At 59.7% G+C, this 55008-nt stretch carries 58 protein-coding genes (1 of these 58 only partly in view); 26 read left to right on the forward strand and 32 right to left on the reverse strand.

Annotation, left to right across the window (positions count from 1 at the left end):
• Nucleotides 1-207: 207 nt before the first annotated feature.
• The 4 genes from ACR0L1_RS17915 (at nucleotide 208) to holA (ending at nucleotide 4809) form a co-directional block, all read left to right on the forward strand.
• On the forward strand, nucleotides 208-699 hold the full coding sequence (locus ACR0L1_RS17915) for a DUF3576 domain-containing protein (RefSeq protein WP_480552431.1): 492 nt from the start codon (nucleotides 208-210) through the stop codon (nucleotides 697-699).
• Nucleotides 700-771: 72 nt separating this feature from the next.
• Complete coding sequence (leuS, locus tag ACR0L1_RS17920) at nucleotides 772-3306, forward strand: leucine--tRNA ligase (protein WP_480860157.1); 2535 nt, start codon at nucleotides 772-774, stop codon at nucleotides 3304-3306.
• Nucleotides 3293-3784 carry an LPS assembly lipoprotein LptE gene (locus ACR0L1_RS17925; protein WP_480505259.1) on the forward strand — a complete coding sequence of 164 codons (492 nt, stop codon included), beginning with the start codon at nucleotides 3293-3295 and terminating at the stop codon, nucleotides 3782-3784. Before leuS ends, ACR0L1_RS17925 begins: the two co-directional genes overlap by 14 nt.
• Nucleotides 3781-4809 (forward strand): DNA polymerase III subunit delta, encoded by a 1029-nt coding sequence (gene holA / locus ACR0L1_RS17930; RefSeq protein ID WP_170791234.1) that lies wholly within the window; start codon nucleotides 3781-3783, stop codon nucleotides 4807-4809. The genes ACR0L1_RS17925 and holA overlap by 4 nt, the downstream gene beginning before the upstream one ends.
• Here the strand turns inward: holA and ACR0L1_RS17935 are convergent.
• A complete protein-coding gene (locus ACR0L1_RS17935; RefSeq protein ID WP_480860159.1) occupies nucleotides 4806-5981 on the reverse strand; it encodes a TIGR03862 family flavoprotein in 1176 nt (391 codons plus the stop codon). The two genes, holA and ACR0L1_RS17935, sit on opposite strands and share 4 nt — an antisense overlap.
• 45 nt (nucleotides 5982-6026) lie before the next feature.
• Between ACR0L1_RS17935 and ACR0L1_RS17940 the strand changes: the two genes are divergently transcribed.
• The gene (locus ACR0L1_RS17940; protein WP_170783087.1) at nucleotides 6027-6323 is read left to right on the forward strand and encodes an HNH endonuclease; all 297 of its coding nucleotides are present in this window, start codon (nucleotides 6027-6029) and stop codon (nucleotides 6321-6323) included.
• Here ACR0L1_RS17940 and ACR0L1_RS17945 read toward each other — a convergent pair whose 3' ends face one another.
• From ACR0L1_RS17945 to ACR0L1_RS17955, 3 genes are read right to left on the reverse strand one after another with little or no spacing between them, the layout of a single operon-like run.
• Entirely contained in the window at nucleotides 6324-7061 is a 738-nt protein-coding gene (locus tag ACR0L1_RS17945; protein WP_480505255.1) for a VOC family protein, read from the reverse strand.
• Nucleotides 7058-7666, reverse strand: coding sequence for an enoyl-CoA hydratase/isomerase family protein (locus ACR0L1_RS17950; protein ID WP_170791240.1), 609 nt, complete (start codon nucleotides 7664-7666; stop codon nucleotides 7058-7060). Before ACR0L1_RS17950 ends, ACR0L1_RS17945 begins: the two co-directional genes overlap by 4 nt.
• Nucleotides 7663-8406, reverse strand: coding sequence for an SDR family oxidoreductase (locus ACR0L1_RS17955; protein WP_480505253.1), 744 nt, complete (start codon nucleotides 8404-8406; stop codon nucleotides 7663-7665). The genes ACR0L1_RS17950 and ACR0L1_RS17955 overlap by 4 nt, the downstream gene beginning before the upstream one ends.
• Nucleotides 8407-8546: 140 nt before the next feature.
• Here ACR0L1_RS17955 and ACR0L1_RS17960 point away from each other — a divergent pair, with 140 nt between their 5' ends.
• The 5 genes from ACR0L1_RS17960 to lpxK all read left to right on the forward strand — a co-directional run bounded on the left by ACR0L1_RS17960 (nucleotide 8547) and on the right by lpxK (nucleotide 14609).
• Nucleotides 8547-10070 carry a DUF2125 domain-containing protein gene (locus ACR0L1_RS17960; protein WP_480860161.1) on the forward strand — a complete coding sequence of 508 codons (1524 nt, stop codon included), beginning with the start codon at nucleotides 8547-8549 and terminating at the stop codon, nucleotides 10068-10070.
• Nucleotides 10071-10258: 188 nt separating this feature from the next.
• Nucleotides 10259-11605, forward strand: coding sequence for a TldD/PmbA family protein (locus ACR0L1_RS17965; RefSeq protein WP_480860162.1), 1347 nt, complete (start codon nucleotides 10259-10261; stop codon nucleotides 11603-11605).
• A complete protein-coding gene (locus ACR0L1_RS17970) occupies nucleotides 11592-12392 on the forward strand; it encodes an inositol monophosphatase family protein (protein WP_170791247.1) in 801 nt (266 codons plus the stop codon). The genes ACR0L1_RS17965 and ACR0L1_RS17970 overlap by 14 nt, the downstream gene beginning before the upstream one ends.
• Nucleotides 12389-13624: a 3-deoxy-D-manno-octulosonic acid transferase gene (locus tag ACR0L1_RS17975; RefSeq protein ID WP_480860164.1), complete on the forward strand. Its 1236-nt coding sequence runs from the start codon at nucleotides 12389-12391 to the stop codon at nucleotides 13622-13624. Before ACR0L1_RS17970 ends, ACR0L1_RS17975 begins: the two co-directional genes overlap by 4 nt.
• Nucleotides 13611-14609, forward strand: a complete 999-nt coding sequence (lpxK, locus tag ACR0L1_RS17980; protein WP_480860166.1) for a tetraacyldisaccharide 4'-kinase — start codon at nucleotides 13611-13613, stop codon at nucleotides 14607-14609. Before ACR0L1_RS17975 ends, lpxK begins: the two co-directional genes overlap by 14 nt.
• Before the next feature lie 38 nt (nucleotides 14610-14647).
• On the opposite strand, the gene ACR0L1_RS17985 is transcribed toward lpxK, so the two are convergent.
• Together ACR0L1_RS17985 and ACR0L1_RS17990 are read right to left on the reverse strand one after the other, a co-directional pair.
• Nucleotides 14648-15304, reverse strand: coding sequence for a DsbA family protein (locus tag ACR0L1_RS17985; protein WP_170774838.1), 657 nt, complete (start codon nucleotides 15302-15304; stop codon nucleotides 14648-14650).
• Nucleotides 15305-15318: 14 nt separating this feature from the next.
• Nucleotides 15319-15825, reverse strand: a complete 507-nt coding sequence (locus ACR0L1_RS17990; RefSeq protein WP_480505241.1) for a DUF721 domain-containing protein — start codon at nucleotides 15823-15825, stop codon at nucleotides 15319-15321.
• 81 nt (nucleotides 15826-15906) lie between these two features.
• Between ACR0L1_RS17990 and mutY the strand changes: the two genes are divergently transcribed.
• Together mutY and ACR0L1_RS18000 are read left to right on the forward strand one after the other, a co-directional pair.
• A complete protein-coding gene (gene mutY / locus ACR0L1_RS17995) occupies nucleotides 15907-16962 on the forward strand; it encodes an A/G-specific adenine glycosylase (protein WP_480860169.1) in 1056 nt (351 codons plus the stop codon).
• Between the two features lie 57 nt (nucleotides 16963-17019).
• Complete coding sequence (locus ACR0L1_RS18000; protein WP_480505237.1) at nucleotides 17020-18156, forward strand: alkane 1-monooxygenase; 1137 nt, start codon at nucleotides 17020-17022, stop codon at nucleotides 18154-18156.
• Nucleotides 18157-18215: 59 nt separating this feature from the next.
• Here the strand turns inward: ACR0L1_RS18000 and ACR0L1_RS18005 are convergent, their stop codons facing one another.
• The 4 genes from ACR0L1_RS18005 to ACR0L1_RS18020 form a co-directional block, all read right to left on the reverse strand.
• On the reverse strand, nucleotides 18216-19616 hold the full coding sequence (locus tag ACR0L1_RS18005) for an adenylate/guanylate cyclase domain-containing protein (protein ID WP_480505235.1): 1401 nt from the start codon (nucleotides 19614-19616) through the stop codon (nucleotides 18216-18218).
• Nucleotides 19617-19754: 138 nt separating this feature from the next.
• The gene (locus ACR0L1_RS18010) at nucleotides 19755-20858 is read right to left on the reverse strand and encodes a site-specific DNA-methyltransferase (RefSeq protein WP_170791263.1); all 1104 of its coding nucleotides are present in this window, start codon (nucleotides 20856-20858) and stop codon (nucleotides 19755-19757) included.
• A 107-nt stretch (nucleotides 20859-20965) separates the two neighbouring features.
• Nucleotides 20966-21583 carry a ribonuclease HII gene (locus ACR0L1_RS18015; RefSeq protein WP_170791265.1) on the reverse strand — a complete coding sequence of 206 codons (618 nt, stop codon included), beginning with the start codon at nucleotides 21581-21583 and terminating at the stop codon, nucleotides 20966-20968.
• Nucleotides 21584-21692: 109 nt separating this feature from the next.
• Nucleotides 21693-22142 (reverse strand): hypothetical protein, encoded by a 450-nt coding sequence (locus ACR0L1_RS18020; protein ID WP_480860172.1) that lies wholly within the window; start codon nucleotides 22140-22142, stop codon nucleotides 21693-21695.
• Between the two features lie 178 nt (nucleotides 22143-22320).
• Between ACR0L1_RS18020 and ACR0L1_RS18025 the strand changes: the two genes are divergently transcribed.
• The 3 genes from ACR0L1_RS18025 to ACR0L1_RS18035 all read left to right on the forward strand — a co-directional run bounded on the left by ACR0L1_RS18025 (nucleotide 22321) and on the right by ACR0L1_RS18035 (nucleotide 24959).
• Nucleotides 22321-22608, forward strand: coding sequence for a hypothetical protein (locus ACR0L1_RS18025; RefSeq protein ID WP_480505232.1), 288 nt, complete (start codon nucleotides 22321-22323; stop codon nucleotides 22606-22608).
• On the forward strand, nucleotides 22580-23281 hold the full coding sequence (locus tag ACR0L1_RS18030; RefSeq protein WP_170774855.1) for a winged helix-turn-helix domain-containing protein: 702 nt from the start codon (nucleotides 22580-22582) through the stop codon (nucleotides 23279-23281). The genes ACR0L1_RS18025 and ACR0L1_RS18030 overlap by 29 nt, the downstream gene beginning before the upstream one ends.
• Before the next feature lie 106 nt (nucleotides 23282-23387).
• Nucleotides 23388-24959, forward strand: a complete 1572-nt coding sequence (locus tag ACR0L1_RS18035) for a DUF427 domain-containing protein (protein ID WP_480860174.1) — start codon at nucleotides 23388-23390, stop codon at nucleotides 24957-24959.
• Nucleotides 24960-24970: 11 nt separating this feature from the next.
• Here the strand turns inward: ACR0L1_RS18035 and ACR0L1_RS18040 are convergent, their stop codons facing one another.
• From ACR0L1_RS18040 to ACR0L1_RS18065, 6 genes are all read right to left on the reverse strand, one after another.
• Nucleotides 24971-25762 carry a DUF1217 domain-containing protein gene (locus ACR0L1_RS18040; RefSeq protein ID WP_480860176.1) on the reverse strand — a complete coding sequence of 264 codons (792 nt, stop codon included), beginning with the start codon at nucleotides 25760-25762 and terminating at the stop codon, nucleotides 24971-24973.
• Complete coding sequence (flbT, locus tag ACR0L1_RS18045) at nucleotides 25759-26160, reverse strand: flagellar biosynthesis repressor FlbT (protein WP_170774861.1); 402 nt, start codon at nucleotides 26158-26160, stop codon at nucleotides 25759-25761. The genes ACR0L1_RS18040 and flbT overlap by 4 nt, the downstream gene beginning before the upstream one ends.
• Nucleotides 26160-26534, reverse strand: coding sequence for a flagellar biosynthesis regulator FlaF (gene flaF, locus ACR0L1_RS18050; protein ID WP_480860178.1), 375 nt, complete (start codon nucleotides 26532-26534; stop codon nucleotides 26160-26162). Before flaF ends, flbT begins: the two co-directional genes overlap by 1 nt.
• 77 nt (nucleotides 26535-26611) lie before the next feature.
• Nucleotides 26612-27859: a flagellin gene (locus ACR0L1_RS18055; protein WP_170774865.1), complete on the reverse strand. Its 1248-nt coding sequence runs from the start codon at nucleotides 27857-27859 to the stop codon at nucleotides 26612-26614.
• Between the two features lie 209 nt (nucleotides 27860-28068).
• The gene (locus ACR0L1_RS18060; protein ID WP_237218066.1) at nucleotides 28069-28428 is read right to left on the reverse strand and encodes a flagellar protein FlgN; all 360 of its coding nucleotides are present in this window, start codon (nucleotides 28426-28428) and stop codon (nucleotides 28069-28071) included.
• Nucleotides 28412-28693, reverse strand: a complete 282-nt coding sequence (locus tag ACR0L1_RS18065; protein WP_480505220.1) for a rod-binding protein — start codon at nucleotides 28691-28693, stop codon at nucleotides 28412-28414. Before ACR0L1_RS18065 ends, ACR0L1_RS18060 begins: the two co-directional genes overlap by 17 nt.
• Nucleotides 28694-28774: 81 nt before the next feature.
• Here ACR0L1_RS18065 and ACR0L1_RS18070 point away from each other — a divergent pair, with 81 nt between their 5' ends.
• The 3 genes from ACR0L1_RS18070 to ACR0L1_RS18080 are packed head-to-tail and all read left to right on the forward strand — an operon-like array spanning nucleotide 28775 to nucleotide 31583.
• Nucleotides 28775-29995, forward strand: coding sequence for a flagellar hook-length control protein FliK (locus ACR0L1_RS18070; RefSeq protein WP_480860181.1), 1221 nt, complete (start codon nucleotides 28775-28777; stop codon nucleotides 29993-29995).
• A 3-nt stretch (nucleotides 29996-29998) separates the two neighbouring features.
• Nucleotides 29999-30661, forward strand: coding sequence for a flagellar hook capping FlgD N-terminal domain-containing protein (locus ACR0L1_RS18075; RefSeq protein ID WP_480860183.1), 663 nt, complete (start codon nucleotides 29999-30001; stop codon nucleotides 30659-30661).
• A 55-nt stretch (nucleotides 30662-30716) separates the two neighbouring features.
• On the forward strand, nucleotides 30717-31583 hold the full coding sequence (locus tag ACR0L1_RS18080; protein WP_480860185.1) for a phosphotransferase: 867 nt from the start codon (nucleotides 30717-30719) through the stop codon (nucleotides 31581-31583).
• A gap of 5 nt (nucleotides 31584-31588) precedes the next feature.
• Here ACR0L1_RS18080 and ACR0L1_RS18085 read toward each other — a convergent pair whose 3' ends face one another.
• The 5 genes from ACR0L1_RS18085 to ACR0L1_RS18105 all read right to left on the reverse strand — a co-directional run bounded on the left by ACR0L1_RS18085 (nucleotide 31589) and on the right by ACR0L1_RS18105 (nucleotide 36875).
• Nucleotides 31589-32890: an NAD(P)/FAD-dependent oxidoreductase gene (locus ACR0L1_RS18085; RefSeq protein WP_480860187.1), complete on the reverse strand. Its 1302-nt coding sequence runs from the start codon at nucleotides 32888-32890 to the stop codon at nucleotides 31589-31591.
• A complete protein-coding gene (locus tag ACR0L1_RS18090) occupies nucleotides 32887-33705 on the reverse strand; it encodes an ABC transporter permease (protein ID WP_170774875.1) in 819 nt (272 codons plus the stop codon). The genes ACR0L1_RS18085 and ACR0L1_RS18090 overlap by 4 nt, the downstream gene beginning before the upstream one ends.
• Entirely contained in the window at nucleotides 33702-34592 is an 891-nt protein-coding gene (locus ACR0L1_RS18095; protein WP_480505209.1) for an ABC transporter permease subunit, read from the reverse strand. Before ACR0L1_RS18095 ends, ACR0L1_RS18090 begins: the two co-directional genes overlap by 4 nt.
• Nucleotides 34592-35719 (reverse strand): ABC transporter ATP-binding protein, encoded by a 1128-nt coding sequence (locus ACR0L1_RS18100; RefSeq protein WP_170774879.1) that lies wholly within the window; start codon nucleotides 35717-35719, stop codon nucleotides 34592-34594. Before ACR0L1_RS18100 ends, ACR0L1_RS18095 begins: the two co-directional genes overlap by 1 nt.
• 70 nt (nucleotides 35720-35789) lie before the next feature.
• Complete coding sequence (locus tag ACR0L1_RS18105) at nucleotides 35790-36875, reverse strand: polyamine ABC transporter substrate-binding protein (protein ID WP_170774881.1); 1086 nt, start codon at nucleotides 36873-36875, stop codon at nucleotides 35790-35792.
• Nucleotides 36876-37015: 140 nt separating this feature from the next.
• Here ACR0L1_RS18105 and ACR0L1_RS18110 point away from each other — a divergent pair, with 140 nt between their 5' ends.
• Nucleotides 37016-37699, forward strand: a complete 684-nt coding sequence (locus ACR0L1_RS18110) for a GntR family transcriptional regulator (RefSeq protein ID WP_480505204.1) — start codon at nucleotides 37016-37018, stop codon at nucleotides 37697-37699.
• A gap of 75 nt (nucleotides 37700-37774) precedes the next feature.
• Entirely contained in the window at nucleotides 37775-39172 is a 1398-nt protein-coding gene (locus ACR0L1_RS18115; protein WP_480860190.1) for an aspartate aminotransferase family protein, read from the forward strand.
• 72 nt (nucleotides 39173-39244) lie between these two features.
• Here ACR0L1_RS18115 and ACR0L1_RS18120 read toward each other — a convergent pair whose 3' ends face one another.
• The 4 genes from ACR0L1_RS18120 to dapE all read right to left on the reverse strand — a co-directional run bounded on the left by ACR0L1_RS18120 (nucleotide 39245) and on the right by dapE (nucleotide 44712).
• Nucleotides 39245-40543 (reverse strand): lytic murein transglycosylase, encoded by a 1299-nt coding sequence (locus ACR0L1_RS18120; RefSeq protein ID WP_480860192.1) that lies wholly within the window; start codon nucleotides 40541-40543, stop codon nucleotides 39245-39247.
• 145 nt (nucleotides 40544-40688) lie between these two features.
• A complete protein-coding gene (rnr, locus tag ACR0L1_RS18125; protein ID WP_170791293.1) occupies nucleotides 40689-42947 on the reverse strand; it encodes a ribonuclease R in 2259 nt (752 codons plus the stop codon).
• Between the two features lie 48 nt (nucleotides 42948-42995).
• Nucleotides 42996-43571, reverse strand: coding sequence for a TIGR04282 family arsenosugar biosynthesis glycosyltransferase (locus ACR0L1_RS18130; RefSeq protein WP_170791295.1), 576 nt, complete (start codon nucleotides 43569-43571; stop codon nucleotides 42996-42998).
• A 1-nt stretch (nucleotide 43572) separates the two neighbouring features.
• Nucleotides 43573-44712, reverse strand: a complete 1140-nt coding sequence (gene dapE / locus ACR0L1_RS18135) for a succinyl-diaminopimelate desuccinylase (RefSeq protein ID WP_480505194.1) — start codon at nucleotides 44710-44712, stop codon at nucleotides 43573-43575.
• A 207-nt stretch (nucleotides 44713-44919) separates the two neighbouring features.
• Between dapE and ACR0L1_RS18140 the strand changes: the two genes are divergently transcribed.
• Nucleotides 44920-45978, forward strand: coding sequence for a transporter substrate-binding domain-containing protein (locus ACR0L1_RS18140; RefSeq protein ID WP_480860195.1), 1059 nt, complete (start codon nucleotides 44920-44922; stop codon nucleotides 45976-45978).
• Here the strand turns inward: ACR0L1_RS18140 and ACR0L1_RS18145 are convergent.
• Complete coding sequence (locus ACR0L1_RS18145; RefSeq protein ID WP_170775019.1) at nucleotides 45975-46319, reverse strand: hypothetical protein; 345 nt, start codon at nucleotides 46317-46319, stop codon at nucleotides 45975-45977. The two genes, ACR0L1_RS18140 and ACR0L1_RS18145, sit on opposite strands and share 4 nt — an antisense overlap.
• A gap of 95 nt (nucleotides 46320-46414) precedes the next feature.
• Here ACR0L1_RS18145 and ACR0L1_RS18150 point away from each other — a divergent pair, with 95 nt between their 5' ends.
• A complete protein-coding gene (locus tag ACR0L1_RS18150; RefSeq protein ID WP_170791301.1) occupies nucleotides 46415-46750 on the forward strand; it encodes a cupin domain-containing protein in 336 nt (111 codons plus the stop codon).
• 51 nt (nucleotides 46751-46801) lie between these two features.
• Here ACR0L1_RS18150 and dapD read toward each other — a convergent pair whose 3' ends face one another.
• From dapD to ACR0L1_RS18165, 3 genes are all read right to left on the reverse strand, one after another.
• Nucleotides 46802-47629, reverse strand: a complete 828-nt coding sequence (dapD, locus tag ACR0L1_RS18155; protein ID WP_170783112.1) for a 2,3,4,5-tetrahydropyridine-2,6-dicarboxylate N-succinyltransferase — start codon at nucleotides 47627-47629, stop codon at nucleotides 46802-46804.
• 127 nt (nucleotides 47630-47756) lie between these two features.
• The gene (locus ACR0L1_RS18160; protein ID WP_480860240.1) at nucleotides 47757-48356 is read right to left on the reverse strand and encodes a GntR family transcriptional regulator; all 600 of its coding nucleotides are present in this window, start codon (nucleotides 48354-48356) and stop codon (nucleotides 47757-47759) included.
• 44 nt (nucleotides 48357-48400) lie between these two features.
• On the reverse strand, nucleotides 48401-49312 hold the full coding sequence (locus ACR0L1_RS18165) for a threonine/serine dehydratase (RefSeq protein WP_480860198.1): 912 nt from the start codon (nucleotides 49310-49312) through the stop codon (nucleotides 48401-48403).
• A 79-nt stretch (nucleotides 49313-49391) separates the two neighbouring features.
• Here ACR0L1_RS18165 and ACR0L1_RS18170 point away from each other — a divergent pair, with 79 nt between their 5' ends.
• Together ACR0L1_RS18170 and ACR0L1_RS18175 are read left to right on the forward strand one after the other, a co-directional pair.
• Nucleotides 49392-50234: an LOG family protein gene (locus ACR0L1_RS18170; protein ID WP_480860199.1), complete on the forward strand. Its 843-nt coding sequence runs from the start codon at nucleotides 49392-49394 to the stop codon at nucleotides 50232-50234.
• Nucleotides 50235-50237: 3 nt separating this feature from the next.
• Nucleotides 50238-51335, forward strand: a complete 1098-nt coding sequence (locus ACR0L1_RS18175) for a cystathionine gamma-lyase (RefSeq protein WP_480860201.1) — start codon at nucleotides 50238-50240, stop codon at nucleotides 51333-51335.
• Here the strand turns inward: ACR0L1_RS18175 and ACR0L1_RS18180 are convergent, their stop codons facing one another.
• Nucleotides 51336-51719 (reverse strand): hypothetical protein, encoded by a 384-nt coding sequence (locus ACR0L1_RS18180; protein ID WP_170783117.1) that lies wholly within the window; start codon nucleotides 51717-51719, stop codon nucleotides 51336-51338.
• 154 nt (nucleotides 51720-51873) lie between these two features.
• On the opposite strand from ACR0L1_RS18180, the gene ACR0L1_RS18185 reads away from it, so the two are divergent.
• Entirely contained in the window at nucleotides 51874-52791 is a 918-nt protein-coding gene (locus ACR0L1_RS18185) for a DnaJ C-terminal domain-containing protein (RefSeq protein WP_480860203.1), read from the forward strand.
• Entirely contained in the window at nucleotides 52788-53129 is a 342-nt protein-coding gene (locus ACR0L1_RS18190; RefSeq protein ID WP_170774914.1) for a hypothetical protein, read from the forward strand. Before ACR0L1_RS18185 ends, ACR0L1_RS18190 begins: the two co-directional genes overlap by 4 nt.
• Before the next feature lie 6 nt (nucleotides 53130-53135).
• Here ACR0L1_RS18190 and ACR0L1_RS18195 read toward each other — a convergent pair whose 3' ends face one another.
• A complete protein-coding gene (locus ACR0L1_RS18195) occupies nucleotides 53136-53699 on the reverse strand; it encodes a cytochrome P460 family protein (RefSeq protein WP_331252768.1) in 564 nt (187 codons plus the stop codon).
• A gap of 299 nt (nucleotides 53700-53998) precedes the next feature.
• On the reverse strand, nucleotides 53999-55008 hold the 3' portion of the coding sequence (rlmN, locus tag ACR0L1_RS18200; protein ID WP_480505180.1) for a dual-specificity RNA methyltransferase RlmN. The gene runs 178 nt beyond the window's last position; the window shows 1010 of its 1188 coding nt (coding positions 179-1188); its start codon lies off the right edge, out of view; the stop codon is at nucleotides 53999-54001.

Consider the following 55008-nt stretch of genomic DNA (forward strand, 5'->3'; position numbering starts at 1 on the left):
CTCTTTTTGCCCCCCTCACGCAAGCTTGGCATAAAGCCTCGCGCCCTATTGGCCGCAGATTGGTGCAAGGATGCCACAGTTGATTGCCTGGCCCGCCACACCAACAAACCCACCCTAAAGTGACAAGAATAGGCTTGTTGCGGCACCTGACCTTGTCTAGGAGTATCTCTGAACGAGTGAGACCCAATGAAATAGGACCCTTCGACGATGCGCCCGCAGACGATTTTCGGTATGATCCTTGTGACCGCCCTGGTCTCATCTTGCGGGCTGGGCAACTCTGAACCACCGAACCCAAACCTGCAACTTTCGTCAGACGGCACCAGCACTGCTGAGCGCGAGTTGAATGACCCGAATCGCTCGACGATCTGGGATGTGTTCGATACCGCCGATGCCGAGCAGGTCACCAATGTGAATCGCTACCTGTGGTCGGCGTCTCTGGACATTCTGAACTTCTTACCTGTCGAAGAGGTGGACCCCTTTACCGGTGTAATCGTAACGGGTTACGGCACACCTCCGGGTGGTGGTCGTCAATATCGCGCCACAGTGCATATCAGTGATCCGGCCCTCGCGGCGCGTTCGCTTTCGGTATCGCTTCAAACCAGCGGAGGCGCTCCTGTCAGCGCTGCAACCACGCGCGCGGTTGAAGATGCAATCCTGTCGCGCGCCCGCCAGTTGCGGATTGCGGACAACAAGCTCTAGCCACCCGCTGCAAATCACAATATTACCACGCCGGGCTCTGTCCCGGCGTTTTCATTCACGAAGGACCGCACGATGTCGCGCTACTCGGCCAACGAAATCGAAGCAAAATGGCAAGAGGCCTGGGACAAGGCCGGAATCTTTGCCGCTAATCACAAGGCGGACAAGCCGAAATACTACGTGCTTGAGATGTTCCCCTACCCGTCTGGCCGAATCCATATGGGACACGTACGCAACTACACGATGGGCGACGTGATCGCGCGGCACAAACTGGCGACTGGGCACAACGTGCTGCATCCAATGGGCTGGGACGCATTCGGGATGCCTGCAGAGAACGCTGCGATGGCCATTGGCGGCCACCCCAAAGACTGGACCTACGGCAACATCGCCGACATGCGAGGGCAAATGAAACCGCTTGGCCTGTCGATCGACTGGTCGCGCGAATTCGCCACTTGTGACCCGGAATATTACGGCCAGCAACAGGCATTGTTTCTGGATATGCTTGAGGCCGGGCTGGTCTACCGCAAGAACGCCGTGGTGAACTGGGACCCGGTGGACATGACTGTTCTGGCCAATGAACAGGTGGAAAACGGGCGCGGCTGGCGCTCGGGCGCTCTGGTCGAGCGGCGCGAACTGACGCAGTGGTTCTTTAAGATCAGCGACTATTCCGAAGAATTGCTCGGCGCGCTGGACACACTGGAAAACTGGCCCGCCAAGGTGCGGTTGATGCAGGAAAACTGGATCGGCAAATCGCGCGGCCTGCAGTTCAGCTTTGAACGCACCGATGGTGCCGAGCCGATCACCGTCTACACGACTCGCCCCGATACGCTGATGGGCGCGTCTTTCGTCGGCATCTCGCCCGATCACCCGATTGCCAAGCAGCTGGAGGCTGAAAACGCCGAAGTCGCTGAATTCGTGGCCGAATGCCGCAAGGGCGGCACCACCGAAGAAGCGATCGAGACCGCCGAAAAGCTGGGCTATGACACCGGCATCACCGTCAAACACCCGCTGGACCCGAATTGGGAACTGCCGGTCTGGATCGCGAACTTCATCCTGATGGATTACGGCACCGGCGCAATCTTTGCCTGCCCAGCCCATGACCAGCGTGATTTGGACTTCTGCCGCAAATACGGTCTGCCGGTGGTCGATACGTTCTTTGCACTGGACGATGACACCCCGGTGGACAAGATCGCTTTCGTTCCGCCGAAAACCGAGAAAGTCCGCTGGGTGAATCACTTCGCCGGCCTCACTGAGGCGACGGGCGATGAGGCCATCAACACCACCGTCGATTTCGCCGAAAAGGCGGGCTGGGGCGAAGGTGTCACCAAATATCGCCTGCGCGACTGGGGTCTGAGCCGCCAGCGCTACTGGGGCTGCCCGATTCCCGTGGTGCATTGTGATTCCTGTGGTGTGGTGCCCGAAAAGAAAGAGAACCTGCCAGTTCGCCTGCCCGACGATGTGACATTCGACAAACCCGGCAACCCGCTGGATCGTCACCCGACCTGGCGTGACTGCGAATGCCCGAAATGCGGAGCCCCGGCCACACGCGAGACCGACACGATGGACACGTTCGTCGATTCGTCGTGGTATTTCGCTCGTTTCACCGCGCCCCGCGCCGAAACCCCGACCGATCTGGCCGAGGCCGAATACTGGATGAACGTGGATCAGTATATCGGCGGCATCGAACATGCGATTCTGCACTTGCTCTATTCGCGCTTCTTTGCGCGGGCCATGCAGATTACCGGCCACCTGCCCAAAAAGGCCATCGAGCCGTTCAACGCGCTGTTCACTCAAGGCATGGTCACGCACGAAATCTACCAAACCCGCGACACCAATGGCCGACCGGTCTATCACCTGCCCGAGGACGTGACCGACGGCAAACTGGCCGACGGTACCGAGGTCGAGATCATCCCTTCGGCAAAGATGTCGAAATCCAAGAAAAACGTGGTGGATCCGGTCAGCATTATCTCAGCCTTTGGTGCAGATACCGCGCGCTGGTTTGTGCTGTCCGATTCGCCGCCCGAACGCGACGTGGAATGGACCGCATCCGGGGCCGAGGCCGCCTTTAAGCACCTCAGCCGCGTGCATCGCATCGCCACTGAGATCGCCGAATCCGATGCGCCCGCCAATGCTGAGGATGAAACCCTGCTGCGTGAAATGCACAAAGCCATTCATGATGTGTCAGGCGGGGTCGAATCCTTTGGTTTCAATGCCTCGATCGCTAAGCTTTACGCCTTTACCAATACACTGGCGAAATCCAAGGCGGGCGCAGATGCCAAACGTCAGGCGGCCAAAACACTGGCGCAGCTGATGTCCCCGATGACCCCGCACCTGTCAGAAGAGCTGTGGCAATTGCTGGGCGGTGAGGGGCTGGTTGCCACCGCCGCGTGGCCCGTCGCAGATGAGGAGATGCTGGTCGACGATACCGTCACCCTGCCCATTCAGATCAATGGCAAGCGCCGCGCGGAAATCAGCGTTCCATTGGAAATGGACAAGGCCGAGGTTGAAAAAATCGCGCTCAGCACCGAAGCTGTGCAAAAGGCGCTGGATGGCAATGCGCCGAAAAAGGTGATCGTTGTACCGGGCCGGATCGTGAATGTCGTTGTTTGACCGCAGAACCCTGTTGATGCTGCCGCTGGCACTCGCTGCCTGCGGCTTTGAACCGGTCTATGCCCCCGGTGGCACTGGCGCGGCTCTGGACGGGCGTGTCACAGTATCGGCGCCGAATTCAACCAACAGTTTTCTGCTGGTCCAGAATCTGGAACAACGGCTGGGCCGCAGTGCAAATTCGGGTAACGCCTATAATCTTGATGTCGATGTCTCGACTGTAGTTCGTTCTGCCGCGATCACCCAGACCAACGAGACCAACCGTCTGAATATCGAAGGCACCGCGACCTACGCGCTGCGGTCGAATGAGACCGGGCAGATTTTGGCCTCGGGCCGGGTGAACAATTTCGTCGGCTATTCCGCAGCCGGTTCGACCGTGTCGACTCTGGCGGACGAGCGGGATGCGATGCAGCGGCTGATGGTGATTCTGTCGGACCAGATCGTAACCGAGCTTTACACCGTCCCGGGACTTGGCACATGAAGCTCAGCCCACGCGAGGCTGAGGGGTATTTTGCGCGGCCTGACGCCGACAAGCTTGGGTTGCTGATATACGGCTCGGATGCGATGCGTGTGGCGTTGAAGCGCCAGCAGGTTCTGGCGGCCCTTCTGGGCGCAAATGCCGAAGAAGAGATGCGCTTGACGCGGATGCCCGGCAGCGATCTGCGCGGCGACCCGGCCCTGTTGCTGGATGCGGTAAAAGCCGTCGGGTTCTTTCCCGGCCCACGCGCTGTGTTTGTCGAGGATACCACCGACGTGGCTGCCCCTGCGATTCTTGCAGCCTTCGAGGATTGGGCACCCGGTGACGCTCAGATCATCGTCACCGCCGGGCTGTTGAAACCCAGCTCGAAAATCCGCAAGGCCTTTGAAGCACACCCTTCTGCCTATGCGGTCGGCATCTACGACGATCCCCCATCGCGGGCCGAGGTCGAACGGGTTCTGTCCGAGGCCGGGTTGAAGAACATCCCGTCCGATTCCATGTCGGCGATAACCGAACTTGCAGCCGGAATCAGCCCCGGAGACTTTGCGCAAACCATTGAAAAGCTGTCCCTATACAAGCGCGGAGACAGCTCTGAGCTGACCATCGAGGATATCGAATCCTGCGCCCCCCGCTCGACCGAGGCCGCGCTGGACGATGTTCTGAACGTGGTGGCCGAGGGCCGTGCGGGCGAAATTGGTCCTCTGATCCGCCGCTTGCAATCGCAAGGCACCAATGCGGTGACTTTGTGCATTGGGGCCACCCGGCATTTTCGTACACTTTACGCCTGCGCATCGGACCCTGGTGGGGCGGCGCAGGGTATCGGCAAACTGCGTCCGCCGGTCTATGGCAAACGGCGCGACCGGATTCTGCGGCAGGCGCAGGGATGGGGCGCGCCAAAGCTGCAAACCGCGCTGACCGTTCTGACCGATACGGACCTGTCCTTGCGGTCCGCCGGTCAAACCGCACCCGCCATGGCATTGGTGGAACGCGCCATGATCCGCTTAGCAATGCTGGCCCGGTCGCGTTAGCGCGCCAGCCATTGCACGGCCCCGCGCCCGGCCCAGCGCCCGGTGGCGAGGCACGCGGTCAGAAGATATCCCCCCGTCGGGGCCTCCCAATCCAGCATCTCACCGGCACAGAACACGCCAGGTTTGGCCGTTAGCATCAGGTGGCCATCCATGGCGCCTCGCTGAACCCCACCTGCGGTTGAAATCGCTTCGTCCATCGGGCGCAGCTGCGCGCCAAGGATGGGTAAGTGTTTGAGCGACGCAGCTTCGTGCCCTTGCGACGCACCTGTTTGCTTGGACATCTCATGAAACAGTGCAATTTTCTGTGGCGGCAGTTTCAGAGCCTTTTTCAGCCATTGAGACAACGTTGTTTTCGCGCTTTTTGCCTCAAACCTCGCCTGCAAAGCTTTCGCACCCAGATCGGGCACCAGATCGACATTAAGATCCGCTCCCCGACGCAGCGCCGGTGTAAGCGAATACAGCCCGCCGCCTTCCAGCCCGGCGGCAGAGATCGTGGCCTCACCCCTGCTGTGCAACTCTCCGGCCATCCAGCGCACCGATTTCAGCGCCTTGCCGAAATGCGGCTGCATATGAGGGCTCCACGCCACCGACAGCGCCGAATTCGCCGGTTCGAACGAAGCCAGCGCCACACCTTTCTCTGCTAGCATCTTCGCCCATTGCCCATCTGATCCTAGCCGCGCCCAACTGGCCCCGCCCAGCGCCAGCACGGTCGCGTCGGGTTTGATGACCTGCGGCCCCTCAGACGTATCAAAGCGCAAAGCGTCGCCGTCCCAGCCCAACCAACGCCAGCGGGTTCGGATCTGCACACCCGCCTCGTCCAACTGCCGCAGCCATGCTCGCAACAGCGGCGAGGCTTTCATCGCGCTGGGAAACACCCGCCCGGTCGAACCGGTGAACAGCTCTTGCCCCAACCCTCTTGCCCAGCCCTGCACCGCGACGGCGTCGAACTCGGCCACGATCGGACGCAGCCAATCGGCCGCGCCGTATGCAGGCATCAAATTCTCGAACGTCTCGTCCTTGGTCAGGTTCAAGCCGGATTTGCCCGCCATCAGAAACTTGCGCGCGACCGAAGGCTTGGCCTCGGCCACCAGCACGTCGTGACCCGCTGCTGCAAGCTGCTCTGCCGCCATCAGACCCGCAGGCCCGGCACCGATTACAACTGCATGTGCCATTGCTGTCCTCTTGCCTTTCGCACGCCCTGAGCCACAGTCTGCCCCATGCCCGACCGCGACCCCATCTGCCCGCTATGTGACCGCCCCATTCCTGACGGGGGCGGAAGCCTGCACCATCTGATCCCAAAACTCAAAGGGGGCAAGGGCGGTCCCACGGTTTTACTGCACGTGATCTGCCACAAAGAGGTCCACGCCACATTGTCCGAAGCCGAACTGGCCCGCAATTTCAACACGGTCGAAGCCCTGCGTACACACCCTCGAATTGAGAAATTCCTGAACTGGGTGCGCAAACGCCCGCCCGGCTTTCGCTCAAAAGTTCCGGGCAAGCGGCGCGGGCGTTGATCAACCCGGCCAGACGCGATCCCCGAACGCATCGTGGATAGGGGCGGGTAGCCCTTCGATCTCGATCCCGCGATAATCCGGCGAGGGTGCGAATTGCGCACCTGCCACGTTCTGAAATTCCAAGGTCGTGTAGGGACGTTTCCACAGCCATTCCCGGTTCGCCACGACCCACGGATCGGCATCCGGGTGTGTCTCGTCGGTGAAGGCATAGAAATGCAGGTCGAACCCGTATTGGGCAACATCCTGCATCGACAAAAGGCGCATGCCCTGCGCGCGGCAGAACTTGTCCTCGGCCCCGATATCGCCTGTGCGCAGGGTGATCTGACCGATCCGGGCCTGCGCAAACGGATCGTCGGGATCTGCCGCGTTGTCTGGGCGGTTGCCCTCAAAATCATGTTGCAGCAGTTCGATGACAAACCCCTCGGGGTCGGTTAGGTGGCACATATAGCCGATGTCCAGAAACTGCCGAGGGGTCGAGACCTCAACCCCCTGTCGCCGCAGATAAGCCGCTGCCAGATCGACGTCGGGAAGGGTAATGCCAATCTTCCAATAGCGCTGGCCTTGGTCGTGGCTATAGCCCCCACCGCCCGGCATCAGCAGCAGATCGGCATCTTCGCCTGCATATCCCAGACGCAGGCTCGCCCCCTGTTCTTGCGCGCGCATGCCCAAAAGCTCGCCGTAGAACTTTGACAGGCGTTCAGGGTCCGCGACCCGAAGACGGATGGCAGATAATCTCATGGGCAAAGTTCGGCAATTCCAGCCGCGATTTTCGGATCGGCGCTCAGGCTGTCTGCCACCAGATCCCGCGCCGTCTGCATCAATACGTCAGGTTCAACCACACGGTCGACCAGACCGAAGGCAAAGGCTTCATCCGCTGCGATCTTTTGCCCGGCCATCAGGACCATCTTGGTCCGGGATGGCCCGATCAGCGCTGCCATACGACCCGGATCAGACGGTTGAGGCAAAAACCCCAGCTTCATGACCGGGTAGAAAAACTTGGCCGTGGGCACGGCAATACGGATGTCACAGGCCAGAACCATCCCGTTGGCCCCGCCCGCCAGCGTCCCGTTCAGGGCCGCCACGGTCAGGCATGGCAGCGCTGCAATGGCTCCGGACAGACGTTCCCACAAATCCGAGGTTGCCAGCCCTGCCCGCGCCTCATCCAGATCGGCACCAGCGCTGAACACCTTGCCCGCACCGGTCAGGATCAAGGCGCGTGCCTCTGTCGCGGCTTCGGCTATTTCGCAAAGTTCGGTCAGCATTGCCCCGGTCAGCGCATTGGCCTTTCCGGGGTTGTTCAGCGTAACGATCCAAAGCCCGTCCGCCTTACTTAACTCAATCACGTCAGACCTACCCGTTGTCGAATGTCCTCGCGGCGTAGCGATATCTCATCACCCAGAAACTCATCGGCGTCCTTGGTGCACATCCATAGCAACGCGCGCGCGGGCCAATCGGCGGGGATGTGATCGCTCCACTCCAACTGGCTGACGGCGTTGATGCCGCTGGCCTTGATCACGCGCTGCATATCCGTGGCCACAGTACCCGGAGATAGCCCCATCGCGCGGATGCCGTGAATAGATTCCTCAAGATGCAAACACTCGGTCAGCATCTTCGCCCCGGCCTTGGAGGCGCAATAGTGGCTCCACGCCTCAATCGCGTTCGAGGCCGCGCCGGACGAGATGGTGATCACCGTCCCTCCACCGGCTGCCCGCATAATCGGCAACGCGGCGCGCATCCCGTAGAAAACACCCTTGAGGTTAATATCGATCGCCTTACCCCAAGCCTCGACATCGGCATTCGACAGATGAAAGATCGGATCAATCACACCCGCATTGCCGATCAGCACGTCCAGCCCGCCAAAGCGGTCCACGCAATCGGCCACGGCCTGTTCGAACTGCGCAAAATCGCTGACGTCACATTGCAACGCAATCGCATTCTCCCCCAGCGAAGCCGCCAGAGCATCGATCTGGTCCCTGTTGCGCGCAACAAGGGCGACATTCGCCCCGGCCGCGGCAAAAACGCGCCCTGCTTCGGCCCCGATGCCGCGACTGGCCCCAGTTATCAGTACGGTTTTTCCTTGCATGTGGACCCTGTACCTCCGTTGTTTTGAGATTGTGTAAACCTCTACCTCGCTAACGGGGAAAGGGTCCAGCCCTTGCCCCTTGACGCCCGACGCCACAGGCACGACGATGCCCGCAAAATTGATCAAGAAGGGTTCTTGTAATGTCCGTTTTCCTTCGCCGCAGCAGCGGCGCTGTTTTGGCCTATGCCGTCATTTCCCAAGGCGCGTTTGCCGATGTTACTGCACAGGATGTGTGGAACGACTGGCAAAGCTATCTGTCCCAGATGGGCTACACGGTCGAGGCGCAGCAATCAGCCAATGGCAATGTACTTAGCATCACGGACATGAACCTGAACATGGTTCTGCCCGAAGAGGACAGCAGCTTTAAAATGCAGGTCCCGCAGATGACGCTGACCGAAAACGGCGATGGAACCGTCAGCATTTCCCTGCCCGAAACTCTGCCGATGACTGTCTCGGGTGAGGGTGAGGGCGAGGCGTTCTCGGCCAAGATCCTATACACCCACAAAGGTCTGAACATGGTCGTGTCGGGCAGCCCGGATGAGATGACCTATGACTACACCGCCGACACGCTAGGGATCACGCTGGACGAGATAACGGCCAATGATGAAACTCTGCCCAGCGACGTTTTGGGTGTGGCCGTACAGCTTGCCGATCTGTCAGGCAGTTCACGCATGAAGATCGGTGAAAACCGCGATATAGACCAGACCTTCACCGCCAGCGCACTCAGCTATGATCTGGCCTTCGACGACCCCGAGAGCGACGATACCGGCAAGATCGACGGCTCGCTGGAACAGCTTGCGTTTGAAGGCACCAACGTCATTCCGTCGAGTTTCGATGTGTCGGACCCTCTGGCCTTTTACCAAAATGGTTTCGAATTCTCGGGGCTGTTTACCTATGCCTCCGGCAAGACGGCCATCGCGGGCACCTCGGACGGAGAAAGCTTTGACATGAGCAGTTCCTCTGAGGGGGGGCGGTTCGGGGCCAGCTTTGACGCGCAGCGTCTGGCCTATGATCTGGAGCAGAACAGCACCAAACTGGCAGTGACCACGGCAGACCTGCCTTTCCCGATCGAGATTGCGATGGCCAATGCCGGGTTGAAATTCGAATTCCCGGTGCAGAAATCCGAAGAAATTCAACCGTTCGGCTTTGCCTTCAACCTGACCGATTTCACCATGTCGGACGTGTTGTGGAGCATTTTTGACCCCGCAGGTGCGCTGCCGCGAGATCCAGCCACCATTGCTTTGGATACGGCGGGCACTGCAAAAATCCTGACAGATTTCTTCGACCCCGAGGCAGTCGAGTCGCTGGCCTTGTCCGAAGACGCGCCGGGTGAGTTGCATTCGCTGAAGATTAACGAACTGCTGGTGTCTCTGGTCGGTGCAAAACTGACCGGTGAGGGCGACTTCACCTTCGACAACACCAATACGCAAGAACTGGGCGGCCTGCCCACACCTGTCGGCAGCACTACATTGCAACTGGTCGGGGCCAATAAGTTGATCGACACGCTGATCAGCATGGGATTGGTTGCGGAAAGCGATGCCCTGGGCGCACGGATGATGATGGGTCTGATGGCCGTTCCTGGCGAAGAACCCGATACGCTGAATTCCAAGATCGAATTCACCGAGGGCGGCCAGATCAAGGCCAATGGTCAGCGCATCAAGTGACCTGCACTGTCAGAGGGCGGTCATCGCCTGCCCTCTGACGTCTTTTCCGGTTCGAACCCGGTGACGATTTTCCATTGCCCTGAAATGCGCCCTGCGTTCACGCAACTTCGTTGTGCCCAATGGCATTGGGGGCCTTGCGGGACGCCCGGTCCGGGGCTAGGTCCAATACAACCACACCCGGAGGCCCCATGACCCGCGCACTTGAAGAAATCAGCCAGAACCTGCTGGATGCGGCCCGCAAAGCGGGGGCCGAGGCTGCCGATGCCATTGTATTGGACGGCTCCTCCGTGTCGGTCGAGGTGCGCGCCGGGGCGCTGGAACACGCGGAACGGTCGGAAGGTACCGATCTTGGGTTGCGTGTGTTTCTGGGTAAGCGGCAGGCGATCGTATCCAGCTCGGACAGCCGCCCCGAGACCCTGACGGCAATGGCCGAACGTGCCGTCGCCATGGCAGGCGAAGCCCCCGAAGACCCCTTTACCGGCCTCGCCGACCCAGACCAGCTTGCCAAAACCTGGGACATGCAGGCGCTGGAGCTGTTTGATCCCACCCCCGAACCCACGGCCGAAGCCCTGTTGCAGGACGCATTGGCCGCCGAGGCTGCGGCGCTGGCTGTTGACGGGGTGTCTCAGGTCTCGGATGCGGCGGCGGCCTATGGGACGCACCGGGTGCATTTGGCAGCCAGCAATGGATTTTCCGGCGGTTATACTCGGTCCAGCCGGTCAACATCCTGCGTGGCGATCTCGGGCGAAGGCACCGGGATGGAGCGGGACTATGATGGTGACAGCCGCACCTTTCAGACCGATCTGCGCGCACCCGACGAGATCGGCCGCACCGCCGGGGAGCGTGCGGTTCAGCAAGTGGGCGCACGGAAACCAACCACCGGCACCTTTCCGGTTCTGTTTGACGAGCGCATCTCGTCCTCGCTGATCGGGCATTTGCTGGGGGCCAGCAACGGCGCAGCCATTGCGCGCGGCGCATCCTGGCTGTCGGATTGTCTCGGCGAACAGGTTCTGCCCGAGCGTATATCGCTGATCGAAGACCCGCATCGCCCGCGCATTGCCGGATCCCGCCCGTTTGACGCCGAAGGCCTGCCAACCCGACGCCGGGCGATTGTCGAAAACGGCGTTCTGACCGGGTGGACCTTGGATCTGGCCAGTGCGCGCAAGTTGGACATGACCTCGACGGGTAACGCTGCTCGCGGGGTCTCGGGGCCCCCGTCTCCCAGCAACTGGAACCTGAGCCTGACGCAGGGTGATCAAAGCAGGGCTGACCTGCTGCGCGATATGGGAACCGGGCTTTTGGTGACGTCGATGATCGGGTCAACCATCAACCCCAATACAGGCGACTATTCCCGCGGCGCATCAGGCTTTTGGGTCGAAAATGGCGAGATCACCTATCCGGTCAACGAATGCACCATTGCGGGCAATCTGCGCGACATGTTGAAACGGATCGTTCCGGCCAATGACGCCCGCCCCTATCTGTCGCGCGTGGTGCCGTCGTTGCTGATCGAAGGGATGACACTTGCCGGCAACTGACCTGCCCCTGCTGATCGACGCCGCATTGGAGGCCGGAAAGATCGCTACCCGCTATTCGGGCACCACGGCCCAGCGCTGGGACAAACCCGGCGGCGCGGGCCCGGTGACCGAAGCCGATCTGGCGGTGAACGCGATGCTGGAGCAGAAGCTGCCAGCTGCCCGGCCCGGCTATGGCTGGCTCAGCGAAGAGACAGAGGATTCCCAAGCGCGGCTTACAAAAGACCGGGTGTTCATCATCGACCCGATCGACGGCACGCGCAGCTTTGCCGAAGGCTCGCGGACCTGGGCGCATTCGCTAGCCGTTACAGAAGGCCAAGAAGTTACGGCAGCTGTTATATACTTACCCCGCCGCGACCTGCTTTTTGCGGCAGCCAAAGGGCAGGGAGCAACGCTAAACGGCACCGCAATACGTGTGTCTGGCATCGACGATCTGAACAGCGCTGAAGTTCTGGCAGCCAGACCAAATATGGACGCCAGCCATTGGCGCAATGGCACAATTCCCGGCTTTCAGCGCAACTACCGCCCGTCGCTGGCTTATCGCATGGCTACGGTTGCGCAAGGGCGGTTCGACGGGATGCTGACGCTGCGCCCAAGCTGGGAATGGGATATCGCCGCCGGTGATCTGATCATCCGCGAAGCGGGCGGAGTGTGTTCCGACCGATTGGGCGGGCCGCTGCGCTTCAACAACCCGCATCCCCGCCTAAATGGGGTCGTCGCTGCAGGGGCCGCCTTGCACAGCCGTATAACCAACATGCTGGAGCCGGAAAGCACCGGACCCTGGTCATGACCAAGACGCGCTCGATGAGCTTGACGGCCTATCGCGTCCTGTCTTGGGGGGTGTCCAGCGCAGGAGACACCGCCTACGCCCCACGCCCCGGGGGTGAATTGATCTGGATACATATCGGCGCACGGGATCGGCAGCGGGCAGTGGTTGATTTTTGTCAACGCCTGCAACAGGTCCGACCCGATCTGTCGATCCTGTTGACGGCCCCGCCGGATGCAGATCTGTCTCGCTGGCCGTCGGGCGACTTTCCCCTGATCAACCTGCCATCCGAACAGACCGGCGCCGCGCGCGCCTTTCTAGAGCATTGGCGCCCAGATATCGGCCTTTGGATTGGCGGCGGGCTGATGCCCAACCTGATCACGCGGGCGCAGGAAAGGGGCATCCCTCTGATCCTTGCCGAAGCCGCCTATCACTTCAACATCGCACCGGGTGGACGCTGGCTGCCAGACCTGACCCGACTGACCTTCGACAGTTTCACCTCCATCCTAACCACGAATAACGAAGCCGCCCGGCAAATCCGCCGGCTGGGTATCTCGTCCTCGAAAGTGGGCACAGCTCCGCCCCTTATGGTCAGCCCCAACCCCCGCCCCTGGCCTGAGGATGAGTTGATCGAGATGACGCATGCCCTGTCTGGTCGCCCTGTGTGGCTAGCTTCCTGGGTGCAGGACAAGGAATTCATCTCTGTCCTCAGCGCCCATAGGCAAGCGACCCGAATGCTGCCCAGGCTGGCCCTTGTGCTGCATGTCGCGGATATCTACGAGGCAGCCCCGCTGCACCGACGGCTTGAGGCGATGGACCTGCGCTGCGTCAACTGGGATGAAGGCGGAACAATCGAGGACAACACGCAGGTGATCCTGTCCTCGGATGCCGAAGCTTTGGGTCTCTGGCAGCGCGTTTCAGCCGTGACCTTCATCGGCAGCACGCTGGAACGCGGGTCAGGTGGACAGGACCCGCTGATTGCGGTTGCCCTGGGCTCGGCGGTTATTCACGGCCCGTTTGTGCATCGGCACCAACAGATATACGATCAGCTTGACCGGGCGGGTGCCGCAAGAGTGGTGAGAAGTGCAACCGAACTGGGTGACGCTGTTGTGGAAAGCCTGGCCCCGGACCGCGCCGCCGATATGGCGCTGGCCGGATGGCAGGTCGTAACCGAGGGCGCACCGCAGGCGGATCGCCTGATCGAATTGGTGCAGGACACATTGGATCGGCGGGGATCAGATCATGCAGGCACCTGATTTCTGGCACACCGCACCTGACCGATTGGCAATCCGGGCACGACTTCTAGCTCCGCTTGGGGGACTTTACGCGGCCGCAACCGCCCGGCGCGTTGCGGCCCAGCCGGGTCTAACACCCGGCGTACCAGTGATCTGCGTTGGCAACCTGAATGCGGGCGGCACCGGGAAGACCCCCACCGTGATCTGGATGATCGAACAGTTGCGCGATGCGTGGCATCAGACCCATGTGGTCACACGCGGCCATGGCGGATCGCTGGACGGGCCGGTGCGCGTTGATCCGGGCAAGCATACCGCAGCCGAGGTCGGGGACGAGCCGCTGTTGCTGGCCGCCTTTGCCGATGTCTGGGTGGCAAAGGACCGCGCCGCCGGGGCCAAAGCCGCCGCCGAGGCCGGAGCGACGGTGATCGTTCTGGATGACGGGTTTCAAAACCCCTCGGTCGCCAAGGATTTCTCGGTCATCGTGGTGGATGCCCAGCGCGGGTTCGGCAACGGGTTGTGCCTGCCTGCCGGACCGTTGCGCGAACCGGTCGATGTGGGCCTGAAACGTGCCGATCTCGTCCTGTCACTAGGGGATGCCGCCGCGCAGATCGAATTCACCAACAGATGGGGGCTGAAGCTGACCGTTCCCCACGCCACGGGTGTGGTCGAGGCGCTGCAAACCGGGATGGACTGGGCCGACACGCCGGTTCTGGCCTTTGCCGGGATCGGCCACCCGGAGAAGTTCTTTGCAACCCTGCGCCAGCAAGGCGCAACCCTGTTGCGGGCCGAAGCACTGGACGATCACCAGCCACTGACCCCGGCCTTGATGACCCGGTTGGAAAATGAGGCACGCCTGCTCGGTGCACAGATGGTCACGACCGAGAAAGACGCCGTCCGCCTGCCCGCAGCGTTCCGCAGCAAGGTCATCACCCTGCCCGTTCGCCTAAATGTCGCGGACGGCGACAGGATCAAACAAATGCTCTTGCAAGTTGCCCCATCGCCCTAAAAAGCGACCAGCCGAAAAGAGCTGGCCGCCAAACAGGCTTAGCTGCCCAGTTCGTCTTCGATCAGCTTCTTGAACGCGTCATACGACTGGTTCTCGACCGCTTTGCCGTTCACGATAAACGACGGAGTGGCCTGAATGCCGTCACGCTCGGCGTTTTCCTGGTACCAGGCCACCAATGTGCGGGCACGATCGCCATCCTGAAGACAGGCTTCAAGCTGGTCATTGTCGATCCCGGCCAGACGCCCGATCTTGCGCAGTTCATCCACGATCTCAGCCGGGCCACCCGCGCGGGTCCACTCGGACTGGCCTTCATAGATCAGATCCGAGATGCCAAAGAACTTGTCAGGACCCGCACAGCGCGCCACCATCGACGCCCACAGGCCGTAGCGGTCGAAATACACCTCGCGGTAGACAAACTTGACCTTGCCGGTGTCGATGAAATCCTTCTTGAGTTGCTTGTACGGCCCTTTGTGGAAATTCGCGCAATGCGGACAGGTGTACGAGGCATATTCGATGATCTCGACCGGCGCGTCCTCGGCCCCCAGGGTCATCTCGACGATGGTCGAGGTGTCCAGCTCGGCCTCTTGCGCCTTGGCGCTGCCGATCAGCGAAAATGACGCGTTTGGTGACGACAGCAAAAAGCTGCCTGCGGCAATGGCGACGGCCGCGCAAATTCCGGTTGCAATACGGCTCATGTATCAGCCCTTTCTCAGCGTTTTTGTTTGGATAGAACGTTACGACCCAGACGTTCAAGGGCTGCACGCAGGTCGCCATCATGGACGTCTTGCGCTGCCCGGTCCGCCTCGGCCGCGATTTCCGGTTTCAGTGTGGGTTTCACCACTTTCGGTTTGTGATCGAAACTGGCCTGCCCCTCGGCAAATCCTGTCGGAGCGGTCTGGGTGATGCGCACCCGGCTGATGGCGTTATAGCCATAAACCGCGTTCACTTTACCGCGCAGCTGTTCCTTTTGCATCTCAAGCATCGGGGCTTGCGGGCCGGTGGTCAGCACGGTTAGCGTCGCCCCCATGCCGCCTTTGCCATAGCCCACGTTCACAGGGCGCGCGATGGCAGCCATGTCCTGCCCCACGATCTCGGCCCAATGGGTCAACAGGCGCGACACGGCAAAGCCCCGGCTTTCACCGGCGCGTCTGATCTGATCGCTCAGCAATGTCGCGGTGCGTTTGAACCCGCGGGTCGAAGAACGTCTGCGCTGCATCTGGTTTCCAACTCCTGCGCCACTATTGTAGAGGGCAGGACACCGGGCGCCAGCGAAACCCGACAGGGAGATGATTAAAAATTGCGTGACACAGGCGAATTTGACGTCAGCAACGAATTGCTGGCCTGGTACGACCGCCACGCCCGCAAGATGCCGTGGCGCGTCAGCCCCGCTGACCGCGCCGCCGGAGTGCGGCCCGACCCCTATCGCGTCTGGCTGTCTGAGGTGATGCTGCAGCAGACCACCGTGGCCGCCGTGCGTGACTATTTCATGCGGTTCACGACGCGCTGGCCCACGGTGCAGGCGCTGGCCGCGGCCCCCGATGATCAGGTCATGGGCGAATGGGCCGGGCTGGGCTACTACGCCCGCGCCCGCAACCTGCTGAAATGCGCGCGAGCGGTGGCTGAAGATCACGACGGCATCTTCCCCGACACCCATGACGCTTTGCTAGGCTTGCCCGGCATCGGCCCTTATACCGCCGCTGCAATCTCGGCCATCGCCTTTGACCGCCCCGAAACCGTGCTGGATGGAAATGTCGAACGCGTCATAGCCCGGCTTTACGACATTCACGCCCCGCTGCCCGGCTCGAAACCTGCGCTAAAGAACAAAGCCGCAACGCTGACACCTGACGTACGACCCGGAGACTACGCGCAGGCTGTCATGGATCTGGGGGCCACGATCTGCACGCCCAAATCACCTACCTGCGGGATTTGCCCGCTGCGCGATCCCTGCCTGTCGCGCAAGGCCGGAACGCAGGCTGACCTGCCGCGCAAAACGCCCAAAAAACCAAAGCCCACGCGCTATGGCCATGTCTATATCGCCCAGCGTAACGATGGCGCGCTGCTGCTTGAGCGTCGCCCGGACAAAGGCCTGCTGGGTGGGATGTTGGGCTGGCCCGGATCAGATTGGTCGGATGCGCCAGCCGAGACACCGCCCTTCCCGGCGGATTGGCAGGCACTGCCCGGCGAGGTGCGCCACACCTTCACCCATTTCCACCTGATTCTGCGCGTCTGGACCGCCCCCCTGCCGGAAGATCTAGCCCCGAATGACCTGATCATCATGGACAAACACACGTTCCGACCCAAAGTTCTTCCAACTGTGATGCGCAAGGCGCTTGACCTCTGGCTCGGGCAGTAACAGGTTTTTCAAAAAGGCCTCTGGAGCATCCCAGAAGCGGTCATTCGGAGTTGGCGCATGATTTCATCCGACACCCTCTCCCGCTGGCAATCAGCGCTGCCCTTCTGGGTATCCTTCATGCTGATTCCCATAATTTGGATATCGGCCACCCTTGGTGGCTGGTGGGTTCTTCTTGTGCCGATTTTCACCTGGTGGGCCTTTGCCATACTGGACCTGCTGACCGGGCTGGAGCTGAACAACGCGGACCCCGACACCCCTGACAAAGGCCTGCGCTGGTACATCCTGCTGACCAATATCTGGGTCCCGGTGCAGTTCATCACGCTGTTCGGTCTGATCTGGTTTGCCACTCATACTGATCACCTGTCCTTGGCGTCCAAGATCGGGTTGTTCTTCGGCATGGGCGTCATCTCTGGCACAATCGGGATCAACTACAGCCACGAACTGATGCATCAAAAAGGCCGGTTCGAGCGTTGGCTGGGCGATATTCTTCTGGCCATGGTCCTGTATTCGCATTTCCGGTCCGAGCATCTGCTGGTGCATCACCGCTATGTCGGCACCCCTCGAGACCCAGTGACCGCCCGCTATAATGAAGGGTTTCACCGCTTTTATCCCCGCGTCCTGCGGCAGTGCCTGACCTCAGCCTTCAAGGCCGAGCGCGACAAGCTGGCGCGGAAAGACCGCCCATGGACGGACGCTTCGAACCCCTTCTGGCGCTATTGGGTGTTGCAGGGCAGTATGGTGCTGCTGGCTCTTGGGGTCGGAGGGTGGTCCGGCGTCGCCCTGTTCCTGCTTCAGGCCGGTGTCGCGATCTGGCAGCTGGAGTTGGTCAACTATGTCGAACATTACGGCCTGACCCGCAAGCATCTGGGCGATGGGAAATACGAACACGTCAAGCCGCAGCATTCCTGGAATGCATCACAAAAAGCGTCAAACTGGCTGCTGATCAATCTGCAACGGCATTCGGACCACCACTATAAACCCAATCGCCGTTTTCCCCTTTTACAACACCATTCCGAAGACACCGCTCCGCAACTGCCCTACGGTTACCCTGTGATGACCGTCGCCGCCATGATCCCACCCGTTTGGCGGCGCGTCATGAATCCGCGCGTTCGCGCCTGGAGACGCCACTACTACCCCGAGGTCAGCAACTGGAAACCCTACAACAAATCGCAAAACCCGCTGCCTCGAGCGTGACCGCAGCGCGCCCCGCGCGCTGCCCGGCCCAACGATCTGCCTTGCATCTATGATGCAATTCAGATCGGCGGAAGCGCCCGCATCACCCAGATATCCATGGGGTGCTCAACCCCGCGCACGGTCTGGCCCGGCAGCTTTTCAAACCCCTCTGTCAGGGTCGCGGCACTGTGTCCTTCCATTGTAAGCTGGCTGCAAACCTCGTCGCTCAATATCACCTGAGCCATTTTGACTCGGGTCAAAGCCTCGAGCTTGGCCGCCACATTGACCGCGTCTCCGATCACTGCAAATTCCAACCGGTTCGCGCCGATATCGCCCAAAACCACCGGCCCATAGTGCACTCCGATACCCACATGGATTTCCGGCTCACCCGCGCGGCGCCTGTCAGTATTCCATTGATTGATCACACGGGTCATGTCGCGCGCGCAGGCCACCGCATTGCTGGCATCCAAAGGCGTCGGCACCGGCGTGCCAAAGGTCGCCATCAACCCGTCGCCCAGATATTTGTCCAACGTGCCATGATGGCGAAACACTTCAGTTTCCATACGCGCATGAAACCCGCGCAGCACCTCGATCACTTCATAAGGATCACGACCCGCCGCGTATTTTGTAAAGCCCACGATATCAATAAACAGAACCGCAATACTCTCTTTTCGCACCTGCTTCAGCGGTTCGTCATTCTGGCTCAGCTCATCCACCACATTGGGCGAGAAATAGCGCGACAGGTTTGCCCGTTCCCGCTCAAGCCCGGCGTTTGTCATCAGCAAGCGATTCAGCCGCCTCATCGAAATGCCCAACGTGACCGCGACCATGATAAAAACAACCACCTGCTGAATGCGTTGCGAGGGCATAAAACTGTTTGGGTCCATCAACTCAGCTACATCCGGGTACTCCGTTAATGCTTCGGCAACGCGCTCGCTGATACCAGGGATCGGCGTGGCGACCCACCATGCAATGATCCAGCCAACGGTCCACATCATCGCGGTCCAGGACCCGATCGCCACAACCGTCCGCCAAGAATAAGCCAATGTCCCGGCGGCCAGAATGATGAAGAAATACTGGAAGTTGTCGAACCGGTACTGCATCGCCAACGGGCGCACATCGTCACTGAATGGGTTCGGGACGATCATCCCCAGCGTCATGATTAGAAGGTCCACAAAGATCAGCAGCAACTCGGTCCGCGACTGCCCGACCTGCCCCGCCCGTCGGATCAACCAGCCATTGGCGCAGATCAGCAACAGGATGAAATGGTACCACAACACCTCCCAATGAGGGTTCAGGAATACCAGCAGAATGCCGGTCAACCCCATGGCGAACCAACGTGCGCGTACCGCCAGCTCCAGTCCTTCTCGCTTGTGTCTCTCTAGCGCGGCCTCGGTGTATTTGTTGTCCAAGTCGACCGGATCCGGGCGAGTGACGAAAAACCGGCTGAAGCGGGATTGACTGGCTGTGGTGTCCGACATGGCTGAGGCTCCCTCGGTGCGCGGCGGGCTTTGCAGAAGTCATATAGAAGTGAGAATGTGATGAAAACAAAAGACCCCGCCGAAGACCGGCGGGGCAAGGCTTAGTGCCTTGTGTCAGGCCACAGGCACCGGCGGTATTCAGTTGTGCATTTCAGCCCGTATTTGCTGACGCAGCACGTCGATCGGCACGGTCTTGCCGTCGCGCTTGAAGCACCAATAAGTCCAGCCGTTACAGGAAGGCGCGTTCTCCAAATGCGCCCCTACCTGATGGATCGAGCCTTTGACATTTTGCCCGACCAGCGTGCCATCAGCGCGGACCTTGGCCTTGTGACGCTGGTTCATGGAATAGAGCTCTTCCCCCGGACGCAGCATGCCGCGTTCGACCAACTGGCCGAACGGCACGCGCGGCTCGGCGCGTTTGCTGGCGCTGACTTCCAGCGCCTCGCGATCGAATTTGCGAACCTTGGCGATGCGTTTTTCGGCCACTTTGCGATAACTTTCCTCGCGTTCGATCCCGATGAACTCGCGGCCCAGCATCTTGGCGACAGCGCCGGTCGTGCCCGTACCAAAAAACGGGTCCAGCACCACATCGCCCGGATTGGTCGAACCGACCAGCACCCGATGCAGCAGCGATTCAGGCTTTTGCGTTGGATGCGCCTTATCGCCGTTTTCATCTTTCAGACGTTCATGCCCTGTGCAAATCGGCAGCACCCAGTCGCTGCGCATCTGTACGCCCTCATTCAGCGCCTTCAGCGCCTCGTAATTGAACGTGTATTTCGCACCTTCACGTTTGGACGCCCAAATCATCGTTTCATGCGCATTCGTGAACCGCTTGCCACGGAAGTTTGGCATCGGGTTCGATTTGCGCCAAACCACGTCGTTCAGAATCCAGTATCCCGCATCCTGAAGGGCCGAGCCAACCCGGAAGATGTTGTGATAAGAGCCAATAACCCAGATCGCCCCATTGGGCTTCAACAGACGATGCGCTGCTTTCAGCCATTCGCGGGTGAACTGGTCATAGGCCCCGAAGCTGGAAAACTGATCCCAGTGATCATCAACCGCATCCACCTGAGAGTTATCCGGGCGGTGCAACTGGCCTTTCAGCTGCAAATTATACGGCGGGTCCGCAAAGATCAGGTCAATCGACGCCTCGGGCAGACTGTTCATCACATCGATGCAGTCCCCGGAAAGAATCGTGTTTAAAGGGAGCGCTTTTGCGCCCTTTTTGGTGGTCGTAGTCATATCACTGCCTCAAGTGTCCACGGCGCTTTTGCGCTCATTTGGTTGAGACAAGGATGAGTCAAAGACGATTCGCCGTCAATTTCTTTTTTGAATCAGAGACTTACGATTTACTCTTGATACAAGATATTGTGGACCGGTTTAAACGAACGTCTATGGTGTGGGGTCACACCAAGATTTCGCAGCGCTTCGCGATGCATTTTTGTCGGATAACCTGCGTTCGACTCCCACCCATAGCCGGGATGCTGTTGCGCCAAATCCACCATCACTTGATCGCGCCAGTTTTTCGCAAGGATCGAGGCCGCCGCAATCGACACCGACCGCGCATCGCCTTTGACAACCGCTTGCGCAGGTATGCTCAGCCCGCGCGGAATCATGTTCCCGTCGATCAGCAGATAATCCGGCGGAGGGTTCAAAGCGGCCACCGCGCGCTCCATTGCCAGATGCGAAGCGCGCAAGATGTTGTGCTCGTCTATCTCGGCCACTGTCGCCTCAGCCACTGCGAAATCAGCCTGTTCGCGAATGGCCGCATCCAAAGCCGCGCGACGTTTGGCTGTCAGCTTCTTGGAATCATTCAGTCCCTGAGGTATGTCGACCGGGTTCAGAATCACGGCTGCGGCAACAACTGGCCCGGCCAAGGGGCCCCGGCCCACCTCATCCACCCCGGCGATCCGAAGAAACCCGTCAGCCATGGCGGTCTGTTCAATATCGTAGGTTGGTGTCGTCATCCTTTTGGAAAATCCTGTTTCGGACCTTATCGCAACAAAAAAGAGAGGGCGGCTTGCGCCACCCCCTCCTGCGCGGCGCTTCTGCGACGCCGCTCCTGCTCGAAAACGGTTACTTGTAAACGACACGATAACCTTGATGGCGCAGGCAGGCGGGTTCATAGGCCCGCTTGACCTTCTTGCCATTCCAGAAACCGACTTTGCACTCTCGCGGCAGGCTATTGGCATATTTGTAGTGTTTCTTGAGGCACCCGGTTCCAAGCAATTGATGACGGGGTGAATAGTGATCAAAGGTGCGCAGACATTTCTGCGGCAGGTCGTATTTCGCCAGATGGTGCGGGCGGGGACGCACCGGGTGATGGGGTTGGATATGCGTTTGGTGACGGCTGGCGCGTTTCTTGTCCTTTTCCTTGTTATAGTAGTGAACGCCCGCGCCGATGATGGCGATGGCGGCCAGACCGCCCAGAATATCCTTGGCATCCGCAGCCCGCGCCTGCGAGGCTGAAACACCCGTAACAGCGACGGCAGTTGCGATGATCAGGGCGATAAATTTCCGGTGCATGATGCGTGTCCTTTTGACCGTGTTGCGACGAACCCGGCTGGGCTCGTGAATTCTTTGGGTCAACACTGGGTTCACCGCCCTCCGACAAGCAATATCGGGACATTGTTATCGAATATCAGGGCCCGCAAACCCCTTAGGATATTGAATATCAGGGCAACACATGCGCAGGATGCAGCCTATGAAACCTATCCTCTCTTCTCTGGCCTTCGCGGCCCTGATATCGCTCGGCACGGCGGCGTCTGCGGCGGATTGCTTTGCGGATTACAAAGCCAAGCAGGACAATCCATTGCGATTGCATTACGGCGTCATGCAGGTGTCGTCCTGCAACAAGGGTCAGGCGCAACAAGAGGTGGCCCAGCGGCTGCGCACCTCGGGCTGGACCCTGCTGAACGTGATGTCGGTTTTCGGACCGGAAGGGTTGGACAAGAGGAAGGCCGATGCCGGAAAATTCTATCTCCGTTACTGACGCGCGGCGATCCGGGGTACGGTTGGTCGGCGCGGGTATTGCCGCGATTGTCCTGATCTTGATCACTGCCGCCGTCTTCCTGTTCTGGTCCCTGCCCGACGCAAACGCGTTCAATGCCCGGGTCGAGCGGTTGTTCGTCGAAAGCGACCTGACCACACAGGCCGAGATCCGCCTGCTGGAAATTCTGGCGCAATCCGGCACTGCATTTGCCGACACCTTGTCCAGCTACCGTATGGTGATCTTCGTGCTGTTGGTCTTTGCCAGCGCGATGCTGGTCACTGCGTTGGTGTTTTTGGTGATGCTGGTCCTTCTGAACCGCCGCATGGCCCAGATCGAGCGTACCGGCATTCAGGTCACATCCCTGCTGATCAGCCGCGAGGAAAACACCGTATACCTCAACAATATGGATTTCAAACTGACCCCCGCCGCGATGGAGACCCTGTCGGTTCTGGCGGAATCCCGTCTGGATGACGAAGTCCTGTCCGGTGCCCAGATCGAGGCGGTGATCTCGGGCAAGGACGCCGCCGATTGCGAAGAGGCCGCCGGGGCAACCCGGATCAAACGCCTGCGCGACGCGCTAGGCAATCAGATGGTCAGTGAGTTGCTGGTCAAGAATATCGCCAAACGGGGATATATGCTGTCGATCGAAAAAGACGTGATCCAGATGGTCTGACCCCGCTGCCGCGCACGCCGCATGTGCAAAAAACTGTGCGCGGTCCCTCTTGGCATTCCCGGTCCGAAGTCCCATCCTTATAGGACCCCGGACAGGGAGGTCGATGATGAACGTCCACACCACTCCGCATTCCACAGGCTATCGCATCTCGGTTGAACGACTAAAAGGTCGGATCGCCATCTATCGCGGCGACGTGCTGCTGGCCGAAAGTGCCAACGCCGTGGTGATGTATGAAACCCGCTTGCCTCCGACGATCTACATCCCCCGCGCAGATGTGTCTGTCGAATTGAGCGAAGAGACCGAATTGCAAACCTTCTGCCCGTTCAAGGGAACGGCAACCTATCATGACGTGGTCCTTGGGGATCAGCGCCTTGCGAACTCGGTCTGGGCGTATGAGGACGCGCTGCCCGAAAGCAAGGCCATTCAGGGCCATATCGGGTTCCTGCCCAACGCCTATGACCGGCTTGATCTGGGTGGCAATACGCTTGAACAACCCCAAGACGGCAATATCAGCGGCCCTTTGATTGACTGGCTGATGCGCGGCGCCTCGGAAATCGAAACCTCGGAAGCCTTTACCAAAGCGCTGTCCGAGAAGATGCTGGAGCACGGCATTGCCATTCAACGCCTCAGCATTCTGGTCTGGTCGCTGCATCCGCTGATCGCGGGCAAGCACTACATTTGGGAAAAGGGCGTGGATGAGATCTCGACCAATGTGCCAACCTATGAAATTCACGACCATCCGGCCTATATCAACAGCCCGTTGCGACATGTCTCGAACGGGTTGGGCGGAGTTCGCCAGCGGCTGAGTGACGACAACCCGCATAACAGTTTTCCCATTATCGAGGATTTGCGCGCCAAAGGTGCAACCGACTACGTCGCCATGCCCCTGCCATTTTCCGATGGCCGCACCAATGTTCTGACTCTGACCAGCGACCACCCGGATGGGTTCACGACCGAGAATCTAGGTCTTGTCTTTGAATGCTCGGCGGTGATTGCCCGGTTCTACGAGGTGTTCATGCAGCGCGAAAATGCGCAGGTTTTGTTGGAGACCTATGTGGGCAAACGGTCCGGCGCGCGGGTTCTGGGTGGTGAAATCCGACGCGGCGACGGGGATGAGATCGACGCCGCAATCATGTTCTGCGATCTACGTAACTCGACCCGGTTAGAGGAAAAACTGGGCCGCACCCGCTATATCAGCCTGTTAAATGGGTTTTTTGAAGCCGTTTCGGGCATCGTGCATGACAATGGCGGCGAGGTTTTGAAATTTATCGGCGACGCTGTTTTGGCCGTGTTCCCCGCAGGTGAGAAATCGATCACGGCCCGTGCCAATGCGCAGCGCTCTGCGATCGGTATTGTTGAAAAGCTTGGTAAGTTTCGGGCCTCGGGATCAGATGCCCATTGCGATTGCTCGATCGGCGTCGCCTATGGGCGCGTGACCTATGGCAATGTCGGATCCCGCGAACGGCTTGATTTCACCGTAATCGGTCAGGCCGCCAACATCGCCGCGCGATTGGGGGAATATGGTAAGACCGTGGGTCACAGGATCGTCGTCTCGTCCGACATTGTCCCAGCCTGCGCCGACGCGCTGCCCCTTGGGGATGTCGCGCTCCATAATGTGTCTCAGCCGGTGCCATCCTTTGCGCTTAAAACAGCCGCTGATCACATATTGGACCGGTGAACGCCGAGACCCTAGCCGCCCAAAAGTATCAAAGCCGTTTGCGCGGGCGATATCGTATTTTGTAGTTGCGAGATCTGGCTGCGCGCCAGATACCTGTCCGTCAGTTCGGCTATGGCCCCGTCATCCGTGAACTGCGCCAGATCGTCCGAGCCCGTCAGGCGCGAGAGCCTGTCTTTGAACACGTTCAACTGTTTATCGATATCCAACTGGCCCAAACTGGACGGAAGTCCAAGCGCGGTTTCCATCATATTGCGCAGCGGTGGCAAACCCATCAACTCAAACCACTTGGTATCTGCACTGCCCTCCTGCGTCGCCAGATCTGCCAGGGCGTGCTGGGCAAAGAGCGAGATACGCATGGATTCGTCAGATTGACCCACCGCGACCTCAAATCGGAACACGACATTGTCCCGCGCAATGTCCTCCATGAATGTGACCAAGCCGGTTCTACGAATTTCCCCCGGACCAAGACCGAACGCTTCGGAAAACTCACGATACCGTTTGTCAGACAGCCGGTTTGACAAGGCGTCATCCGCTGAAGTGCCGTCTGACAGCACCTTCTGGATGAAAAACCGATTGTTGATATCGTCCTCCAACCCAAAAGCGCCTAGTGCCACCTGCAGCAACCGTCGATCTGAAACCAAATCCTCGGCGGTCTGCACTTTGGAGATATTGTCCAGAAAATACCGCGTCTCGCGTTCATTGACCGCTGACGTTGCGAAACTGTCGAGTTGCGCGTCATAAGTACGCTGCAAAAACCGCCAGCCAACCAGACCGCCAGAAGGTATGACGGGCTGAAAGGTCATTGCTGATAGGCCATCAACCGCTCTTCCCGCGGCAACAACGTACGCAGGGACTTGAGGCATTTGTAGAATTGCTCAGCCAAAAGGGCTTCTGTGGCCTCAGCCAACACCTTTCGGCTATCGGCGTCAGTGAACACCTGGCTCAACTCCTCGACACGTCGCAGCAGTTGTTGGCGCGCCTGATCCGGCTCCATGTCGCCCGACAGCACCAGCTGTGCCGCATAACAAACGCGGCGGACGGGCGTGTTCACTTCATCCGGGTGAATAGCATCGCGCAAACGCAGGACATTGGCTTGCGGCGTCATAATTGAAAACCGGCTGCGACGGTCCCCGTTCTCGACGACCACGCCGTTGATCAGCACCCGTTCTTTCGGGGCAAGTTTCAGCACCAGCCCACCCATCAGGTTGCCCCCATCTGCCTGAGCCCGCGCAACACTGCCATATTGATCTCCAACAAGGGTTCAACCGTCGCCTTGTTGCCCAACACCTGACCGCTGTGCTGCTCGGTAAATTCCGCAAGGTAAAAAATCCGCGCGCGCAGGTCATTGGGCAGCGCATTGTCGGTATCCGCGACGCCACTGGCCAGGACGTTCCACAACCGACGGTTTTCGTGCAATGCCTGAACAAAAGTTCCGAAATCGGATTTCTGACGAGCTGCTGCTGCCTTGAGGCGATGCGTAATCTTGGAAATCGCCTCGTATTCGGTGTCGCGCGGCGTGCGCGTCGGGGCGGCGGTTTGTACGTAGGCACGCTGTGCAAGAGTTTGCGGTATCACTTGAAATCCTTCCAATGGGCCGTCTTAGGGCGGTCAGAACCGGGGCGCGCTTCCACGCCCCGGCCAAGTTCCGAAGATTAACGGAACAGCGACAGGATCGACTGCGGCGCCTGATTGGCGATCGACAGCGACTGGGTGGCCAGCTGCTGCTGCACCTGAAGGGCTTGCAGACGTGCCGAGGTCTCTTCCATGTCGGCGTCAACCAGCGAGCCGATACCGGATTTGAACGAGTCCGCCAGGTTCGAGATGAACTCTTTCTGGGTCTCAATCCGGCCTTGCGACGAACCGAAGGCTGCTGAAGCATCAATCGCGGTGTCGATCAGCGATTCGATGGTTCCCAGCGCAGCCTGTGCGCCTGCATCCGTGGACACGTCTATCGAAGCCAAAGCACCCAGGCCACCCGCGTTCGCATTGGTGAACTGCGCCGAAACGGTCACGTCACGGTCCGCATCCGCGCCCGCTGTTGCGGTACCCGTTACAAAGGTCAGCGTGCCAGGAGATCCTGAGTCGTAGTCAATCGCGACGCCGGTAATGCCTAGGGAGTCGATCTGATTCTTCAGGCCAACTGCAACGATGGCATCCGTATAAGCCGCATCGTAAGTCCCCGAGGGGTCCAGATCAGCGTCTTGAACGGTGTAGGACGCAACCTTGTCGCCAATCGTGATTGACACTTTGTCGCCCGCCGCAAAGTTGTCGGTAGAGCTGTCGATCACGATATCTCCGGTGCCGCCGGACTTGTCCATCGTGAAACCCGCCGCATCGTTGTCAGAGGTCACATTGTCCGAACCCGCCAGAACACCCTTACTGGTATAGCCGCCGGTCGACAGGTTTTGCGACGCAACCGAAATCGACGATGCGGTCACATTCCCCGCAGAGTCGCGATCCAGAGACGCCAGGATCGAGGCTGTACCGGCCGAACCGTCAACCAGGTTCAGACCATTGAATTGTGCAGCGCTGACAACAGAAGAAATCTGATCTTTCAACGCAGTTACGTCATCGTTGATCTTGGCCCGATCCACGTTGTCTTCTTGCGCTGCGACGATCTTGCCCTTCATCTGGTTCAGAAGATCGGTCACGGTTTCCGAAGCATTCCGCGCCACAGCAACAGTCGATTCGCCCAAAGCTAGGCTGTCTTTAATCGCGTTGAATCCTTTGACGTCGGATTCCATAACTTTCGAGATCGCCCAAACCGCTGAATTGTCCTTGGCCGTGGCAACGTCTTTACCGGTCGAGATCGCGTTCTGGGTCATCGCCAGATTTTTGTTGACCGATTTCAGAGTCTGCAGCGCAACCATTGCGCCATTGTTGGTCAGAATGCTGGACATAGCTTCTTCCTTTTTACGTATGGGCCCTTTGCGCCCGTGCTAACCCCGCACCACTTGCGGGCTTTAACGTCTTTCTGATCTGTGCGATCCGCCGTCCGGCTGTTCGCGCCACTTGCTGTTTCAAGTGCCCGATCACCTTGGCCCCTGATCTCCTAACGGAGTGCTAAAGCCCCTAGGCTGGAAATTTTGGATTTGAATCAAACCGCCACCTAGGCGCGTTTTTCCAGCTTGGCGTGGCTGCGCACGGCAAAATCGCTGCGCTGCCCGTCGGCACCATAGGTGCTGAATTCGCCGTGTACCCGGCGCAGTTCGGCCATGCGGTCTGCAACGGCGCGAATTCCGTCCGCTGCACTGCCAAGCAACGCCTGATTGCGCGCGACCTTGTCTTGCAGACGAATCAGATCTTCGCTGTCCAGCACCTGCAAATCATTGACTGCATCGATAAGCTTTTCCTTCTCGGGCGCCATCTGGGTCAGCTGATCCAGATCACCCTGCACCAGCGCGTTGCGCTCAAGGTCCAGAACCTCTTCCAAAGACTTAAGAAGCCCCATGTCAGGTTTGGTCGTCATTGGTTGTCTCCATCATTGATTGAAACAGAATTTCCGACAGGCCCACGCCACCGGTTTCGGCCAGTTGGCGGGCCTGTTGCTGGACAAGGAACGAGGAAAACTGATCTTCGCCCGCACCGCCTCCGAACGAACTGCGTGCCTCCCCCAACCCGGCGGAATTCAGCATTTCCGACAGGAATGCCGCCTCAAGCTCGACCGCTGCGGCCTTGATTCTATCCGCCGAGGACGCGGGCATTGCAGGGAAGGCTGGTGCTGTAATCTTCATCGCTTTCTCCGAAATTTGCATCGAACTTTCTCGATCAAAAAGGAAAGCAGTTAAAATAAACGTCACTTCCTGCGGGCAGGTTTGTGGCCAGACAACCTGAGTGGGAGCAAAATGCCCAATCCTCTTGCAGCGGTGATACCCGCCCAAAATAACGCCAAAATTTCTCCCCAACCTGCCGATGGTTCGGGACAAAAGGCCGATATGTCTTTTCAATCCGTTCTGGATGATCAGGCGCCGCCCGAGCAGAGCCTATCCGAACCGACAGAAGATCTTGTTTCTCTGCTGGATACCGAAACGGTGCCCGACTCGGATGTGGAAGAAGCCAAAGATCTGCAGATAGTCGTGGAAAAAGGTTTGCCTGTTGAAACAGGTTCGCAGACGATCAAATCGCACCCACTGTCGCGACCTGATGCTGCGTCGGCGGTCGCTGGGATTCCGCACAATTTGGCGGAAACGGGTGATAGCATACGATCTGACGAAGCTCTTGCGGAACCTCCAAAGCGCAATATGGGCGATCGACGCGCCGAGGTATCGCCTGTTTTCAACGATGACTTGCCTGAGGATTCACCAAATCTTCCGACATTGCCAAAAGCAGAGAGCAGGTCAGTTCCTGCTTTTGCAATCGCTGCGGCTCCAACGCCGTTTTCCGCAAAGAAGGAAGTTCTAACTTCGCCGATTTCCCAGGAGCCACATGTTGAGTCGGCTGCAAATCCAAAACCACCTGCTGCACCGACCCAAGTACCCAACCTTATGCAGATTCAACTTCTGGTATCGGAAAATGCCGCTGCACACACCGATTCAACTCCTCTCCCCGAGGTAGAGGACGGCCTGATCGTGAAGGAAACCGGCGCGACCGCATCGGTGCGCGAGACGGCGACGGCAAATCTGCCAGCGACCGCACGGTCCGAGGTTGCTCGGGCCATTGCCGGACAGATGGCGGCAGCGATCACCGCACGGCCTCAATCAGGTGCGGTGGAAATCGCGCTGAACCCCGAAGAACTGGGGCGCGTCTCGATGGTTCTGAATGGGCGTGATGATGGGCTGCATCTGACCATCGCGGCGGAACGTCCCGAGACGCTGGACTTGATGCGCCGCCATCTTGCTGTGCTTGAGGCCGCGTTCAAAAGCCTCGGCTTCGGCGATCTGTCCTTCGACTTGGGCAACTCCGCCGACAAGGGACAGGACCCATCGGACTCCGGTGAAAATTCTTTTTCTGAGACGGTACAATCCGAACTCACCTCTGCCACTCTCCAGCGCCCGGTCAACCTTGGCACGTCCGGGCGCATCGACATAAGGCTGTGACCCATGATCTCTCCTATCGCTTCAACCACGCAGAAAGCCAATCCATTGGCGGCGTCCTCAGGTCAGACGGCCGCGCTGGCCTCGGATTTTGAGACCTTTTTGCTGATGCTGACCGCTCAGGCCCGTCACCAAGACCCGTTGGAGCCGCTGGATTCCTCGGAATACGCCGCACAACTGGCGCAGTTTTCGATGGTGGAACAACAGGTGCAGACAAATGACCTGCTGACGGCCCTGACCCTGTCGATGAGCAGCATGAATCTGGAGGAACTAGCCAGTTGGGTCGGCATGGATGTGCGCAGCACCTCTCCATTCCAGTTCGACGGCGCGCCGGTGACACTTTACGGCCAGGCCGCTCCGGCGGCGGACGGTGCCGTTCTGGTTATCCGCGACGCAGACGGGGCCGAGGTTGAACGGATCACCGTTCAAACCACCGATTCCGTGATTGTCTGGGCTGGAACCAAAGAGGACGGCACGCCGCTTCCGGCTGGAACCTACTCTGCCGCATTGGAAAGCTATGACGGCGAAGAGGTTCTGTCGACGCAGCCCATGTCCTCATACGCGCAAGTGATCGAGGCGCAGGTGGGCGAGGATACGGTGTTGCTGACCCTCGAAAACGGGCAGGTCATACCGGCCGGTCTGGTCTCGGGCGTTCGAACCGGAACTTGATCTACGCGCCGGGACAGGCCAAAGCTGTGCAACGCGCGACTCAACTCCTGACCCGGTGATCCCTCTGCCCGCTTCAAACGCACCTCCGCCCCGCCTTGTGGAAGATCTGTGCCGCTCAGGTCTGGTCGAGGCCGGGGCGCGTTTTCAGACCCTTTATGGCGGGCGCACCAATCAGGTCTGGAAGGTTCTGGGCGGAGACGGAGATAAGGTGCTCAAACTGTATCGTTCAGGGCTGCGCAACCCTCTGTTTCGAAACGATGCCCGGCTTGAGGCGCTCTGCCTTACGGAGCTTGCCCCCACAGGGTTTGCCCCGCGCTTGCGGGCGGCGGGGCAGGATAGTGATGGGCATTGGGTGTTCTATGATCACGCGCCCGGTGCGCCCTGGCAAACCGGGGCCGCGCAAGTGGCTCAATTGCTGCGCAGGCTGCACAGTATGGAAATCCGGATCGACGCACCCGACGGATGCAATGGCAGCGACGACCTACGGGATCATACGCGGCGCATTCTGGGTCTGTGCAAGACACAAGTTCGCCAGCGGTTGGAACAGCTTAGCCCGCAGACCCATGTTGCCGCCACGCCGGACACTTGCCTCATCCATGGCGACCCGGTAGCCGGAAACATCCTGGCCTCAGACACGGGTCTGACGCTGATTGACTGGCAATGCCCAGCGCTGGGGGACCCCTGCGAAGATATCGCCTTGTTCCTGTCCCCAGCTATGCAGCACCTCTATCGCGGGGCACCCTTGGCGCCCGAGGAGGAGGCGGCGTTTCTGACCTCCTATGACCAGCCTCAGATCGTCGCGCGTTTCAACGCGCTGCGCCCCTGGTATGCATGGCGGATGGCGGCCTATTGCTTGTGGCGGGTCGAGAACGGGGCCGACGACTATGCCGCCGGGCTAGAACTGGAAATCGCGTCCCTCTGACCGCGCTACAAATCCGCAAGCCCCATCATAGCGTAGGCAGGCGGCATCAGGGCGCGTCGCCACCGCCCCAGGGGGAACCGACCGGGCCTGCGGGTCATCGGCTCTGGCAAGTCCGGGTTATGCCCCAAAGCCAGTTGAGCCAGAGCCCGTCCGCAAAAGCTTCCCATCGCGACACCGTTGCCGTGATAAGCGAACCCGGCGAACATACCAGGCTGATCTGGCACCGGACCGGCATAGGGCATCAGGTTGCGGGACAGGCACACCATCCCCGACCACATATGAGTGACGTCCACCCCGCGCCACTCGGGAAACATCGCCGCAAAGTTATGGCGAACCTTTTGGCGAATGCCGGCCTCGGCACGCGACGAGGACCGAAGGCCGCCGCGCATTCCGAACAGGAACCGACGATCCGGCATCAGGCGGAAATAGTGCAACAAATTCCGGGTGTCATATGACATCTGATCCGAAGTCCAACCCTGCGCCTGCAGTTCGGCCTGCGTCAAAGGCCGCGTCACCAGAACGGTCGACTGCGCAGGCATATAACGCCCAGACATCCAGGCCGGAACATCCTCGCTTGAATATCCGTTGGTGCAGATCAGAACGTTTGCCGCCTGTATCCGGCCAGTTGGCGTCTGGACATCAAAGCCGCTCGCTGTTTTGACAATTTTTGACACCGGGCTTCTCTGAAAGAGCTGGGCGCCGCGCGCTTTGGCGGCGTCTGCCAGCCCGTACAGGTACTTCCTTGGGTTCAGACCAAACCCGACGGGGGTGGTATAGCCGCCATGGAACGCGCCACCGAATCCCAAGGCGGGCAAGTCTGCAGCTTCGTGCAAAACACCCAAGGCCTCGGCGCTTTTCCTCAGCCTCTCCATTGCCCGCGCATTGTGCGCCAGTTGGGTTTCACCTTTGGAATGGGTATCGGCGTCGATTTCATAACTGCTCAGAAGATCGGCGACCAGATGGACGGCATCTTCCTCGGCCTGCGCATAGCCCGCTGTCGCCGCCTCACCGAACAGACGGGTCATGGCCTTGGGGTTAAGCTTCGACCCGCCCAGGCAACAAAACCCACCATTTCGGCCAGACGCCCCCCAGCCGGGCGTTTCGGCCTCAAGCACAGCGACGGATGCCCCGGCCTTGGTCAGATGCAACGCGGCGGACAGGCCAGTGAAACCCGCGCCAACAATGGCTACGTCAACGACCAAATCCCCAGACTGTTCCGGCCAATTGGGGGCGGCAATTGTTTCGTCCCACCAGCATCCCTGCCTTGGACCGGGACCATAGGTATAGTCCGGAAACAGCCGTTTCATTCGGCCCGTGCCGCGGCCATTTCATCCTGCTTTTGTCGCATCATGGCGCGTTTTGTCACCAGCGACGCGGTAATGACGCCCACTGTCACGACGGCGATCATCAACGTTGACAGCGCGTTAATCTCGGGGCTGACACCCAGCCTGACCGCCGAGAAGATCTTGATCGGCAGGGTTGTGGCCGACGGCCCCGAGGTAAAGGACGCAATCACCAGATCATCCAGCGACAGGGTAAAGGCCAGCAACCAGCCGGAAATCACGGCAGGCGCAATGATCGGCAGTGTCACTAGGCGAAACGCTTGCGCGGGCGAACAACCAAGGTCCAGAGCGGCCTCTTCCAGCGACTGATCGAACGTCACCAAACGCGACGAGACAACGACCGAGACGAAACACATCGAAAAGGTCGTATGCGCCAGAACGATGGTCAGGATACCGCGATCCAGCCCGATGCCGATGAACAGCAGCAGCAGCGACAGGCCGGTGATTACCTCGGGCATCACCAGCGGGGCGTAGATCATACCGGAGAATAGCGTTCGACCGAAGAAACGCCCCCCACGCACCAGCACATAGGCGGCGGCGGTGCCCAGAATGGTCGCCAGCGTAGATGAGAACACAGCCACCCGGATTGTCACCCATGCCGCATCCAGAAACGCCTCGTTCTGGACCAGCTCACCATACCATTTGGTCGAGAAGCCAGCCCAGACGGTGACCAGCTTGCTTTCGTTGAAGGAAAAGATGATCAGGATGATCATCGGGATATAGAGGAACGCAAATCCCAGCGTCAGCGAGACCGCGTTGAACCAGCTTAGCCTGTTCATTGCTCGGCCTCCGTCTGTTTCTGCTGGTTGCGCTGGAACAGCACGATTGGGATCACAAGGATCAGCAGCAATACTACGGCCACGGCGCTCGCCACGGGCCAGTCGCGGTTCGAGAAGAACTCCTCCCACAAAACCTTGCCGATCATCAACGTGCCTGACCCGCCCAGAAGCGAGGGGATGACGAATTCGCCAATCACCGGGATCATCACAAGGAAACAGCCTGCTATGATGCCGGGGCGCGACAGCGGGATTGTCACAAGCCAAAAGGCTTGAACCCGCGAACAACCAAGGTCTTCGGCGGCCTCAATCAGGGATTCGTCCATCCGTTCCAGCGCCGAATAGATCGGCAGGATCATGAACGGCAGATAGGTGTAGACGATGCCGATATAGACGGCAGTGTTGGTGTTCAGAATGGTCAGCGGGGTCGAGATCAGCCCTGTCCACAGCAGCAACTGGTTCAGATAACCTTCGTTCGACAGGATACCCATCCACGCATAAACGCGGATCAGGAACGAGGTCCAGAAGGGCAGGATCACCAGCATCATCAGCGTCGGGCGCCACTCGGCAGGCGCGCGGGCCATGCCATAGGCGATCGGATACCCCACCAGCAGGGTCAAAAACGTCGAAATCAGAGCGATTTTTACGCTGGACAGGTAGGCTTTCCAGTACAGGTCATCCTCGGTCAGCCAGACATAGTTTTCCAGGTCAAGCTGGCTGAAGAAATCTTTGATGCCCGACCAGCCCTGCGAAAAGTCCAGCGTCGGCGTATAAGGCGGAATCGCCAGCGCGATTTCCGACAGCGAGATTTTCAGGACGATGAAGAACGGCACCAAGAACAGCGCCAGCAGCCAGACATAGGGGACAGCGATCAGAAAGGCGCGGCGCATCAGTCGGCCAGCAGAACCGCAGCCGTTGCTGTCCAGGACAGCCAGACCGGGTCTTCCCACGTGAATGAACGGCGCGAGATACGGCGGGTATTGGCCGTCTGCGCCTTGATGATCGTGCCGTTAGGCAATTCGACGTGATAGGTGGACAGGTTGCCCAAATAGGCGATGTCGTGGACCTTGCCCTGCACCGCATTGATCGCGTCCGCCGGGCGGTCGGCCGAGATAGTTACCTTCTCGGGGCGGATGGCCAGATGACAGGCCTGCCCCCGCGCAAACCCTTTGGCCGAGGTCGCGGTCAACGGGGCCTGCCCTTCGGCCCAATCGATCTGATAGGTGTCTTCACCATTGGCGGTGGCGCGGCCTTCAATGATGTTCACGTCGCCAATAAAGTCTGCGACATAGACCGAGTTGGGGTTCTCATAAATCCGGTCCGGCGTGGCGACTTGCATCAGCTGTCCCTGATCCATTACGGCCACGCGGCTCGCCACGGTCATAGCTTCCTCCTGATCGTGGGTCACGATGACAAAGGTGGTGCCGGTCTTTTCCTGAATATCCATCAGCTCGAACTGCGTGTCCTGCCGCAGCTTCTTGTCCAGCGCGCCCAACGGTTCGTCCAGCAGCAATAGTTTTGGCGCTTTCGCCAAAGACCGTGCTAAAGCGACCCGCTGCCGCTGCCCGCCCGAGATCTGGTGCGGTTTACGACGCGCGAATTGCGTCAGCCGGGTCAGGCGCAGCATTTCTTCGACTCTGTCCTCAAGGTCGCGTTTGGGCATGTTGTCCCGGCGCAGACCAAAGGCGATGTTTTCCCAGATGCTCAGATGGGGGAACAGTGCGTAGGATTGGAACATCATGTTCACCGCCCGCTTGTTCGGTGGGATCGGGTCGATATCCTGACCGCCCAACATAATGTGGCCTTCTGTGGGCGTCTCGAACCCCGCCAACATCCGCATCATTGTGGTCTTGCCGCAGCCCGAAGGCCCCAGCAGAGCGAAAAATTCTTTCTCGAAAATATCCAGAGACAGGTTGTCGATTGCCGTAAAGTCTCCAAACCGCTTGGTGACATTCTGGAATTGGATCAAGGGTTTCGCCTGTGGGTCTTCCCACGGCGCAAAGACGTCAGAGTTCACTACAGCCCCCGTTCGGCAATCTTGGGAAAAACGGCAGGGCGGAAAACCCGCCCTGCCTTAGGAAATCGGATCAGGTACCCGATTTGATCTTGGTCCACAGACGGGTCACAACCCGCTGCGTTTTTGCCGGGTAGGGCGTGGTGATGTAGAGATTCTGCATCGTTGCGTCGTCCGGATAGATCGCCGGATCGCCGATCACGTCTTCCTCAAGAAACTCTTGCGAGGCCTTGTTGCCATTGGCGTAGTACACATAGTTCGACGCCGCAGCCATGTTGTTGGCATCCAGGATGAAGTTCAGGAACTTATGCGCACCTTCCGGGTTCGGTGCATCCGCCGGAATCGCCATCTGGTCGAACCACATCAGCGAGCCTTCGGCGAAGGGGTGATATTCAATCTCGACTCCGTTGTCGGCCTCGGCGGCACGGTCACGGGCCTGAAGAATATCACCCGACCAACCCACGGCCACGCAGATATCGCCATTGGCCAGCGCGTTAATGTATTCCGAGCTGTGGAATTTCTGGATGTAGGGGCGCACGCTGGTCAGCACTTCTTCGACCTTGCCGATCACCTTGGGATCATGGCTGTCAGGGTCTTCGCCCAAAAATTGCAGCGTCATCGGAATCATTTCCGCGGGCGCATCCAGGAAATGAACGCCGCAACCGGCCAGCTTTTCCATATTCTCAGGTTTCAGCACCAGTTCCATGCTATTCAGCGCAACATCGTCGCCCAGCAGCTCACGCACTTTGCCAACATTCACACCGATCCCGGTGGTGCCCCACATGTAGTTGATCGAATAGGCGTTGTCGGGGTCATAGCCCGCAGTGCGTTCCTGAATGACATCCCAAAGGTTGCCTGAATTGTCCAACTGCGACGTATCCAGTTGCTGGAAAGCCCCCGCCTGGATCTGGCGCTGAAGGAATGTGCCCGAGGGCACAACCACATCATAGCCCGATCCGCCAGCCAGCATTTTGGTTTCCAAAACTTCGTTGCTGTCGAACACATCGTAGATCAGCGTCAGGCCGGTTTCGGCCTCGAACTTCTCCAGCAGCTCCTCGTCGATATAGTCCGACCAATTGTAGACACGCACCTCTTCGGCGAAGGCCGCCGAAGTCCCCAATGCGATGACCGCTGTCAGTGTCAGCGTTTTGATTGACATTTTCTTCTCCCTGCAAGTGTGCGGGTATTTTCCCGTTTTTTTGGATTTGATCAAGTTTTGCGTTTTCCCCCGATCCATCGTATGGTTTCACGAGGTCAGATTCCTGGCAAGTCAACATAGTCGAAAATAGGGTAAACCACTTGGATTTGATCAAAAATAAGGCGGTTTCACAGGTCTCCGGGGATCAGAAACAGCCGGCGCATGAACAGGTCTATCAGACACTGCGCGCACAGATCATGTACGGCGATCTGGTGCCCGGACAGCCTGTCACCATACAAGGACTGACTGATTCGCTTGGAGTTGGCATGACCCCTGTACGCGAGGCGATCCGAAGGCTGATCTCGGACGGCGCACTGGTGTTTCAAGGCAACCGTCGGGTCAGTGTACCTTTGCTGAAGGACAGTGATGTCGGGCAAATGATTTTTGCAAGAATTGCAATAGAATCAGAGCTTTCCAGACGTGCGACCCTTAACATGAGCAAGGCCGAGATAGACGCGCTCGCCCGCATCGATCAACGATTGGACCGCACCATCGCGGACGGAGATGTCGGCGGCTATCTGCGCCTGAACCACCAGTTCCACCAAACTCTGTACGCCCATGCCGACGCCCCGATTCTGAACGATTTGGCCGAAAGTCTGTGGCTTCGGTTCGGCCCGTCCCTACGAGTCGTATGCGGCCGGTTCGGAACTCAAAGCCTGCCGGATCGCCATAAGGACATCGTCTCGGCACTGCGTGATCAAGACCCCCAGCGCGTTGCAAAAGCCACCGCGCAAGACATCGAACAAGGGATGGAACTGATGGCCGAAGCACTATCGACGTCCTAGAATAATGCGATTCGATTGACAGGGAAAAATTTGATCATATTGTGATCGCCAACCGCTCTTGCAGGAGATTCCCCGATGTCGACCATCACCAACCACATGCCGACCGCCGAGTTGCAGGCGCTGGACGCTGCCCACCATATGCACCCTTTCTCGACCAATGCGGACCTGAGCAAGGACGGTGTGCGAGTCATTACCGGCGCCAAAGGTATCTATTTGTCCGACAGTGAAGGGGAACAGATTCTGGATGCCATGGCCGGGCTCTGGTGCGTGAATATCGGCTATGGCCGCGATGAACTGGCGGATGCCGCCGCCCGCCAAATGCGCGAGCTTCCCTACTACAACACCTTCTTCAAGACCACCCATGTCCCCGCCATCGCCTTGGCCAACAAACTGGCCGAACTGGCGCCAGGCGATCTGAACCATGTGTTTTTTGCAGGCAGCGGGTCCGAGGCAAATGACACCAATATCCGCCTCGTTCGCACCTATTGGGCCGAAAAAGGCCAGCCTGACAAGAACATCATCATCAGCCGCCACAACGCCTATCACGGCTCATCCGTAGGCTCAGCGTCGCTTGGCGGAATGGCTGGGATGCATGCTCAGGGCGGCATTCCGATCCCAAATGTCCATCATATCAATCAACCCAACTGGTGGGCCGAGGGCGGCGACATGGCGCCAGAAGAGTTCGGCCTGGCCCGTGCGCGTGAATTGGAAGAGGCGATTCTGGAGTTGGGCGAAAACCGCGTTGCAGCCTTCATCGCCGAACCCGTGCAGGGCGCGGGTGGCGTGATTGTAGCTCCCGAAACCTATTGGCCGGAAATCCAGCGCATCTGCGACAAATACGAAATCCTGCTGATCGCCGATGAGGTGATCTGCGGCTTCGGTCGCACCGGAAGCTGGTTCGGCTCACAAACCATGGGCATCCGCCCGCACATCATGACCATCGCCAAGGGCCTCAGCTCGGGCTACGCCCCCATCGGCGGGTCCATCGTCAACGACGACATCGCCAAAGTTATCGGCGATACCGAATTCAACCACGGCTATACCTATTCCGGTCACCCTGTTGCCGCTGCCGTGGCGTTGGAAAACCTGCGCATCCTCGAAGAGGAACGCATAGTGGACCACGTCCGCGACGTCGCCGCCCCCTACCTGAAAAAAAAATGGGAAGCTCTGACCAGCCACCCGCTGGTGGGTGAAGCGAAAATTGTCGGCATGATGGGCTCAATCGCCCTAACCCCGGACAAATCCAGCCGTGCAAAATTCGCATCCGAAGCTGGAACGATCGGCTTGATCTGCCGCGAGCGCTGCTTTGCCAACAATCTGATCATGCGCCATGTCGGCGACCGCATGATTATCTCGCCACCGCTGATTGTGACACCTGCGGATATCGACGAAATGTTCCTGCGCATCCACAAATCACTGGACGAAGCGCATGCAGAAATCACCAAACAGGGATTGATGAGAGCCGCCAATTGATCCGCGCAGCTTCATCTGGCCAAAAATATCTCGGGGGAGTCGCGGCCTGCCGCGGCGGGGGCAGCGCCCCCTTTACCTCAACCGCTCAAGCAACCGCAGGGACGGGTAGCCATCCGGCACCAACCCCTGCGCGAGCTGATATTCTCGCACAGCATTGACCGTATTTGGGCCCGTGCGTCCATCCACGCCCTGCGTATCAAACCCGGCTTCAGTCAAGCGGGTCTGAAGCTCTTTCTTCTCGGTAAAGCTCAGCACCCGGTCGCCACGTGGCCACGCGCCTTGAAACGGCGCGCCACCCGCCAAACGATCCGACAGGTGCCCTACCCCGATCACATAGGCATCCGCGCTGTTGTACTTCTCGATCACCCGGAAATTGTCGAAGATCATCAACGCAACCCCCTGCCCACCAGCAGGCAGCAGGATCGCGGCCTTACCATGGTTGGGAACCGCACGGCCTTGCGGTGTCACCACCCCCTGCCGCGCCCATTGCGATGGTTTCAGAGTATAATCCCGCCGCGCCTGGCTATAGTCGAACCCTTCAGGCAACCGCACTTCGACCCCCCAGGGCTGACCCTTTTTCCACCCATGGCGCGCCAGATAAGACGCGGCCGAGGCTAGTGCATCCGTTGGATCATCGGCCCAGATATCCCTGCGACCATCGCGGTCGAAATCCACCGCATGTTCCAGATACGAGGTCGGCATGAACTGCGTATGCCCCATCGCACCCGCCCAACTTCCAACCATATTGGACGGCGCTACATCCCCGGCCTCGACAATCTGCAAAGCCGCAACCAGCTGCGCCTCGAAAAACTGCGCGCGGCGGGCGTCAAAGGCCAATGTCGCCAGCGAGCGGATCGTCTGATCCCCGCCTTTGAATGATCCATACGAGGTCTCAAGCCCCCAGATCGCGGTCACAACCTCTTTTTCGACGCCATATTTCTTTTCGATCTTGTTCAGGGTTTGACTGTAGTCATCCAACCCGGCACGCCCACCAGCGATGCGTTTGCTCGACACAGCGGAATCCAGATAGTCCCAGATCGGTTTTGAGAACTCGGCCTGATTGCGGTCCCGTTTGATGACGTCCTTGTCATAGGTCAGCCCGGTCAGTGACCGGTCCAAAGTACCCGCCGAAATCCCCTGTTCCACCGCCCGTTTGCGAAAGGCGCCCAACCATGCCTGAAAGCGTGCGTTTCCTTCGGTTGCCACCCGATACTCCTGTGTCGATGGCCGCAAGGCCGGACGCAGCGAAACCGTCACATCCGCCGAGGCCACCTGAAAAGCCCCTGACCCGTCTTCTGCGTGACCCGGCGATACCTGCAAAAGGGACGCCCATAGCGCGACGGTCACGGCGCCGCTGATGCTTTTACGCATGTCGAATGTCCTGATTACTGCTCAAGGCCAAGAATAGCGCAAAACGGGAAATTCACAAAGCGCGCAAAAGACCGATGCGCCGTGTTTTGCCCAGCGAACGCATGCTGACGGCACCGGTTCGTGACCTGAGGCCCGGCCAGGGCGCCTACTTCTGCCGGCGCTTGCGTTCGACCTTGCGCTTGATCTTGTCTTTCTTTCGCTTGTTGCTGAGCGCCTTTCGCCGCGCGCCGCGTTTCACCGGACCTCGCCCACGCGGCAGGGCCTGATCGTCGATGGACAGCAACTCCAGCTCCAACCCGCCCGTAACCGGCGTCGCCTCAGTCAGGCGCACCGTGACGCGTTGGCCGATGGCGATAATCAGCCCGGTGTCTGATCCCATCAGCGTCCCGGCCTCGCGGTCGAAATGAAAAAACTCACGCCCCAAGGATCGCACGGGCACCAACCCATCAGCGCCGGTTTCGTCCATCTTCACAAAGGCCCCGAACCGCGCGATGCCGCTGATGCGACCGGTGAATTCATTGCCCACCCGCTCGCTCAGATAGGCGGCCAGATAGCGGTCGGTTGTGTCACGCTCGGCCATCATCGAACGCCGCTCGGTGTCCGAGATATGGGTGGCGGTTTCGTCCAGCCGCGCGATTTCATCTTCGGTCAGCCCATCCTTGTCCCAGCCATGGGCCGAGATCAGCGCGCGATGCACGATCAGGTCCGCATAGCGGCGGATGGGCGAGGTGAAATGTGCATAATTCCGCAGCGCCAGACCGAAATGGCCGAAGTTTTCGGGGTTGTAATAGGCCTGTGCCATCGACCGCAGGGTCGTCAGGTTGATCAGTTCCGCATCTTCGGTTCCAGCAGCGGCGTTCAGCAGCGCGTTGAGGTGGCGGGTTTGCAGCACCTGCCCTTTCGCAAGGTTCAAACCGGCAGCCTGAGCCGTTTCCCGCAGGCTCTCCAGTTTCTCGGGCGCGGGTTCTTCGTGGACGCGGAACAGCAGCGGGCGGCGTTTGGCAATCAGCGTCTCAGCAGCAGCCACGTTGGCGAGGATCATGAACTCTTCGATCAACTTATGAGCATCCAGCCGGTCGCGAAACGCCACGCTGGTCACTTCGCCGGTGTCGCTGAGGACGATCTTGCGTTCGGGCAGGTCCAGCTCCAATGGCTGTCGCACCGCACGCGCGGATTTCAACGCGGCATAAGCGGCATAGAGCGGCTTCAGAACTGTCTCTAACAGTGGGCCGGTGCGATCATTCGGCGACCCGTCGATGGCCTCCTGCACTTCAGCATAGTGCAGCGACGCAGCCGAGCGCATCAATCCCCGCACAAAGCGATGACCGATCTTGTTGCCTTCGGAGTCAATCTGCATCCGAACGGCGATACAGGCGCGTGGGACGCCTTCGTGCAGCGAGCACAGGTCGCCCGACAGGCGGTCCGGCAGCATCGGCACCACGCGGTCGGGGAAATAGCTGGAATTGCCGCGCTTGCGTGCCTCGCGATCCAGTGCGGTTCCAGGCTGCACATAGGCGGCGACATCGGCGATGGCGACCCAGATCACATGACCGCCGGGGTTCCTCGGATCATCGTCCGCATGCGCATAGCACGCGTCGTCATGATCGCGCGCATCTGAGGGGTCGATGGTCAGCAGCGGCATATCCCGCAGGTCCTCACGGCCCTTCAGACCGACGGGTTTGGTCTTGTCAGCCTCGGCGATCACCTTGTCCGGGAAGTCGTCAGGGATACCGTGCTGGTGGATTGCAATCAGCGAGACCGCCTTGGGCGCGGTTGGATCACCCAATCGTTCCACGATGCGGGCACGGGGCAGGCCCATGCGGTTCTTGGGCCCGGCCTGTTCGGCCTCGACCAACTCACCATCCTTGGCGCCATGCACCGCACCATCTGGGACCAGCCATTCATTCTGGCCCGCTTTGTCGATGGGCACGATCCGCCCGCCTTCGGCCCCTTTGCGAAAGATACCGACGATCTTGCGCGGGTTGGTGCCAATGCGGCGGATCAGGCGGGCCTCGTAATTGTGGTCTTCCTCATGCACCACGGTCAGGCGGGCCAGAATCCGGTCGCCCTCGCCCAGCGCCGGGTCACTGGCGCGGGTGATCAGCATCACGATGGGTTCGACCCCTTCGCCATGCCACTCCAAAGGGCGCGCGAACAGGTCGCCATCGGCGTTCGGAGCCTTGACCTGCAACACACTGACCGGCGGCAGACGATCGGGGTCGCCATAGCTGCGCTTGCGTTTTTCCAGATGGCCGTCGGCCTCAAGCTCGCGCAGGATGCGTTTCAGATCGATCCGCGCCGCCCCCTTGATCCCAAAGGCTTTGGCGATGTCGCGTTTCGAGGTCAGGGTGGGGTTCGCCGAGATCCAGTCAAGGACCTCCTGCTTGGTGGGTATGCGACTCATATATTTGGCGTAACACGGGCGTGCGACGGCGTCATGACCAAAAACGGATCAGGGTTTCAGATCCGCCACCGTGTCCACATCACGCAACGGGTCCTGCAGCGACACCCGCGCGCCGGGGATCGATGCCAGCGTATCCGCCAGCGCATGTTCGGTGGACCAGCGCACATTGCTAAATAGACCGTCGGGCAGCGCACCGTATCTTTGCGCGCCCACCAGCCAATACCCGCCATCGGGCGCAGGGCCGAACACCATCTGCGCTCCGCCAAGCGCTGTGAACGCGCGGGCAATATGGCTACGCGTGATGCCCGGAATATCCGCCCCGATCAGACAGACCGGCCCAGGCGGCATCCCGCGCAACATTCGCCCCATCCGGTCACCCAGATCTCCCCGCCCTTGCGCTGCGCGCGGCAGGTCGGTGGGCCAGATGCGGCTGGTCAGCCCTTCGCGGTCGGGCGAAACCGCGAGCACGATCTGCCAGCGCGGGTCGCGCAGCCGCCGGATCAGGTTTCGGGTCTGATGGCGAAACCACCACGCTGCACCAACCATGCCGATATCCCGACCCAGCCGGGTTTTCACCCGACCCGGTCGCGGCTCTTTGACCATGATCACAAGGGTGCGCTGCATCTCAGGCGAAATAGTCCCGCAGGATGCGCGTATAAATCGCCTTGAGCTGTTCGATCTGGGCTACCTCGACGCATTCGTCCACCTGATGCATCGTGCGGCCCACAAGGCCGAATTCCACCACCGGGCAGTGGTTCTTCACAAATCGCGCGTCCGAGGTACCGCCCGTGGTCGACATCTCGGGCACCACACCGGTTTCCGCCTCAACCGCCTTGGCGACCAGTGCGGACAGGGGCCCCGGCGGGGTCAAAAAGCTCTCGCCCGAGATCTTGATGCGCAGGTCGATCTCAACCCCGAACTCATCGGCCACGGCAGCGGCCTCGGCCCGCAACCAATCGCTGAGGCTGGCCCCGGAATGCAGATCATTGAACCGGATATTCACAGCCCCTGTAGATTGCGCGGGGATCACGTTTGTTGCCGAGTTGCCCGTGTCGATCGTCACCACGGCCAGTGTTGAGGCGTCGAAATGGTCCGTACCCTGATCCAACTCGTGGCTGGCCAACCGGTCCATCAGCCGCGCCATTGCGGGCATCGGGTTCTTGGCGCGGTGCGGATAGGCCGCGTGGCCCTGAACCCCGGTCACGGTGAACCAGATATTCATCGAGCCACGCCGCCCGATCTTCATCATCTCGCCCATTGTGTTCGGGCAAGTCGGCTCACCAACCAGACAAACCGACATCTTTTCCCCGGCGCTGTTCATATAGTCCAGCAGGGCGGTCGTGCCGTCCAGCGCGTCGCCCTCTTCATCGCCTGTAATGGTCAGGATCACGGCCCCATCCGGGGGTGTGTCGCGCACGAAATCAACCGCGGCAGCAGCGAAGGCCGCCACGCCGGACTTCATATCCGTGGTGCCACGCCCATACATCACACCGTCTTTCACCTGCGCCCCGAAGGGCGGCGTGGTCCATGCGGCCTCATCGCCGACGGGAACAACATCGGTATGGCCGTTAAAACCAAAACTACGCGGATGCGCCTTGTCGCCCCAACGGGCGAATAGGTTGCTGACCCCACCGCGATCTACGCGGGTACAGTCAAAGCCTGCGCCGGACAGCAGATTTTCCAGCAGAACCAGCGCTCCGCCCTCCTCGGGTGTGACCGATGGGCAACGGATCAGCTCCGCCGTCAACTCTACCGGGTCTGTCATCTTTGCCCCTTTCCCATTCCTCACACGCAGGTTCGCGCACAGATTCAACGAATTGGCCCAATTGCCAACCCCTGAGTCGGCCACTTCACCTCGTTTTTTGACAGAACTCTCGGGGTGATACCCCAACAAAACATCAGGTGTGACCCAGCGACCACCTTGTCCCACCCGATAAATTCGCGTTACAGGGCCGCGAAACAGGTAATTTTGATGACTCGCATTCTTGTCACATGGATCTGCCTGACTTTCGCGGTTCTCGCACAGCAAAGCCAGGCGCAGACATTGTCGGTCACCACCGTGACCCGTCCTCCGTTCTCATATGTCGAGGATGGGGCGGATGTGGGATTCTCGATGGACCTGCTGGCTGCTTTGGCCGAGGCCCTGAGCTGGGACTACGAGATCGACCGCGTAAACGGCTTCGGCGACATGCTGGTTGCGGTGCAAGACGGCACGTCTGATCTGGCCATCGCCAATATCTCGATCACCGCCGCGCGTGAAACGCAGATGGATTTCAGCCAACCGATTTTCGAGGCCGGTTTGCAGATCATGGTTCCCTCGGACGCGGTGCGACGCCCGTCTCTGCTGCAAGCCTTGCTGTCGGTTGAGCTGTTTATGGCCATCGGGCTGGCCTTTGCCATCCTGCTGGGCGGAGGGATGCTGATGTGGGTGTTCGAGCGCCGCTCGCAGCCCTATTTCGACCGCAAGCTAGATGAGGCATGGTTTCCGTCCTTCTGGTGGGCGCTTAATCTAGTCGTGAATGGCGGGTTCGAGGAACGGATGCCGCGCACCCCCTTTGGCCGCCTGCTGGGCGTGGTGCTGGTGGTGTCGTCCCTGTTCATCGTGTCAGTCTTCACCGCGCGCATCACCTCGGTCATGACGGTGGATGCGATCAGCGGCAACGTGAATTCGGTCAATGACCTTTATGGCAAGCAGGTCGGCACGATCTCGGGCTCGACCGCTGCCAGTTTCCTGAACCGGCGCGAGATCGAGTTTGCAGGCTATGACAGTCTTGATCCCTTACTGGCCGCGTTCGAAGCCGAGGATTTGGACGCCGTCGTGTTCGATGCCCCGATCCTGTCCTACTATGCCACGCATCAGGGTCGCAGGTTCGCTTCGATGACCGGCGGTATTTTCCTGCGCGAAAACTACGGGATCGTTTTCCCGACCGGCTCGCCCTTGGTGGAAGACGTCAATCAGGCACTGCTGGCCCTGCGCGAAGACGGCACCTATGACGAGATTTACCGAAAGTGGTTCGGCGCGCGGAACTAGACCGCGTCTTCATCCCCGAAAAACGGCGTCATCTGAGCAACAATGACCGCGTTCTCGTCCAGCGCACGTTGCATCAGGGCGCGCTCATCCGGGTCGATGTCATGGCCCTGCGCTTCGCGCTCGGCCAATGTGCCATAGCCAGTCACGTCCAAAGGCGCGGTGTCGGCTTGTTTCAGGATCGCTACGGTTTCGCGCACCGCCTCGGCCTCATCCACACCGCTGGCAAAGCACATCAACGCCGCCCCGGTCGCGCCTTCGGGCAGGCCGTCGCCTTCTTTGCGGCCGATCTGCACAAGCAGAGTGTAAACTTGCTGACGGGAGGGTTTCTTTTGCTTTTCCATGTTGGGGGCCATAGCTGCGCGCCCCTGTCCGGTCAAGCGATTGCATGAGGGCGGGCATCTGGCCATAGTGACGCCATCAGCCAAGAGGGGGCCATATGACCTATCCAGATTTCATTACCAATTTTCCCAGCCTCGACGTCCCGTTCCCCGAGGACGTGGTACAATCCGCCGTGATCCGCTCGGACGCAGGTTTGGTGGCATTTTTTACCTTTTTGCAAGACTTCGAACTGCCCATGCATTCGCACAAGGCGCAATGGGGCACGGTCATTGAAGGCGAGATCGAATTGACCATCGGGGATGAGACACGCATCTACCGACCCGGCGACAGTTACTCGATCCCTTCAGGTGTGGAACATGGCGGTAAGATTAAGGCCGGGTCGCGGGTGATCGACGTGTTCGAGGAAGCCGACCGCTATCCGGTCAAGGGCTAACAACAAAGGCCGCAGCGCGGGGCTGCGGCCTGTATTCGACTGGCGCGGGGTTTAGTCGCGCAGCAGTTCATTGATCCCGGTTTTCGAGCGGGTCTTTTCGTCCACCCGCTTCACGATCACAGCGCAATAGAGGCTGATGTTGTTCTTGGTCGGCATGGAGCCAGCAACGACCACCGAATAGGGCGGCACTTCGCCGTAGGTGACCTCACCAGTTTCGCGGTCGACGATCTTGGTTGATTTGCCGATGAACACGCCCATGCCCAGAACCGAGCCTTCGCGGACGATGCAGCCCTCGACCACTTCCGACCGGGCTCCGATAAAGCAGTTGTCTTCGATGATGGTCGGGCCGGCCTGCATCGGCTCCAACACGCCACCAATGCCGACGCCGCCCGACAGGTGGACGTTCTTGCCGATCTGCGCGCAGGACCCGACGGTGGCCCACGTGTCGACCATCGTGCCTTCGTCAACGTAGGCGCCGAGGTTCACGAAAGACGGCATCAGAACCGCGCCGGGCGCGATGTAGGCCGATTTGCGGACCACACAGTTGGGCACGGCGCGGAAGCCTGCGGCTTTCCACTGGTTCTCACCCCAACCGGCGAACTTGCTGTCCACCTTGTCCCACCAGCCACCGGCCTGTGGGCCACCGGTCTGGATTTCCATGTCCTTGATGCGGAAGCCCAGCAAGACCGCTTTCTTGGCCCACTGGTTCACGTGCCAGTCGCCACTGTCCAGCTTTTCAGCAACACGCAGCGTGCCGCTGTCCAGCGCGTTCAGCGTGTCTTCGATGGCCTCGCGTGTTTCGCCGGTGGTGGCGGGGGTGATGGTATCGCGTGCCTCCCATGCGGCTTCGATGGCGGCTTCCAGTTGCGCGTTGGACATTTCGGGGCTCCCTGACGAATCTGTTAACGTTGGTGTTGCCTATACGCAGCCGAAAACAATGACGCAATGCGACGAAGGCGGGTGCGTTTACGTCAGGACATCGACACTGCGGTGTTTTGCGGGCCGTCTAGCTTGCCCGCCTGATATGACGCACCAAAATTGAAACTGCCCCTGCCGTGTCTTTCTTCTGGATCGCCTGCATCAGCGCGGCGTGGTCGCTGTCGACCCGCTGCTCCCATTTCGGCCGCCAATGCGCGAACAGATAGCGCGCGCTGGCGATGTGCAGATCGTCGATTGTACGCAGCAAACGCGGCAACCCGCAGGGCGTCAGAATGGCACGATGAAAGGCGCGGTTCCTGGCTTCCCATTCCGGCATGGTTTCAGCCGCATCACAGGCAAGTCGCGCCTCTTCTGCACGTATCAGGGCATTAGGTGTCAGGTTCTGTACCGCGTATTGCAGCGCCAGAGGCTCCAGCGCGACGCGCATCTCGATCACTTCGCGCATCTCAACCGGGTCCAGCGCTGTTACGCGCATTCCACGACGGGGTTCGCTTTTGGCCAGCCCATGGGCCTGCAACCGCAGCAAGGCCTCGCGCACCGGCACATGACTGGTGTCAAAGGCCCGTGCAATATGATCCTGACGCAGCTTTTCCCCAGCGGTCAGTGCGCCAGTTATGATCTGCTGGCTTAGGCTGTCGTAAATGGTGTCGGCAATGGTCGCGCTCATGAAAAATAGATAAAATCCGACCCCAAAGATCACAAGCCGCATTCTCAGCCCATCAGCGGGTCGGGTGAAATATTGCCCCCGCACACCAGCACGGCCACTTTTTCCCCCGGCGCGGGCTTATACGCGCCAGAGGTCAACGCCGCCAAAGCTGCAGCACCTGCCGGTTCGACCAGAATCCGATGCGCTTGCCAAAGCCGCTTTTGCGCATCGGCAATGGCCGCATCGCTGACCAGGACCGAGGTCATGCCCTGTGCCAGACCAAAACAAATCGACCCGATCCGCCGCGCGCCCAGCGCATTGGCAGCAATGCCCGAGACTGAGACATCGACCGGCTCCCCGGCCTGCAGCGCGGCATTCAAAGCGCATGAGGTCTCGGGCTCGACCGCCACGACCTTGCGCGCATCCTGCAACCACGCCAGCGCCCCAGCGATCAACCCGCCGCCACCAACGGCGACCAAAACTGTGTCGGCTTGTAGGCCTTGCGCCTCCCATTCGGCGAAACACGTGCCTTGCCCGGCGACGGTGCCCGGCGAGTCATAGGCGTGGATCTGCATCGCGCCGGTCTGCGCCTCATGATCTTGCGCCGCCGTAAGCGCGTTCGCATATTCGCCGGACACAACACTCAGGTCCGCTCCCGTTTGTTCGATCAATGCGATTTTGGACGGACCCGCCAGTTCAGGTACGAAAATCTTGGCCGGATAGCCCAGCGTCTGCGCCGCATAGGCCGCCGCTGCCCCGTGATTGCCACCCGATGCGGCCACGACACCGGCCGCGGGAACATCCATGCTGAGCAACGTATTAAATGCCCCGCGCGCTTTGAAGCTGCCAGTGTGCTGCATGTGCTCCAGCTTCAACTCAATCGGGTAGCCCGGAACGCGGCTCTCCATCACGGGTGTAACCTGTGCGTACCCAGCGATCCGGTCTGCGGCTGCTGAAATTTCGTTCTTCCAATTCATTCTTGTACTTCCGTGACTGGCGCTCTGACCGCGAACCCTATAGCTGTTTTGCAAACACGCAAGCAGGGAAACCTCACATATGAGAGAAGACCGCCACAGCCCGTTTCGCGACGCGCAGACCGACCGCTCGACCGCGAGCGAGGTGCCGGACACGCCGCAGACACGCTCGCCCGCCTATCGTCTTGCCTTTGCCGATGACGAGTTTCTGTGCCGCGATGAGCTGCGCCCGGTACGCCTGCAACTGGAACTTCTCAAGCCCGAGATGATCATGTCCGAACGCGAGATCACCTCGACCATCGTCATGTTCGGCGGCGCGCGCATCCCGGAACCGTCGCAAAAACACACTGCGCGCACGAAAACTCTGGCTGGCTTGTCTGAGTATTATGACGAGGCGCGCGAATTCGCCCGGCTGATGACCGAGAAGTCGAACCAGACAGGCTGCCGCGAGAACGTGATCGTCACCGGCGGCGGCCCCGGCGTGATGGAGGCTGGCAATCGCGGCGCGCAGGACGCGGGCGGCTGTTCCATCGGGCTGAATATCGTGCTGCCGCATGAACAGGCGCCGAACCTCTACGTGACGCCGGAACTCAGCTTCAACTTCCACTATTTCGCCATCCGCAAGATGCATTTCCTGATGCGCGCCCGGGCCATCACCATCTTCCCCGGCGGCTTTGGCACCATGGATGAGCTGTTTGAATCCCTGACTTTGATCCAGACCGGCCGGATGGACCGCGTGCCCTTCCTGCTGTTTGGCCGAGAGTTCTGGGAAAAGGTCATCAACTGGGAGGCACTGGCGGATGCGGGCACCATCTCGGAAGAAGATCTGGACCTGTTCCGTTTTGTCGACACCGCGCAAGAGGCTGTCGACATCATCGAGAACTGGGAACCCGCCCCGCCCCGCGACGACATTCCGGGGCGCTGAGAGATGGCCCCCAAACCCGGAGAGATGCTGCACCTGCGCGGCAATGCCCTGAATGCAGGCGACCCTGTGGCGCTGCCGCTGACCCAAAGCAGCATGTACCACCTGCCCGGCGCGCCGGACGGTTTGGCAACCTATGGCCGCGTCGACAACCCCACATGGGTGCATCTGGAACATGTTCTGGCCCATCTGGAGGACGCGCCTTGCCTCGTGTTCCCCTCGGGAATGGGGGCGATTTCCGCCGCTTTGTTTGCCACCATCAAGGCCGGGTCGCGTATCCTGATCCCGTCCGACGGCTACTACGTCACCCGCGTGCTGGCGGATCGATTTCTATCAGGTCTGGGCGTGTCGGTCACCGAACGCCCCACGACCGCGTTTACCGAGGGCGGGTTTGACGGGTTCGACGTGGTCTTTGTCGAAAGCCCCTCGAACCCCGGTCTGGACATGATGGACTTGCCCGCAATTGCACAAGCAGTACGCGCAGCCGGAGGGATCACGATTGCTGACAACACCACCATGACCCCGCTGGGCCAGCGCCCGCTGGATCTGGGCGTGGATGTGGTTGTAGCCTCGGACACCAAGGCCATGGGCGGGCATTCCGACCTGCTGATGGGCCATGTCTCCAGCCGCAATCCGCAGATCATGGAGCGGGTCGAGGAATGGCGTAAAGTCTCTGGCGCGATCCCCGGCCCGCATGAGGCATGGCTGCTGCATCGCGGGCTAGAGACGCTGGATGTGCGGTTCGACCGGATGTGCGCCTCGGCGCAGGTACTGGCCGAGCGGCTAGCGGATCACCCTGCGGTGAAAGCTATCCGCTATCCCGGTCTGCCCTCTGACCCCGCGCACGCGCTGGCCAAAGCGCAGACAACGCGGTTCGGGTTTCTGTTGTCGATCACGCTGGACAGTGAAGACAAAGCCGAAGCCTTCATCAACGCCTGCCCGATGCTTCGTCCTGCCACATCCTTCGGAGGCGTCCACAGTTCAGCCGAACGCCGCGCGCGCTGGGGCGACGATGTGGACCCGGCCTTCATCCGTCTTTCGGTCGGGTGTGAGCCGGTCGAGGAGTTGTGGCAGGCGATAAACGCCAGCCTTAACGCGCTGTGATTACTTCTTGGGCTCGCGCAGTTCAGTGAACACGTAGATCGGCAGCACGATGCTGGCGATCAACGCCCCCAGCCAGACCAGCAAGGTTGCGGCCAGCAGGTTCGAAATACCGCCCACAGTCAGACCATTTGTGATCAGATCGGTCAGCAGCAACCCGACAAAGGTCACGATCAACGCGATACCGCCCTTGATTGCAGGCGCGCGCTTTGCGCCCAGTTTCAGGATCAGTGGCTCGGCGACCCATTGAATAAGCGTGAAAACGATCACCACCACGATGAACGAGATCGGCCGGATCGCAAATTCAGGCAGCAAGATCGCCGCCAGTAGCAACCCGATGGCATTCCCAGCCAGCAGGGCCAGAACGGACTTGAGTCTGCGCGTCATTAAAGTCTCCGTCAGCAATCAATTCAAAACATGCAGATATTAGCAGGATTAAGCGATTTAGCGAGGTATTTCAAAAGCCTCTTTCTTTTGGGTCTTTGAAATCGCATGATAAAACCCAAGTATCAAGGTCAGACCCCCACCGACGAGAGGTGAGATGAGCGACGATCCCTATACCGTTTTAGGTGTTGCCAAAGATGCCAGCGACGCCGAGATCAAGAAAGCCTATCGGCGTATCGCCAAGGACTGTCACCCCGATCTGAAACCCGGCGACGCCGAGGCCGAGGCAAAATTCAAAGCCGCAGCCGCCGCTTATGATCTGCTGAAAGACCCCGAGAAACGGGCGCAATACGATCGGGGTGAGATTGACGCCTCGGGCCAGGAGCGTCCGCAACAACAATACTATCGTGACTATGCCGAGGCTGCCGGAAACCCCTATCGCGGGCGCGCGGCAGACCCGGACGATATGTCGGACATCTTCGCCGAATTCATGCGCGGGCGCGCCAACTATGGTCAACGCAGTCAGGGGTTCCATGCGCCGGGGCATAACCGCAGCTACAGCCTGCAGATCAGCTTTCTGGACGCTGTGTTTGGCGCCAGCCAGAAACTGACATTGCCTGACGGCGACCGGATCGAAGTTAAGATCCCGGCAGGCATTACAGACGGCCAAACCATCCGACTTCGCGGCAAGGGGGATCCCGGGTTTGGCGACGGGCCTGCAGGTGATGCTCTGGTCACCGTGACAGTCGCACCTCATCCGGTGTTTGAACGTCAGGGTGATGACATCCACATTACCCTGCCCATCACCATTGACGAGGCTGTTCTGGGCGGCAAAGTCCCCGCGCCAACTATTGACGGCGGCGTCAACGTCAGCGTGCCGCCCGGCACCAGCAGCGGCAAAACCTTGCGGTTGCGGGGCAAAGGGGTCAAAAAACGCGGCTCTTCCGACCGGGGCGACCAACTGATCGAATTGACCGTCGCCATGCCGGACCAGATCGACGATGACCTAAAGGCTTTCATGGAAACGTGGCGTGACACACACCGCTATGATCCTCGCAAAGGAATGCCGTCATGACCCGCACCCTGACCGAATCCGAAGTGATCGCAACCGTGACTCGCCTAACCTCAGCCCGGTTGACCGAGTATCTGGCCGCCGAAATCGTGATCCCTGAAAGCACCGAACAAGGGCTGGTCTATCATAGCCTTGACGTGGCCCGACTAGAGCTGGCCTGCGAGTTACACGACCAGTACGAGATGGAAGCAGATGCACTGTCGATGATGATCTCGCTGATCGACCAGATGCACGGGTTGCGCGCCGAACTGCGCGAGGTGCTGAACGCCGTCGAATCGCAGCCCGAACCCGTCAGGCAAAGCCTGATCGACGTGATCGGCACCGCCCGGTTCGGGCGATAGGAAAGCTCAGTTCTGCACCAGATATTCTTCTGGCACGTAGAATGTATAGTCCCTATCCGCCACGGCCTCGTGACAATCGTGGCAATAAGACACGGCGCTGGCGCGGTCGCCCATCGTGTCGCCAAAGACCGACCCGTCCGGCATCACCATGATATAGCGCCAATCTGCCGTATCCGGGCTGGCGCCTTCGGCCAGTTTCTCCATCACGAACAAGGCGCCGGGATGGGTGTTGCCCTCATCCGTGACAGTCATGCTGTCCTTGGCCAAAACCGACCCCAACGGCAGCTTTTCACCCGGTTGCAGCGTGCCGTAATTGTGCGCCATCCGGTTGGCATAGCTGTTTACGAACCGCCTGCCATGGGTTTCCGAGATATAGGGCGCATCGTTGAACAAAGGCCAGCTCTGATAATTTCGCAGCTCATCCATCTGCGCGGCGGCGTATCCCCGCGCCATCCGGCGCTGTAATGAGGCATAGATACTCAGCGCCTCTTCCTTGGTTAGATCCGCCGGGTTTTCGATCGCAAGATGCGCGTTTTCACCATTCGACTGGGCCGCGACTCCGGTCGCCACCAAGCCTGCCAATCCTAACCCCAATAGAATTTTGCGGTTTTGTCGTATCAATTGCACAAACATTCATATGGCCTATCTGTTCAATTCGGTTCACAGAAACGCCGCACGTCTTGTGAGTGGCTATTAGATAGCGGCCATGGGTCTTCTCGCCATCACGGGGCACTCGACTCTCACCCCATTGTGCATGGATGTGAGCGCAGCACCCAAGTTTTGACCTGGCAAACATACCAAAAAACGCATGCAATAGACAGACGCAGACGCACTAAATCTTTTTACGGGGCGATCAAATTTTATGCTTACTATCCGTCGAGGCCCGCTTCGGCTGCAATTTGCTTGCGCGACTTGCGCGCACGCTCGGTTGCGGATTTCAACTGACCACAGGCTGCCATGATGTCCTCGCCCCGCGTTTTGCGGATGGGGGAGGCATAACCCGCCTGATAGATGATATTCGCAAACGCCCGGATCCGGTTGTTCGAGCTGCGCTTATAAGGCGCGCCTGGCCATTCGTTGAACGGGATCAGGTTGATCTTGGCCGGGATGTTGTGGCGCTTGATATGGTCAATCAACCTATGCGCGTCGGCGTCGCTGTCATTGACTCCATCCAGCATCACGTATTCGAACGTGATCCGCTCCGAATTAGACGCCTTGGGATAGCTGGCCAGTGCGTGTAGCAGCTCTTCGATATTCCAGCGCTTGTTGATCGGCACCAGCACGTCGCGGGTCTCATCCGTAGTGGCGTGGAACGAGATCGCCAGCAGGCAGCCGATTTCTTCCGCCGTTCGGGCAATCTCGGGCACCACACCGCTGGTCGAAAGCGTAATCCGACGGCGGGACAGGGAAATTCCCTCTGGGTCCATGGCGATCTTCATCGCGTCGCGCACGTTGTCGAAATTGTAAAGCGGCTCGCCCATGCCCATCAATACGATGTTCGACAGCAGGCGCGTTTCGTCTTTGGGCGCACCGGGAGTGGGCCATTCGCCCAGATCATCGCGAGCCATCATCACCTGACCCACGATCTCGGCCGCGGTCAGATTGCGCACCAGTTTCTGTGTGCCTGTATGGCAGAAAGAACAGGTCAGCGTGCAGCCCACTTGCGAGGAAATACACAGCGTGCCGCGATCGTCCTCGGGGATATAGACTACCTCAACCTCGTGCCCGCCGGCGATGCGGCACAGGTATTTTCGGGTGCCATCCTCGGACACCTGCCGTGTTACGACCTCGGGAATTTCGATCAAAAAGCTCTCGGCCAGTTGGGCCCGATAGGCTTTGGCGAGGTTTGTCATCTGCGCAAAATCGCGAACACCCCATT

The sequence above is a fragment of the Ruegeria sp. J8 genome (assembly GCF_056531925.1).

What these genes read in the sequence shown, in the direction of transcription:
- ACR0L1_RS18090 (WP_170774875.1), bottom strand. Translation starts at nt 33,705, where the DNA reads ATGAACAGGCTAAGCTGGTTCAACGCGGTCTCGCTGACGCTGGGATTT.
- ACR0L1_RS18145 (WP_170775019.1), bottom strand. Translation starts at nt 46,319, where the DNA reads ATGGAAAAGCAAAAGAAACCCTCCCGTCAGCAAGTTTACACTCTGCTT.
- ACR0L1_RS18020 (WP_480860172.1), bottom strand. Translation starts at nt 22,142, where the DNA reads ATGCACCGGAAATTTATCGCCCTGATCATCGCAACTGCCGTCGCTGTT.
- ACR0L1_RS18040 (WP_480860176.1), bottom strand. Translation starts at nt 25,762, where the DNA reads ATGACCTTTCAGCCCGTCATACCTTCTGGCGGTCTGGTTGGCTGGCGG.
- ACR0L1_RS17965 (WP_480860162.1), top strand. Translation starts at nt 10,259, where the DNA reads ATGACCCGCGCACTTGAAGAAATCAGCCAGAACCTGCTGGATGCGGCC.
- ACR0L1_RS18190 (WP_170774914.1), top strand. Translation starts at nt 52,788, where the DNA reads ATGACCCGCACCCTGACCGAATCCGAAGTGATCGCAACCGTGACTCGC.
- ACR0L1_RS18185 (WP_480860203.1), top strand. Translation starts at nt 51,874, where the DNA reads ATGAGCGACGATCCCTATACCGTTTTAGGTGTTGCCAAAGATGCCAGC.
- ACR0L1_RS18120 (WP_480860192.1), bottom strand. Translation starts at nt 40,543, where the DNA reads ATGCGTAAAAGCATCAGCGGCGCCGTGACCGTCGCGCTATGGGCGTCC.
- ACR0L1_RS18000 (WP_480505237.1), top strand. Translation starts at nt 17,020, where the DNA reads ATGATTTCATCCGACACCCTCTCCCGCTGGCAATCAGCGCTGCCCTTC.
- flbT (WP_170774861.1), bottom strand. Translation starts at nt 26,160, where the DNA reads ATGGGTGGGCTGGTGCTGAAACTTGCCCCGAAAGAACGGGTGCTGATC.
- ACR0L1_RS18030 (WP_170774855.1), top strand. Translation starts at nt 22,580, where the DNA reads ATGCCGGAAAATTCTATCTCCGTTACTGACGCGCGGCGATCCGGGGTA.
- ACR0L1_RS17935 (WP_480860159.1), bottom strand. Translation starts at nt 5,981, where the DNA reads ATGGCACATGCAGTTGTAATCGGTGCCGGGCCTGCGGGTCTGATGGCG.
- ACR0L1_RS18005 (WP_480505235.1), bottom strand. Translation starts at nt 19,616, where the DNA reads ATGTCGGACACCACAGCCAGTCAATCCCGCTTCAGCCGGTTTTTCGTC.
- ACR0L1_RS18115 (WP_480860190.1), top strand. Translation starts at nt 37,775, where the DNA reads ATGTCGACCATCACCAACCACATGCCGACCGCCGAGTTGCAGGCGCTG.
- ACR0L1_RS18065 (WP_480505220.1), bottom strand. Translation starts at nt 28,693, where the DNA reads ATGAAGATTACAGCACCAGCCTTCCCTGCAATGCCCGCGTCCTCGGCG.
- ACR0L1_RS18140 (WP_480860195.1), top strand. Translation starts at nt 44,920, where the DNA reads ATGACTCGCATTCTTGTCACATGGATCTGCCTGACTTTCGCGGTTCTC.
- ACR0L1_RS17945 (WP_480505255.1), bottom strand. Translation starts at nt 7,061, where the DNA reads ATGAGATTATCTGCCATCCGTCTTCGGGTCGCGGACCCTGAACGCCTG.
- ACR0L1_RS17990 (WP_480505241.1), bottom strand. Translation starts at nt 15,825, where the DNA reads ATGCAGCGCAGACGTTCTTCGACCCGCGGGTTCAAACGCACCGCGACA.
- ACR0L1_RS18055 (WP_170774865.1), bottom strand. Translation starts at nt 27,859, where the DNA reads ATGTCCAGCATTCTGACCAACAATGGCGCAATGGTTGCGCTGCAGACT.
- ACR0L1_RS18060 (WP_237218066.1), bottom strand. Translation starts at nt 28,428, where the DNA reads ATGACGACCAAACCTGACATGGGGCTTCTTAAGTCTTTGGAAGAGGTT.
- ACR0L1_RS17955 (WP_480505253.1), bottom strand. Translation starts at nt 8,406, where the DNA reads ATGCAAGGAAAAACCGTACTGATAACTGGGGCCAGTCGCGGCATCGGG.
- ACR0L1_RS18025 (WP_480505232.1), top strand. Translation starts at nt 22,321, where the DNA reads ATGAAACCTATCCTCTCTTCTCTGGCCTTCGCGGCCCTGATATCGCTC.
- rnr (WP_170791293.1), bottom strand. Translation starts at nt 42,947, where the DNA reads ATGAGTCGCATACCCACCAAGCAGGAGGTCCTTGACTGGATCTCGGCG.
- ACR0L1_RS17985 (WP_170774838.1), bottom strand. Translation starts at nt 15,304, where the DNA reads ATGAGCCGTATTGCAACCGGAATTTGCGCGGCCGTCGCCATTGCCGCA.
- dapD (WP_170783112.1), bottom strand. Translation starts at nt 47,629, where the DNA reads ATGTCCAACGCGCAACTGGAAGCCGCCATCGAAGCCGCATGGGAGGCA.
- ACR0L1_RS18015 (WP_170791265.1), bottom strand. Translation starts at nt 21,583, where the DNA reads ATGACGACACCAACCTACGATATTGAACAGACCGCCATGGCTGACGGG.
- ACR0L1_RS17975 (WP_480860164.1), top strand. Translation starts at nt 12,389, where the DNA reads ATGACCAAGACGCGCTCGATGAGCTTGACGGCCTATCGCGTCCTGTCT.
- lpxK (WP_480860166.1), top strand. Translation starts at nt 13,611, where the DNA reads ATGCAGGCACCTGATTTCTGGCACACCGCACCTGACCGATTGGCAATC.
- ACR0L1_RS17915 (WP_480552431.1), top strand. Translation starts at nt 208, where the DNA reads ATGCGCCCGCAGACGATTTTCGGTATGATCCTTGTGACCGCCCTGGTC.
- ACR0L1_RS18010 (WP_170791263.1), bottom strand. Translation starts at nt 20,858, where the DNA reads ATGACTACGACCACCAAAAAGGGCGCAAAAGCGCTCCCTTTAAACACG.
- ACR0L1_RS18085 (WP_480860187.1), bottom strand. Translation starts at nt 32,890, where the DNA reads ATGAAACGGCTGTTTCCGGACTATACCTATGGTCCCGGTCCAAGGCAG.
- leuS (WP_480860157.1), top strand. Translation starts at nt 772, where the DNA reads ATGTCGCGCTACTCGGCCAACGAAATCGAAGCAAAATGGCAAGAGGCC.
- ACR0L1_RS17940 (WP_170783087.1), top strand. Translation starts at nt 6,027, where the DNA reads ATGCCCGACCGCGACCCCATCTGCCCGCTATGTGACCGCCCCATTCCT.
- ACR0L1_RS18130 (WP_170791295.1), bottom strand. Translation starts at nt 43,571, where the DNA reads ATGCAGCGCACCCTTGTGATCATGGTCAAAGAGCCGCGACCGGGTCGG.
- ACR0L1_RS18165 (WP_480860198.1), bottom strand. Translation starts at nt 49,312, where the DNA reads ATGAATTGGAAGAACGAAATTTCAGCAGCCGCAGACCGGATCGCTGGG.
- ACR0L1_RS18160 (WP_480860240.1), bottom strand. Translation starts at nt 48,356, where the DNA reads ATGAGCGCGACCATTGCCGACACCATTTACGACAGCCTAAGCCAGCAG.
- ACR0L1_RS18175 (WP_480860201.1), top strand. Translation starts at nt 50,238, where the DNA reads ATGGCCCCCAAACCCGGAGAGATGCTGCACCTGCGCGGCAATGCCCTG.
- holA (WP_170791234.1), top strand. Translation starts at nt 3,781, where the DNA reads ATGAAGCTCAGCCCACGCGAGGCTGAGGGGTATTTTGCGCGGCCTGAC.
- ACR0L1_RS18035 (WP_480860174.1), top strand. Translation starts at nt 23,388, where the DNA reads ATGAACGTCCACACCACTCCGCATTCCACAGGCTATCGCATCTCGGTT.
- ACR0L1_RS17925 (WP_480505259.1), top strand. Translation starts at nt 3,293, where the DNA reads ATGTCGTTGTTTGACCGCAGAACCCTGTTGATGCTGCCGCTGGCACTC.
- dapE (WP_480505194.1), bottom strand. Translation starts at nt 44,712, where the DNA reads ATGACAGACCCGGTAGAGTTGACGGCGGAGCTGATCCGTTGCCCATCG.
- ACR0L1_RS18105 (WP_170774881.1), bottom strand. Translation starts at nt 36,875, where the DNA reads ATGTCAATCAAAACGCTGACACTGACAGCGGTCATCGCATTGGGGACT.
- ACR0L1_RS18075 (WP_480860183.1), top strand. Translation starts at nt 29,999, where the DNA reads ATGATCTCTCCTATCGCTTCAACCACGCAGAAAGCCAATCCATTGGCG.
- ACR0L1_RS18180 (WP_170783117.1), bottom strand. Translation starts at nt 51,719, where the DNA reads ATGACGCGCAGACTCAAGTCCGTTCTGGCCCTGCTGGCTGGGAATGCC.
- ACR0L1_RS18095 (WP_480505209.1), bottom strand. Translation starts at nt 34,592, where the DNA reads ATGCGCCGCGCCTTTCTGATCGCTGTCCCCTATGTCTGGCTGCTGGCG.
- ACR0L1_RS18170 (WP_480860199.1), top strand. Translation starts at nt 49,392, where the DNA reads ATGAGAGAAGACCGCCACAGCCCGTTTCGCGACGCGCAGACCGACCGC.
- ACR0L1_RS18150 (WP_170791301.1), top strand. Translation starts at nt 46,415, where the DNA reads ATGACCTATCCAGATTTCATTACCAATTTTCCCAGCCTCGACGTCCCG.
- ACR0L1_RS17960 (WP_480860161.1), top strand. Translation starts at nt 8,547, where the DNA reads ATGTCCGTTTTCCTTCGCCGCAGCAGCGGCGCTGTTTTGGCCTATGCC.